Origin of the sequence: Pengzhenrongella frigida (assembly GCF_004168625.1) — a bacterium.
GTDB lineage: Bacteria > Actinomycetota > Actinomycetes > Actinomycetales > Cellulomonadaceae > Pengzhenrongella > Pengzhenrongella frigida.
The window spans coordinates 1-57094 of sequence record NZ_SDWW01000005.1; the positions used below are offsets into that span (position 1 = coordinate 1).

Genomic DNA, 57094 nt, shown 5'->3' on the forward strand with positions numbered 1-57094 from the left:
TGTCCAGGGTTCCGGGGGCGGGGTTCGGGCAGGTCCCGCTGCGCAGGTACGCCACATCCGGATCCGGATCCGCACCAGCTGCTCCGGCCGGTGGGGGCGTATTTCGGTCCACACCGGCGACTTCGTAGGCGTTGCCGTCGGCCTCTCCTGCGATGTCCGGAGCCGCCCAGGCGAGAGCTGTCCAGAGCACCACGCATGCTGCGGATACCGGGCCGAGCAGCAGCCGGGAGCGTCTACCCATCGGCCGGGACCTCGTCGACCTGGACCTCGCGGACGATCCAGCCGTTCTCGCCATGCTGGAGGGCGGCCACAAGCGAGAGGGACTTCGATTCGTCGATGCGGTCGACAATCGCGCCGGTGTGATCTCGTTCGATCGAGCTGCCCTGGTCCGCGAGGAGCTCGATCGCGAAACTGCCCGGGGTGTCAGTCGTCGGCCCGTTTCGGGCTGAGCTCACGCTCACCGTCGGTCCTTCGCTGGTGTGGCCGAGGTTCGTCATCTCACTCACGTTGCCCACGACGCTCGTGCAGAACGCGCAACCGGGATCGCTCATCTTTTGCCACCCCGTGAGGTCGCCGCTGGCGTACACGTACGGGTACAGCGAGATGAAGTACGTGGCGGCGGCGATCGCACCCTCGGCGTCGTCGCGGTCCATCGCCTCGGGCCGGTCGGGGGCCGCGACCGTTGCCGGGCTCGGACTCGCACTCGCACTCGGGCTGGGGATCGGGGGTGGCGTCGTCGGACTGGTGGTCACCGTCGGGCCGGGTCCGCTCGGATTGGAGGCGGCCGGGGCCGGGGCGCCGGTGCAGGCGGCCAGCCCGACCATGAGAGCGCTGGCGACGACGGCGGTCCGCAACCGCAACCGCAGCCGCAACTGCAACCGCAACTGCAACCGCAGCCGCAGCCGTGCTCCCAGGTCGGTCCGCCGCGCGAGACTCCGCTCCGGCCTCGGCAAGCGCTGCGATGTGACCCGCGCCGTGATGGCGTCCGGGACGCATCGGCTCCCATCGGCCGCGCTGCCCGCGGGTTTCGCGACGTCCCCCCTGCGCTCCGTCATGGCGCGACCGTAGCCGAGATGTCCGGTTCGTCACCGGCTTTCGCGGCACATGTGGACGGCAGCGGTCGGAGCCTGGGGTTGACGCCCTGCGCCAGATCAGGTTGTGAGCGTGAACGCCGCCTCGGCGAAAGCCACCGTGTGGGCGTCGACGTCGGCGGCAGTGGTCGCGGGGCTCATCAGCGCCATGTTGTGAAACGGCGTCAGCAGGACGCGCCGGTTGAGGGCCTGCAGATGCAGGTACTGCTGAAGCGGGAAGTCGTCGGCGGCGGCGGCCTCGGCGCCGTGCCGTGGCGGCGCGAGTGAGAAGGCGTACTCGGCGCGGGCGCCGAGCTGGGTGACGTGCCACGGCAGGCCGACGTCGTCCAGGACGACTCGGACCCCCTCGGTCCACCGGGCGGCGAGCGCGATCATGGGCCCGAACGCGTCATCGGTCAAGACCTCCGAGAGGGTTGCGCGCACGGCGGCCATCGACAACGCATTCCCCGCCAGGGTGCCGCCGATCCCGCCGACGTCGATGTCCTCGAGGTCGATGCCGGCTCCGACCCGTGCCGCGAGCTCCGCGGTCATCCCGAGGGCCGCAGCGGGGATCCCGCCGCCGATGGTCTTGCCGACGACGACGGCGTCGGGCTCGAGCTCCCACGCCCGGACGGCGCCGCCCGGTCCGACGCACAGCGTGTGGGTCTCATCGAGGATCAGCACCACCCCGTGCCTGCGGGTCAGGTCGCGCAGTGCCGCGTGGAACCCCTCCTCGGGCAGTACGATGCCGATGTTCGTCATGGCGGGTTCGGCGAGCACCGCGGCGACGTCTCCGACCGCGAGGGCGGCGGCGAGCGCGGGCAGGTCGTTGAACGGCACGACGACCGTCGTGTCCCGCAGCGGGGCCGGCGCGCCGATGTTGCCGCGGCGCGCGGCGACGTTCCCGCGGGGGTCCAGGGTCGCGAAGGTCTCGTCGACGCTGCCGTGGTAGCAGTAGTCGAAGACCAGCACCTTGGGGCGGCCCGTGACCTGGCGGGCGTAGCGGATGAGGTGGCGGTTGGCGTCCGTCGCCGACAGGGTGAACTGCCATTGCGTGACGGGCGCCGGACCGCGACCGAACCGGCGCGTCAGCTCGGCCGCGACCGGTGCGGCGTCGGCCGTCGGGAGCATCGCGGTGATCCCGCGCGACGCCTGCCGCGCGATCGCCGCGACGGTCGCCGCGGGGGAGTGCCCGGTCATGGCGCCGGTGTCGCCGAGGCACAGGTCGGTGTGCTCGAGGCCGTCCGCGCACACGAACCGTGCCCCGCGAGCCTCGGCGACGTGCACGGGGTAGGCGCCGGGCCACTTCGCCATCCACGACATCGGCACGCCGAGCGGCATGTGCTCCCGGCCCGCGGCCGCGAGCTCACCGCAGCGGGGGTGGTCGGCGACGAACCGGCGTCGCTCGTCGGCGAGCGCCGCGGCGAGCGTGTCGCGGTTCACCGGAGGCACTGGCTCAGGACCCGTCGGCCGTGGTCGGCGCCGGGCCGGCGATGACGTCCTCGAGCACGTCCAACGCATCGTCGAGCAGGTCGTCGCCGATGACGAGCGGTGGGAGGAAGCGCAGCACGTTGCCGAACGTGCCGCAGGTCAGCACGAGCACCCCGCGCTGGGCGCACTCGCGCGCGATCCGGGCCGTCTCGGCAGCATCCGGTTCGAGCGTGCCCGGGTGCACCAGCTCGATCGCGAGCATGGCGCCGCGTCCGCGCACCTCGGCGATCTGGGGCGCGCGGGCCGCGAGGGTAAGCAGCCGCGGAACGAGACGGGCTTCGATCCGGCGGGCGGCCCCGGCGAGGTCGGCGCTCTCGTACATCTCGAGGGTGGCAAGGGCCGCGGCGCAGGCCACCGGGCTGCCGCCGAACGTGCCCCCGAGCCCGCCGCCGTGCACGGCGTCCATCAGATCGGCGCGGCCCGTCACCGCCGCGAGCGGGAGCCCGCCGGCGATGCCCTTCGCCATCGTGACGAGGTCCGGCACGACGCCCTCGTGCTCGCACGCGAACATGGCGCCGGTCCGCGCGAAACCGGTCTGGACCTCGTCGGCCACGAACACGACGCCGTTCGCGCGGGCCCAGGCGGCGAGCGCGGGCAGGAAGCCCGGGGCGGGAACGATGAAGCCCCCCTCGCCGAGGATCGGCTCGATCACGATCGCCGCGACCTGGTCGGCACCCACCTGCTTCTCGATCACGGCGATGGCCCGGGCGGCGGCGTCGGCTCCGCTGATGGCCACCGGCTCGCGCAGGGGGTACGACGCCGGGGCCCGGTAGACCTCGCCCGCGAAGGGCCCGAAACCGGTCTTGTACGGCATGGCCTTGGCCGTCATCGCCATCGTCAGGTTCGTGCGGCCGTGGTAGGCGTGGTCGAAGACGACCACGGCGTCGCGACCGGTCGCGCGCCGCGCGATCTTCACGGCGTTCTCGACGGCCTCCGCGCCCGAGTTGACCAGCACCGTCCGCTTCTCATGGTCGCCCGGGGAGAGTCGCGCGAGGGCTTCGCAGACCGCCACGTACCCCTCGTACGGCGCGATCATGAAGCACGTGTGCGTGAAGTCCGCGGCCTGCGCGGCGACGGCAGCGACGACGGCCGGCGCAGCGTTGCCCACGGAGGTCACCGCGATGCCGGAGCCGAGGTCGATGAACGTGTTCCCGTCGACGTCCTCGACCACTCCGCCACCCGCGCGCGCGACGTACACCGGCAGCGAGCTCGTGACCCCGGCGGCGACGACGGCCGCCCGGCGCTCGGCGAGCGCGCGCGAGCGGGGCCCCGGCACGGCCGTCACCAGCCGTCGGTGCTGGGGGAGGTCCGGACGCACGAGGGGATGGGTGGCGGAATCGGCTGTCATGTCCCGAACCTACCGGTGGATTCCGCGCATTGGGAGCCCTGGCGCGACGGAATACGTGGCGCCCGCCCGCGCGGTCCGAGGGGCGGGGCGCGATAGTCCGGAGGTCGGCATCCAGCGAATTGCCAGCCTCTCGGGGGATGATGGTTCTCCTTGTACTGCGCGGCACCCTGCGCCCGCACGGATCGGAGAACTGATGGCCTACCTGGTGGGCGTGCTCGTCATGGTCGGGGGGCTGCTGCTGTCGATCGCGCTGCACGAGGTCGGGCACATGGTGCCCGCGAAGCGGTTCGGCGTGCGCGTCAGCCAATACATGGTCGGGTTCGGTCCGACGCTCTGGTCACGCACCCGGGGGGAGACCGAGTACGGCCTCAAGGCGATCCCGCTCGGCGGGTACGTGCGGTTCGTGGGGATGTACCCGACGCCCGACGCGGTGGGGAACCCGCCCGTCCGCGGCTGGTTCAGCCGGGTCGCCCAGGACGCCCGCGAGGCCAGCAGCGAGGAGATCCACCCCGGGGAGGACCAGCGCGCGTTCTACCGCCTGTCCGCCCCCAAGAAGCTGGTCGTGATGCTCGGCGGGCCGGTGATGAACCTCGTGATCGCCACCGTGCTCCTCGGCGTCGTCCTGGTGGGGTTCGGCATCCCGACCGCCACCTCGACCGTCTCCCTCGTCACGCCGTGCGTACCCGCCTCCGGGGCGCAGGAGTGCACCGACGCGGACCCGCAGTCCCCGGCCGCCGCGGCCGGCTTCGAGACGGGCGACGTCATCACCTCGTTCGACGGCGTGACCGTCGATTCCTGGACGCAGCTCTCCGGCCTCATCCGCGCGTCCGGCGGTGACATGGTCCAGGTCGTGGTCGAGCGCGCCGACACCGAGCAGACCCTGACCGTGAGCCCGGCGCTGCTGGAGCGGCCCGTGGTCGACGCGGACGGCGTCGCGGTCGTGGACGCCGATGGCACCGCGCGCACGGAGCCGGCCGGCTACCTCGGGATCGGTCCGGAGTTCGCCCTGCAACGCCAGCCCCTGTCCGCGATCCCGGAGTCCGTCGGCGAGGCCGTGGTCGGGACGGCCGCGGTGGTCATCGCCCTGCCCGCACGCGTCGTCGACGTCGCGCAGGCGGCCTTCGGGTCCGAGGAGCGGTCGCAGGACTCGATCATCGGGCCGGTCGGCATCGGCCGGATCGCGGGTGAGGTGGCCGAGGACGGCGGCGGCGACTTCGGCCTCACCGGGCAGGTCCTGACGATGCTCAGCCTGCTCGCGTCCCTCAACATCGCGCTGTTCGTGTTCAACCTGATTCCCCTGCTCCCGCTCGACGGTGGCCACGTCGCCGGGGCGCTCTGGGAAGGTGCCCGCCGCCAGGTCGCGAAGGTGCGCGGGCTGCCGCGACCGCGTCCGGTCGACGTCGCCCGGATGATGCCGCTGGCCTACGGAGTGTTCGTCCTCCTCACCGGCGTCGGCGTGCTGCTGATCTACGCCGACATCGTGCGTCCGGTCACACTGTGAGGGTTCTGCAGACCCGAGGAGGGATACTGACCCGGTGAGCATCCCGATCAGTTTGGGTATGCCGGAGGCGCCAGCCCCGGTCTTGGCCCCCCGCCGACCCACCCGCAAGATCAAGGTCGGCAAGATCGACGTCGGCGGCGACGCCCCCGTCAGCGTGCAGTCCATGTGCACCACGCAGACCACCGACATCAACGCGACCCTGCAGCAGATCGCCGAGCTGACCGCCGCCGGCTGCGACATCGTGCGCGTCGCCGTGCCGACGCAGGACGACGCCGACGCGCTGGCGACCATCGCCCGCAAGTCGCAGCTCCCCGTGATCGCGGACATCCACTTCCAGCCGAAGTACGTCTTCACCGCGATCGACGCGGGCTGCGCGGCCGTCCGGGTCAACCCGGGCAACATCCGCAAGTTCGACGACCAGGTCAAGCAGATCGCGAAGGCCGCGTCCGACGCCGGCGTGTCGATCCGGATCGGCGTCAACGCCGGCTCGCTGGACCCGCGCCTGATGGCGAAGTACGGCAAGGCCACCCCCGAGGCGCTGGTCGAGTCCGCCGTCTGGGAGGCGTCCCTCTTCGAGGAGCACGGCTTCCACGACTTCAAGATCTCCGTCAAGCACAACGACCCCGTGATCATGGTGCGCGCCTACGAGCTGCTCTCCGAGCAGGGCGACTGGCCGCTGCACCTCGGCGTCACCGAGGCCGGTCCGGCGTTCCAGGGCACGATCAAGTCCGCGACGGCGTTCGGCGCGCTGCTCAGCAAGGGCATCGGCGACACCATCCGGGTCTCCCTGTCCGCGCCTCCGGTCGAAGAGGTCAAGGTCGGGATCCAGATCCTGCAGTCGCTCAACCTGCGGCCCCGCAAGCTCGAGATCGTCTCGTGCCCGTCGTGCGGTCGGGCCCAGGTCGACGTCTACTCCCTCGCCGAGCGCGTCACCGCCGGCCTCGAGGGGCTCGAGGTGCCGCTGCGCGTCGCCGTCATGGGCTGCGTCGTCAACGGTCCCGGCGAGGCGCGCGAGGCCGACCTCGGAGTGGCGTCGGGTAACGGCAAGGGTCAGATCTTCGTCCGGGGGGTGGTCGTCAAGACCGTCCCCGAGGCGATGATCGTCGAGACCCTGATCGAGGAGGCGATGCGCCTCGCTGAGTCGATGGAGCCGGTCGCGAACGCGGGGCCGGTCGTCACCGTCTCCTGATTCCTGGCCCCTGCCTGACCACTTCGAGGCCCCCGCGCCGGGGAAATCCGGACGAAACACACAGGTGGGGATAAGGGTGGGCTGACCAGGCCATGGTGCACAATCGTTCCATGGGACGCTGGCGCGAGGCCACGCTCGACGCAACCGCAACCGGTGGACGCATGCTCCACGACGCGGACCTGCCGGCAGCGGCGAAACTCTGCGCCCGGTTGCCGGTGGAGTCGGTGCTCGCAGCCAACCGGATCGACGCAGTCCTGCGGTCCGGCCTGAGCACCTCCGGCGGTCAGCTGTGGGGGTTCGAGACCGATGGCGAGCTCCGAGCCGTGTGCTGGGCCGGCGCGAACCTCGTCCCCGTCGTGCCCCCGGGCGCCGAGAGCGCGCTCGACGCGTTCGCCGCGCTCGCCCGTGCGCAAGGACGCCGCTGCTCCTCGATCGTGGGGGAGTCCGGCGCCGCGCTCGGGCTGTGGGCCCGGCTGTCCCCGGTCTGGTCGCGTCCGCGGGAGATCCGGGCGAACCAGCCCTCGCTCGCGATCGACCACGAGCCCCTGGTCGAGCCCGACCCGTTCGTGCGGCGCTCCCTGGCGGCCGAGTACGACCTCATCCTGCCGGCGTGCGTGCAGATGTTCACCGAGGAGGTCGGCTACTCGCCGGCGTCGGGCGTGAACGGCCCGTACGAGACCAGGGTGCGCTCGCTCATCGCCGAGGATCGCTCGTTCGTCCGCTTCGTGCGGGGGACCGACGGGGTCGAGGTGGCCTTCAAGGCCGAGCTCGGCGCGGTCGCCGGCGGGGTGGCGCAGGTCCAGGGGGTCTGGGTGGCCCCGGCGCTCCGCGGCCGCGGGCTCTCCGAGCAGGGGATGGCCGCGGTGGTCGCGATGACCCGGGCCGACGTCGCGCCGACCGTCTCGCTGTACGTCAACGACTACAACACCCGGGCGTTGGCCGCGTACTTCCGGGTCGGTTTCCGTCAGGTCGGGACGTTCGCCACGGTGCTGTTCTAGACCCGGTGCTGTTCTATCCCTACCGGAGCAGGCGGGACAGGCGCCGGTCGGCGAGCGGGTGTCCGCCGGTCTGGCAGGTGGGGCAGTACTGCAGGGTCGAGTCGGCGAACGCGACCTCGTGCACGGTGTCACCGCACGGCACGCCGTCCCAGCCGGGGCACGGCTGACCGGTGCGGGCGTGCACGCGCATCCCGCGGCGCTTGGCGTCCTTGAGCTCAGCGGCCGGCTTGCCCGACGACGCCACCACCGCGTCGGTGAGCACCTCGACGATCGCGTCGTGCAGGAGCGCCGTCCGGGCCGGGTCGAACGTGCGGGTGAGCGCGAACGGGCTGAGCCGGGCGGCGTGCAGGATCTCGTCCGAGTAGGCGTTGCCGATCCCCGCGATCATCGACTGGTCCCGCAGGAGGCCCTTGATCTGCTGGTTGCGGGCGGTCAGGAGCTCGCCGAGCCGCGCGGCGGTGAACTCGGGACCGAGCGGCTCCACGCCGAGGGTCGCGATCGCGCGGATCGCGTGCGGGTCGTCGACCACATGGACAGCGAGACGCTTGCGGGTGCCGGCCTCGGTGAGGTCGAAACCGGCGTCGTCGGCCAGGCGCACCCGCAGCGCGAGCGGTGACTTGCCCGGCCGGACCGGCGTCGCGGGCACGTGGTCGTGCCAGCGCACCCAGCCCGCCCGGGCCAGGTGGAACACCAGGTGCGGGCCCGGGTCCCCGGGCGGGCCGGTGGACGCGTCGAGCCACTTGCCGTGCCGCGCCACCCCGGTGACGGGACGTCCGACGAGGTCGGCCAGCGCCGGGGAGTACGTCTTGAGCGCGCTGATCGAACCGAGGTCCGCGGCGCTGATGACACGACCGGTGGTTTGCTCGCGCAGGAACCGCGCGAGCGCCTCGACCTCGGGAAGCTCCGGCATCCCCCCATCGTGGCGCACCGGGGGCGGGAAGCCCCACCCGGCACGGCCACTAGGCTGGCCCCCATGCTGCTGCGGATGTCAACCCTGTTTGTCCGGACCCTGCGTCAGGACCCGGCCGACGCCGAGGTAGCCAGTCACCGGCTCCTCGTGCGCGCCGGCTACATCCGTCGTGCCGCCCCCGGGATCTACACCTGGCTCCCGCTGGGCCTGCGGGTGCTGCGCAAGGTCGAGGCGGTCGTGCGCGAGGAGATGGACGCCGCCGGGTCGCAAGAGGTGCACTTCCCCGCGCTCCTGCCCAAGGAGCCCTACGAGGTCACCGGCCGCTGGACGGAGTACGGGCCGAACATCTTCCGGCTCAAGGACCGCAAGGGCGGGGACTACCTGCTGGCGCCGACCCACGAGGAGCTCTTCACGCTCCTGGTCAAGGACCTGTACTCGTCCTACAAGGACCTGCCCCTGACGCTCTACCAGATCCAGACGAAGTACCGCGACGAGGTCCGCCCCCGCGCCGGGCTCATCCGCGGCCGCGAGTTCATCATGAAGGACGCCTACTCGTTCGACGTCGACGACGCCGGGCTCGAGGCCTCCTACCAGACGCAGCGGGACACCTACCGGCGGATCTTCGACCGGCTCGGGCTCGAGTACGTCATCGTCGCGGCCACGTCCGGCGCGATGGGCGGGTCGCGGAGCGAGGAGTTCCTCACCCCGACGGCGATCGGCGAGGACACCTACGTGCGCTCGGCCGGTGGCTACACCGCCAACGTCGAGGCCGTCACGACGCCCGCGCCGCCCGCGATCGACTTCTCCGGCGCACCCGCCAGCCACGTCGAGGACACCCCGGACACGCCGACGATCGACTCGCTCGTCGCCGTCGCGAACGAGCGCTTCCCGCGCGCCGACCGGCCGTGGACCGCCGCGGACACGCTGAAGAACGTCGTGCTCGCTCTCGTCCGACCGACGGGGGAGCGCGAGCTGCTCGTCGTCGGGCTCCCGGGCGACCGGGACGTCGACCTCAAGCGGCTCGAGGCGGCGATGTCGCCGGCCGAGGTCGAGACCGCGACCCCGGCGGATCTTGCCGCCCGGCCCGACCTGGTCGCCGGCTACATCGGACCGGAGAAGCTCGGCGAGAACGCCGGCCTCGACGCCAAGGGCGCCCCGCTGGGCGTGCGCTACCTGCTCGACCCGCGCATCGTCAGCGGCACGCGGTGGATCACCGGCGCGAACTCGGCCGGTCAGCACGTCTTCGACCTGGTCGCCGGGCGCGACTTCCTGGCAGCCGCGCAGGACGGCGCCACCAACACGGTCGAGGCCGCCGAGGTGCGCGCCGGGGACGAGGCCCCCGACGGGTCCGGACCGCTCGAGCTCGCCCGCGGGATCGAGATCGGTCACATCTTCGCGCTCGGACGCAAGTACGCCGCGGCGCTCGGCCTGACCGTGCTGGACCACAACGGCAAGGCCGTGGTCGTCACGATGGGTTCCTACGGCATCGGCGTCTCGCGCGTCCTCGCGGCGCTCGCCGAGGCCCACCACGACGACGCCGGCCTCGCCTGGCCGCCGCAGGTCGCGCCCGCCCACGTGCATGTCGTGGCGACCGGGAAGGACCCGGCCGTGTTCGAAGCGGCGGAGTCGCTCGCGGCCACGCTCTCCAGCCGCGGGATCGAGGTCCTGTACGACGACCGCAAGAAGGTCTCGCCCGGGGTCAAGTTCGCCGATGCCGAGCTGCTGGGAGTCCCGCTGGTGGTCGTCGTCGGACGCGGGCTCGCCGAGGGTGTCGTGGAGGTTCGACCGCGTCGCGCGGGTCCCGACGGACCCTCGGCCGAACAGGTGCCGGTCGCCGAGGCGCCCGACCGGGTCGCCGAGCTCGTGGACGGGCTGCTCTCGAGCTGAGCTGTCGTTCAGCTCGCGGTGCGCTCCGGCAGGCCCGGGAAGCTGGGTACCGGGGCGCCCCAGGCGACGGCGGTCGCGGTCGCCTCGGTGAGCCCGTCGAGCAGGACGGCCCGGGACTCGGCGTCGGTGGCGGTCAGCAGCGCGGCATAGGTCGCCGCCAGGGACAGCTCGAGCGTCTGCGCCTGCGCGACGGCGGCCGCGGGGTCGTCGAGCCCGGCCGGGAGCGCGTAGGCCGAGCGTCGCGGGTCCAGCCCGGTGCCTGCGATCTCGAGCAGCGTGGCCCACTGGTCGGCGCGGGCGCGGTGCACCGCGGCGCGGTCCGACGCATCGGTGCGCGCGGCGTCGGACAGCTTGGCGGCGATCACCTCGTACCCGTAGCCGGCCTGATCCTCGCCGGCGACCAGGTCGCTCAGGGCGCTCAGGCCGGGACCGGTCGGCGCCGACGTCGGGGTGCTCACCTCGGGCACCGCGGGGCCCTCGATCGCGGTTGCCGCGGCGAGCTGGCGCGCGAGCAGCAGGCGGGCGGTGGCGACAGACCCGAGCAGCCGCGCCAGCGGTCCGTCCGGGATCGACGCGGCGTCCGCCCGCGCGCTGGCCGCGGCCTGCGTCAGCTGCGTGACGACCGCGGCGGGCGTGGTCCCGACCGGGTCGACCGTCCCGGGCACGGCGCTGCTGGGGTCGGCGCTGCTGGGGTCGGCGGTCGGCTCCGCGGTCGGCTCCGCGGTCGAGCTGTCGCCCGGGCCGAGCTGGTCGAGGTGCTCGGTCGCCTGCGTGACGACCGCTGCGCGGATCGCGGTCACGGGGTCGGCGGGGTCCGCCCCCGGTGCGCCGGCCAGGACCATCAGGCCGACGGAGTCGGCGCTCGCGCGCTGGCGGGCGGACTCGGAGGAGTCCGGGCTCGGCGCGGTGGGCGCGGGGGTCTCGAGGCGCAGGCCGCACCCGGCCACCAGGCCGACGAGCGTGAGACCTGTGACGAGGGCGAGCAGGCGGGAAGCGACGCGGGGCCGGCGCGCCGGTACCGGGCGTTCGGCTGCGCGCCGACACGGGGAAACGAGCGGCGAGGTCATCGCCCGTGATCTTGCCATGCCGATCCCACGCCTCGGACTCGGTAGGCTAGGGCCGAAAGTTCAACAACAGGGTCGAATCCACGCAGGGGTTGCCCGCTGGAGCCGACGGGAGATACGCATGGCGAAGCCAGCAAGCATCGAGCGGGTTCGCACGGTGGTCGAGCCCGTCGTGGTCGCAGCAGGACTCGTCCTCGAGGACCTCGAGGTGAGCCCGGCCGGGCGTCGCACGGTGGTTCGCGTCACGATCGACCTGGGGGACGACGCCGTCGGCGGCCTCGACCTCGACACCGTCGCCGAGGTCGCCCGCGCGGTGGGCGACGCGCTCGACGAGACGTCGCCGGTGAACGGCGAGTACACCCTCGAAGTCAGCACGCCGGGGACGTCACGTCCCCTCACGGAACTGCGCCACTTCAAGCGGGCCCGCACGCGGCTCGTGCGGCTGACGCTGCGCAACGGGTCGGCCGCGTTCGGCCGGCTCACCGGGGTCGAGGGCAGCGACATCGCCCTGAGCCCCGTCGACGCGGCCACCGGCCGCGACGTCGAGGGCGACCCCATCACCATTCCGCTCGCGGACATCGCGAGCGCATCAGTCGAGGTCGAGCTCTCCCGGGCACGAACCGGCGAAGACGACGCCGACGGAAAGAGCTGACATGGACATCGACATGACGACGCTGCGAATGCTGGAGCGCGAGCGCGACATCAGCCTGGACGTGCTGGTCTCGGCCATCGAGCAGGCGCTGCTCTCGGCGTACCACCGCACACCCGGGGCGCGGACCAAGGCCCGGGTGGTCGTCGACCGCAAGTCCGGGCACGTCACGGTCTGGGCGACCGACGACGTCCTGACGGACGAGGACGGCGTCGTCCATGCTCCCGGGCCGGAGTACGAGGACACCCCGGAAGGCTTCGGCCGGATCGCGACGGCGACGGCTCGCCAGGTCATCGTGCAGCGCCTGCGCGACGCCGAGGACGACCAGGTGCTCGGCAACTTCCGCGGCAAGGAGGGCGAGGTCCTCGCCGGGGTCATCCAGCAGGGCCGGGACCCGCGCGTCGTGCTCGTCGACGTCGGCGGGACCGAGGCCGTGCTGCCCGCCCACGAGCAGGTGCCCACCGAGAAGTACGTGCACGGCGAGCGGCTGCGCGGCTACGTGCTCGACGTCGGCCGCGGCCCGCGCGGCCCGCAGGTCACGCTCTCGCGCACCCACCCCAACCTCGTGCGCAAGCTGTTCGAGCTGGAGGTGCCGGAGGTCGCCGACGGCACCGTGGAGATCATGTCGATCGCGCGGGAGGCCGGGCACCGCACCAAGATGTCGGTGCGCACCAAGGTCCCCGGGCTCAACGCCAAGGGCGCCTGCATCGGGCCGCTCGGCTCGCGCGTGCGGGCGGTCATGTCCGAGCTGCACGGCGAGAAGATCGACATCGTCGACCACAGCGACGACCCCGCCGAGATGGTGGCGCACGCGCTGTCGCCGGCGCGGGTGCTCTCGGTCACCGTCGTCGACCCGGTCGCCCGGGCCGCGCGGGTGATCGTGCCCGACTTCCAGCTCTCGCTCGCGATCGGCAAAGAGGGGCAGAACGCCCGCCTCGCTGCCAAGCTGACTGGCTGGCGGATCGACATCCGGTCCGACGCCGCCGCCGTCACCGACGCCGGCGGGGAGGCCGCTCCCGGTCAAGCCCGGTGAGCGGGAGCGGTAGACTGACCGCGGCTGGGCCTCGCGCCCGGCACTCCAGCGCTGGTACGCCGGGGCCGATCACGGGCCCGGTGCGCACGTGTGTGGGGTGTCGGTCCACCGGGTCCAGGTCCGTGTTGGTGCGTGTGGTGGCGACCGAGGGTGCGGGAGATTCTCCCGAGCTCGTGGTCGACACCGGGCGTTGCCTGCCGGGGAGGGGTGCGTGGTTGCACCCCGATCTTCAGTGCCTCGAGCTCGCCGAACGTCGTCGGGCATTCCCCCGGGCCCTGCATCTCGCAGGTCCGGTGAATGCTCCCGCGGTGCAGGCGTACCTCGTCGCCCTGCAGGCGCTCTAGAGCGGTGCCGGTTCCACAGCCGGCCACCGATGACTTACCGACAGCGACACGAAAGCGGGTTGGAAGCCGATGGCTGCCCGATGAGAATCCAGCGATGAGTACCCAGCGATGAGTACCCAGTACTAACGACGGCCTGACCCTGTCCGGGCGGGCCGAGACAGGAGAGTTGTGGCTAAGGTCCGCGTATACGAGCTCGCTAAAGAGCTCGGTGTGGAAAGCAAGACGATCATGAACAAGCTGGGCGAGCTCGGAGAGTTCGTCCGCTCGGCATCCTCGACCATCGAGCCGCCGGTCGTGCGCAAGCTGCGCGACCTGTACCCGGCCGGTGCGACGACGGCTGGCGCTGCTGCTCCGGCGGCACCCAAGCCCGGCGCCAAGCAGCCAGCCCCCCCGGCACCCGTCGCCCCGGCGCCGGCTCCGGTAGCGGTCTCCGCTCCGGCCCCGCAGGCCCCGGCTCCCGCCGCGCCTGCGCCCGCCGTCGCGCCGGCCGCCTCGGCCGCGCCCTCTCCCGGCCCGCGCCCCGCCCCGGCAGCTCCGGCTCCCGCGGCACCGGCGTCGGCCGCAACCCGCCCGGGTGCACCCCGTCCGGGCAACAACCCGTTCGCGCCCAGCCAGGGAATGCCGCGCTCCGGTCGTCCGGCCGCGCCGGAGTCCCCGGCCGAGCCCGCTGCACGCCCGAGCGGCCCCCGCACCAGCGGTCCGCGCCCCGGCAACAACCCGTTCGCGCCGAGCCAGGGCATGCCCCGGCCCGGTGAGCGTCGGGTCGACCCGGCGGCAGCCGCGGGTGCTCCCGCTGCGTCGACCGAGCGTCCCGGCGGACCCCGTCCGGGTGGACCCCGCCCCGGCGGACCCCGCCCGAGCCCGGGCATGATGCCCCAGCGCACCGCGGTCGGTCGCCCCGGTGACCGTCCGGCTCCGGCCGGTCGCGGCGGCGGCGCTGCTCGTCCCGGTGGTGGCGGCGGCGGTTACGCCGGTCGTCCCGGCGGTGCCGGTGGTGCGCCTGGTGGCGCGCCCGGTGGCGGCGGTTTCGCCGGTCGTCCCGGTGGTGGCGGTCGTCCCGGTGGTGCCGGTCGCGGCAGCACGCAGGGCGCCTTCGGTCGCGCCGGAGGCCGTCCCGTTCGTGGACGGAAGTCGAAGCGCGCCAAGCGCCAGGAGTTCGAGCAGATGCAGGCCCCCTCGCTGGGTGGCGTGCAGGTTCCGCGCGGCAGTGGCACCACCCCGGTGCGCCTGCGTCGCGGTTCGTCGCTGAACGACTTCGCCGACAAGATCGACGCCAACCCCGCCAGCCTGGTCACGGTGCTGTTCCACCTCGGTGAGATGGTGACCGCGACGCAGTCGCTGGACGAGGACATGTTCGGCACGCTCGCCGCCGAGCTCGGCTACGTCATCGAGATGGTCTCGGCCGAGGAGGAGGACCGCGAGCTGCTGGGGGCCTTCGACATCGACCTCGACGCCGAGCTGGCGGACGAGGACGACTCTCAGCTCAAGGCCCGTCCGCCCGTCGTGACCGTCATGGGCCACGTCGACCACGGTAAGACGAAGCTCCTCGACGCGATCCGGCAGACCGACGTGGTGGCCGGTGAGGCGGGTGGCATCACCCAGCACATCGGTGCCTACCAGGTCCGCACGGTGCACGAGGGCGTCGACCGCGCCGTCACCTTCATCGACACCCCGGGTCACGAGGCGTTCACCGCCATGCGTGCACGTGGTGCGCAGGTCACCGACATCGCGATCCTCGTGGTCGCGGCCGACGACGGCGTGATGCCGCAGACGATCGAGGCGCTCAACCACGCCCAGGCCGCCGGCGTGCCGATCGTGGTCGCGGTCAACAAGGTGGACAAGGAGGGGGCCAACCCCGACAAGATCCGCCAGCAGCTCACCGAGTACAACCTGGTGGCGGAGGAGTACGGCGGCGACACGATGTTCGTCAACGTCTCCGCGAAGCAGAACCTCGGCATCGACCAGCTGCTCGAGGCCGTGCTGCTCACCGCAGACGCCTCGCTCGACCTGCGGGCCAACCCCGACAAGGCCGCGCGAGGGGTCGCCATCGAGGCGAACCTCGACAAGGGCCGCGGTGCGGTCGCGACCGTGCTGGTCCAGCAGGGCACGCTCAAGGTCGGCGACGCGATCGTGGCGGGTACCGCTCACGGACGCGTCCGGGCGATGTTCGACGAGCACGGCGGCAGCGTCCTCGAAGCCGGACCGGCTCGCCCGGTCATGGTCCTCGGGCTCGCCTCCGTCCCGGGCGCCGGCGACACCATCCTGGTGGCGCCCGACGAGCGGACCGCGCGGCAGATCGCCGAGAAGCGTGAGGCCGCCCAGCGGGCCGCGCTGCTCGCGAAGCGTCGCAAGCGGATCAGCCTCGAGGACTTCACCCAGGCTCTCCAGCAGGGCAAGGTCGAGACTCTCAACCTGGTCCTCAAGGGTGACGTGTCGGGTGCCGTCGAGGCGCTCGAGGACTCGCTGCTCAAGATCGACGTCGGCGAAGAGGTCGAGCTGCGCGTCATCCACCGTGGGGTGGGCGACATCACGCAGAACGACGTCAACCTAGCCACGGTCGACAACGCGATCATCATCGGGTTCAACGTCAAGTTCGGCGAGCGCGTCGAGGACCTCGCGGACCGCGAGGGTGTCGACGTGCGCTTCTACCCGGTCATCTACCAGGCGATCGACGACGTCGAGTCGGCCCTCAAGGGCATGCTCAAGCCGGAGTACGAAGAGGTCCAGCTCGGCACCGCCGAGGTGCGCGAGGTGTTCCGGTCCTCCAAGTTCGGAAACGTCGCCGGCTCGCTGGTACGGACCGGTCAGATCGTCCGCAACTCCAAGGCGCGGGTGCTGCGCAAGGGCGTCGTCGTCGGGGACAACCTCACGGTCGAGTCGCTCAAGCGCTTCAAGAACGACGCCACGGAGGTCCGCGAGGGCTACGAGTGCGGTATCGGGCTCGGCTCGTTCAACGACGTCGAGATCGACGACGTGATCGAGACCTTCGAGATGCGGGAGAAGCCCCGCAAGTAGTACGAGGGCGCAGAGCCCGGGTGACGACGTGATGTCGTCACCCGGGCTTTCCTCTCGGTTGGATATGAGTTGAGCAGGCACGAGAAGGAGAACAAGTCATGGCTGATCACGCACGCGCGCGCAAGCTCGCGGATCGGATCCAGGTGATCGTGGCCCAGATGATCGATACGCGGATCAAGGACCCGCGGCTCGGATTCGTCACGGTGACCGATGTGCGCGTCACCGGCGATCTGCAGCACGCCTCGGTCTTCTACACCGTCCTGGGTGACGCCGAGGCCCGCGCCGGGTCGGCGGTCGCGCTCGAGAGCGCCAAGGGGTTGATGCGGTCCGAGGTCGGCAAGCAGACCGGGGTGCGGCTCACGCCCTCGCTCGAGTTCGTCCTCGACGCCGTCCCTGAGACGGCCGCCAACATGACCGCCGCCCTGAACGAGGCCGCACGTCGCGACGCCGAGGTGGCCGCCCTGGCCGCCGGGGCCGTGTACGCGGGCGACGCCGACCCGTACAAGAAGGCACCGGTCGACGACGACGAGTCGGACGAGGACGAGGACGCCTGACCCCTCGCCCCACCCCGAAGGCCCGAGCGGTGACGTCCAGGAACGGACGCCACCGCTCGGGCCTTTTCGGTGCGGTGTGGCTCAGACGGTGGCCGGTGACCGGGCCGGGATCGGGGTCCCCGGGCCGGTTCGGACCGCGGCGCGGCCGGTGGTCCGGGGGAGCCAGCGGGTCGCGACGGCTCCCACCGCCAGCACCGCAGCACCGGTGAGGATCGCGGTGCGCAGGCCTTGGTCGTAGCCGGTCGGGGTGAGCGTGCCGCCGCCGGCCTGGAAGACGGCGACCAGGACGGCGACGCCCAGCGCGACGCCGATCTCGCGGATCGTGGCGTTCGTCGAGCTCGCCGTCGCGTGGTCGTCGGGAGCCATGTCGGAGAGCACCGCGGTGGCGCTCGGCGCGAAGGTCAGCCCCATCCCGATGCCCGCCAGGACGAACCCGGGCACGAGATCCACGTACGGGGTCGAGGCCCCGACGCTGAGCGCGAGCCAGGTCAGGCCCAGCGCCTGGAGCGCGAGCCCGGTGCCGAGCAGCACCCGCACGCCCACCCGGGGGGCCAGCAGCCCGGCGATCGGGGCGACGACCATCGGCGCTGCGGTCCACGGCAGCGTCCGGATCCCGGCCTCGAGCGGGGTGTAGCCGTTGACGACCTGCAGGTACTGGGCGAGCAGGAAGACCGCCCCGAACATGCCGACGCTGAAGGCCAACGAGGTGATGTTGGCCACCGAGAAGCTGCGTGAGCGGAACAGTCGCAGCGGTACGAGCGGGTGCACCGCGCGGCTCTCGTAGCCGACGAACGCGACGATCAGCGCCGCCCCGCCGACGAGCGCCGCGACCACGGTGGCCGAGCCCCAGCCGAGCTCGTTGGCCCGCACGATTCCCCAGACTCCCGCCAGCACGCCCGACCCGACCAGGGTGAGGCCGACGACGTCGAGCGGCTGACGCCGACCGTGGGACTCGGGCAGGGCGCGCAGGATCAGCGGGACCGCGAGGAGCGCGACGGGGACGTTGAGCCAGAAGATCGCCTGCCACGAGAAGCCGTCGACGACCGCACCCCCGATGACGGGCCCGAGGGCGACGCCGAGCCCCGAGACGCCGCCCCAGACACCGATCGCCATCGCGCGACGCGACGCCGGGACAGCGGCTGCCAGCAGCGTCAGCGACAGCGGCATGATGGCGGCGCCCCCGACCCCCTGGATCGCGCGGGCGGCGATGAGGGCCCCGGCCGAGGTCGCGAGCGCGGAGCCGATCGAGGCGAGGGTGAACACGGCGATCCCGCCGAGGAACACCCGCCGTCGACCCCAGCGGTCACCGAGCGTGGCGGCGGCGAGCATCAGGGTGGCGAACGTGAGCGTGTAGGCGTTCACCATCCACTGCAGCTGCTCGATGCTCGCGCCCAGGTCGGCCTGGATCACGGGCAGGGCGCTGGTCATCACGAGGTTGTCGAGCGTCGACATGAACATCGGGATCGAGGCGGCGGCGAGGGCGACCGCTAGAGGCACGGCGCGGCGCGGGCTCGCGGTCGGGCGAGGGGGCGGTGCCTGGTCGGTCGGTGCGGTGACAGTCATGAGAGCTCCTGTATGCATCGGATGATTACTAACTCGACCGACGGTAGGCATCGACTGATAACATGTCAAGGATGAACGAGGAACTGGTTCGACGGATGACCGCAGGGGAGCGCCGGGAGCAGATCCTGCGGGCCGCCCTGACCGTGTTCGCCGCGGGGGGCTACTCCGGTACGACGACGGACCAGGTCGCGCGCGCGGCCAGGGTCTCCCAGCCGTACGTGGTGCGCCTGTTCGGGGGCAAGCAACAGCTGTTCGCCGAGGTCTACGAGCGGGCGAGCCGTCGCGTCCTCGAGGCGCTGGCCGCGGTCGCGCCCGGGCCCGAGGCCACGCGCGAGATGGGGGAGGCCTACGTGGGCCTGCTCGCCGACCGTGACCTGCTGCTGCTCCTGCTGCACGGGTTCGCCGCGGGCTCCGAGCCGGAGATCGGCCGGCTCGCCCGCCACACGCTCGGCGAGTCCTACCGCCTCTACCGGGAGCGCACCGGCGAGGGTGAGGACGAGGCGCGGGTCTTCGTGGCCCACGGGATGCTCATCAACGTCATGCTCGCGGTCGGTGCGCCCGAGCATGCCGGCGAGGACCTCGCGCTCGACGCGCTCACGGTGTGCACGTTCGGCAGCGGGCTGCCGGTCGCCCTCGCGGGTGCGCGCGCGGAGGTCGGGCGATGACCGCCGCGGCGTCGCGCCCGCGGTCCGCACCCGGCGAACGGCCGCCCCGCCGCCCGACCGCCGCCGACGGTCTGGTCGTCGTCGACAAGCCCGCCGGCTGGACGAGCCACGACGTCGTGGCGCGCATGCGCCGGGTCGCGGGCACGCGCAAGGTCGGGCACGCCGGCACGCTCGACCCGATGGCCACCGGTGTCCTCGTGCTCGGCATCGGCCGGGCGACCCGGCTGCTGACCTACGTGGTCGGTGCGGACAAGGAGTACGTCGCCACCATCCGGCTCGGCGTGGCCACCACGACCGACGATGCGGAGGGCGAGCTGCTCACCGCCGCCGACGCGTCCGCCGTCACCCGCGCGGCGATCGACGCCGGCGTCGCGGTCCTGACCGGCCCGATCGAGCAGGTCCCGAGCTCGGTCAGCGCGATCAAGGTCGACGGCCAGCGTGCCTACGCCCGGGTCCGCAACGGCGAGCAGGTCGAGCTGGCCGCGCGGCCCGTGACCATCTCCCGGTTCGAGGTGCACGAGGTGCGCCCGGTGAGCCTGCCGGGCGATGCGATGCCCGCCGGCGCGATGCCCGACGGCGAGATCGTCGTCCTGGACGTCGACGTGACCGTGGTGTGCTCCTCGGGCACCTACATCCGGGCGCTCGCCCGCGACCTCGGCACCGCGCTCGGTGTCGGCGGGCACCTCACGGCGCTGCGCCGGACCCGGGTGGGCGGGTACGGGCTGGCGGGATCCCGCACGCTCGACGAGCTCAAGAACCTCCCGGCGGACATGCCGCTCGACGTGCTCTCGCTCGCGGACGCGGCCCGGGCGACGTTCGTCGTGCGCGATCTCACCCCCGAGGAGGCCGCGGCGCTGTCGTACGGCAAGCGGATCGACGTCGGCGAGCAGCCCGTCGGCGAGACGGTGGCCGCCATCGCGCCCGACGGGACCCTGGTCGCCCTGCTCGAGGCGAGCGGGCCGCACGCCCGTCCGGTGCTGGTGTTCGCACCCGCCTGACGTCGGGCGAGCGGGCCGCGCCGTCGGGCGTGGCAGTCTTGTCCTCGCCTCCGCCCCATCTCCGTGAGCGGACGCCCACACACACCGGGAGTGATCGTGCATCGCTGGACCGACCTTTCCCAGGTCCCCACGGGATTCGGGCCGTCGGTTGTCACGCTCGGCAACTTCGACGGCGTGCATCGCGGGCACCGCAGCGTGCTGACCCGGATGGTCGCCGACGCGCGCGCCGTCGGGGCGCAGGCCGTGGCGGTCACGTTCTCGCCGCACCCCGCGCAGGTGCACCACCCCGACACCGCTCCGCCGCTGCTGACGGGCGTCGACGACCGGCTCGCGCTGCTCGAGCGCACCGGCCTCGACGCCGTCCTGCTGCTGCACTACACGCTCGACTTCGCGCGGCAGACGCCCGAGGAGTTCGTCAGCCGGTACCTCGTGGACGCGCTCGGTGCGCGGACCGTGGTGGTCGGGCGCGACGTCCGGTTCGGCTGGGGCAATGCCGGTGACCTCACCACGATGACCAAGCTGGGGGAGCGGTACGGGTTCACGGTCGAGGTCATCGAGGACCTCGCGGCCGAGCAGGAGCCTTCCGACCTGCGTGGCAACACCCCGCAGGACGAGCGGCTGCGGCATGTCGCCGACCCGCTGCACCGGCGCTGGTCGTCGACCTGGGTCCGTGAGCTGCTGATCGAGGGCCGGGTGACCGCGGCCGCCACGGTGCTGGGCCGCCCGCACCGGGTGCGCGGCGTCGTCGTGCACGGCGACGCCCGCGGGCGCGAGCTCGGCTTCCCGACGGCGAACCTCGGCCCCGAGGTCGCCGGGATGGTCCCGGCCGACGGCGTCTACGCCGGCTGGCTGCGCCGGCTCGCTCCGCCCGCCGGGGGTGGGGCGGTGGCCGACCCGGCCGACGTCGTGCTGCCCGCGGCGATCTCGATCGGCACCAACCCGACGTTCGACGGGGTCACGCAGCGGATCGAGGCCTACGCGCTCGACCGGACCGATCTGGACCTGTACGGCGAGGAGGTCGCGTTCGAGTTCGTCGCTCATCTGCGGCCCACCTTGCGCTTCGACTCGGTCGACGAGCTCGTCGTGCAGATGCGCGAAGACGTCGATCGGGCGCGCGACCTGCTGGCCGATGCGGGTGGCCCGCCGACTGACTGGTAACATCGGGTCGCCGTCAGATCGGCCGCGGACCCAGAGCGCTCGGGTGGATATGCCCCAGAGCACCGCGCAGCGAGACAACTAGGAGAGCCGTGCCCCTCGAAGCAGCCAAGAAGCAGTCCATCATGACGGATTTCGCCACGCACGAGGGCGACACCGGATCCCCGGAGGTCCAGATCGCGATGATGACGCAGCGCATCACCGACCTGACCGCGCACCTCCAGGAGCACAAGCACGACCACCACAGCCGTCGGGGCCTGCTCCTCATCGTGGGTAAGCGTCGCCGCATGCTCAGCTACCTCAAGCGCATCGACATCAACCGGTACCGCGCCCTCATCGGGCGCCTCGGCCTGCGTCGCTAGTCACGCCACACCAGCCCGGACCTCACCGAGGTCCGGGCTGGCCCCGTGTGGGGCCTCGCGCCCCGCGCACACGGAGTTGGAGAAACCACGCGTCGTCCCGGCCCGTGGAGGTCCTCGGTAGTGGCTCGCGAAGGCACGGCTTTCGCGGACCTCGATCGAAGATCGCCGCGGACTGTCGGCGCCTTCACGAAAGAGGAGGGTACCCATGGAGGGTCCCGAGATCGAGTTCAGCGAAGCCATCATCGACAACGGCAAGTTCGGGACGCGCACCGTGCGTTTCGAGACCGGCCGCCTCGCCCGTCAGGCCGCCGGCTCCGCCGTCGCGTACCTGGACGGCGACACCATGCTGCTGTCGGCCACGACGGCCGGCAAGTACCCCAAGGACCAGTTCGACTTCTTCCCCCTGACGATCGACGTCGAGGAGCGGATGTACGCCGCGGGTCGCATCCCCGGCTCGTTCTTCCGCCGCGAGGGCCGCCCCTCCACCGAGGCGATCCTGGCCTGCCGCCTGATCGACCGCCCGCTGCGCCCCACGTTCGCCAAGGGCCTGCGCAACGAGGTGCAGGTCGTCATCACCGTCATGGCACTCAACCCCGACGACGCGTACGACACGCTCGCGATCAACGCCGCGTCGCTGTCGACGCAGCTCTCCGGCCTGCCGTTCACCGGCCCGATCGCCGGCGTGCGCATCGCGCTCGTCGACGGCCAGTGGGTCGCCTTCCCGAAGTACACCCAGAAGGAGCGGGCCGTCTTCGAGATGGTCGTCGCCGGTCGCGTCGTCGGTGACGACGTCGCGATCATGATGGTCGAGGCCGAGGCCACGAACGACTCGTGGAACCTCATCAGCGAAGGCGCCACCGCGCCGACCGAGGCCGTCGTGGCCGAGGGCCTCGAGGCCGCCAAGCCGTTCCTCAAGGCGCTCTGCGACGCGCAGGCCGATCTGGCCGCTCGCGCCGCCAAGCCGGTCCGCGAGTTCCCGCGCTTCCTCGACTACCAGGACGACACCTACGCGGCCGTCAAGGCCGTCGTCGAGGCCGACCTCACCGTGGCGCTCACCATCGCGGACAAGCAGGACCGCGAGAACCGCCTCGACGAGATCAAGGCTGCGGCGCTCACGCAGCTCTCCGGCGAGTTCGCCGGTCGCGAGAAGGAGCTGTCGGCCTCGGTTCGCGCCCTGACCAAGGCGCTCGTGCGTCACCGCGTCCTCACCGACGGCGTGCGCATGGACGGCCGCGGGCTCGCGGACATCCGCACCCTGTCGGCCGAGGTCGAGGTCCTGCCGCGCGTGCACGGTTCGGCGCTGTTCGAGCGCGGCGAGACCCAGATCCTGGGCGTCACCACGCTGAACATGCTCCGCATGGAGCAGCAGCTCGACACGCTCTCCCCGGAGACGCGCAAGCGCTACATGCACAACTACAACTTCCCGCCGTACTCGACCGGTGAGACCGGTCGCGTGGGTTCGCCCAAGCGTCGCGAGATCGGACACGGCGCGCTCGCCGAGCGGGCCCTCATGCCGGTGCTGCCCACGCGTGAGGAGTTCCCCTACGCGATCCGCCAGGTCTCCGAGGCGCTCGGCTCCAACGGCTCGACGTCGATGGGCTCGGTCTGCGCCTCGACGCTGTCGCTGCTCAACGCCGGTGTCCCGCTCAAGGCGCCCGTCGCCGGCATCGCGATGGGCCTCGTGTCCGACGTGTTCGAGGGCAAGCCGCGCTACGCGGCCCTCACGGACATCCTCGGCGCCGAGGACGCGTTCGGTGACATGGACTTCAAGGTCGCCGGAACCCGCGACTTCATCACCGCGATCCAGCTCGACACCAAGCTCGACGGCCTCCCGGCCTCGGTCCTGGCTGCCGCGCTGACCCAGGCGCGCGACGCACGGCTCGCGATCCTCGACGTCCTGGCCGAGGCCATCGACGTCCCGGACGAGATGTCCCCGTTCGCGCCCCGCGTCATCTCGGTGAAGGTCCCCGTCGACAAGATCGGCGAGGTCATCGGCCCGAAGGGCAAGATGATCAACCAGATCCAGGAGGAGACCGGCGCCACGATCTCGATCGAGGACGACGGCACGGTCTACATCGGCGCCACCGACGGACCGTCGGCGGAGGCCGCCCGGGCGGCGATCAACGCGATCGCCAACCCGATGATGCCGGAGATCGGCGAGCGTTTCGTCGGCACCGTCGTCAAGACGACGCCGTTCGGCGCCTTCATCTCGCTGTCCCCGGGCAAGGACGGACTGCTGCACATCTCGCAGATCCGCAAGCTGGTGGGCGGCAAGCGCGTCGAGAACGTCGACGACGTGCTGTCCATCGGCCAGAAGGTCCAGGTCGAGATCGGTGAGATCGACCCGCGCGGCAAGCTCTCGCTGCACGCCGTCGTGGACGAGGACGCGGCCGACGCGGCCCCGGCCGACGCCAACGCCTGACGTGCCACTCGCATTCGAGCTCGTCGCGCCCGGTGATCCGGGCAGCGAGCTCACCGCCGGGCAGGACGGCGACGCGATCGTGCGTCGTTCCGTCCTGCCCGGCGGGGTGCGGGTCCTCACCGAGCTGATGCCGGGCGTTCGCTCGGCCACGGTCGGTGCCTGGGTCGGGGTGGGGTCGCGCGACGAGCGCGACGGCCACCACGGCTCGACCCACTTCCTCGAGCACCTGCTGTTCAAGGGCACGACCCGTCGCTCCGCCATGGACATCGCCGAGGCGTTCGACGCCGTCGGCGGCGAGGCCAACGCCTCGACCGGCAAAGAGCACACCTGCTACTACGCCCGGATCCTCGATGACGACCTGCCGATGGCGGTCGACGTCATCACGGACATGGTCAGCTCGCCGCGGCTCGACGCCGACGAGCTCGAGACCGAACGTGGCGTGATCCTCGAAGAGCTCGCGATGAACGACGACGACCCGTCCGACGTCGTGCATGAGCTGTTCGCCACCGCCGTGCTGGGGGAGCACCCGCTCGGCCGGCCCATCGGTGGCACCCCCGACACCATCAAGGCCGTGCCCCGCGCCGCCGTGTGGGAGCACTACCGCGAGCACTACAACCCCCGCACGCTCGTCGTCACGGCCGCGGGCAGCGTCGACCACGACGCGCTGTGCGCGCAGGTGCTCGGCGCGCTGACCGACGGCGGCTGGGACGCGTCGTCGTCGTCGGCCCCGACCGCCCGGCGCGTCGGGGTGGACGCACCCGACGCGATCGCGGGCATCCCCACCCAGGGTGCGCAGGTCACGGTGCGTCGCACGACCGAGCAGGCCAACGTGATCATCGGTGGCACCGGGCTGGTCGCCACCGACCCGCGGCGGTACACGCTCTCGGTCCTCAACGCGGCGCTCGGCGGCGGCATGTCGTCGCGGCTGTTCCAGGAGATCCGCGAGAAGCGCGGGCTGGCCTACTCCACCTACTCGTTCGCGTCCGGCCACGCCGACACCGGCATCTTCGGCCTGTACGCCGGGTGCGCCCCGGCCAAGGTCGACCAGGTGACCTCGCTGCTCGAGGAGGAGTGGGAGCGCCTCGCGAACGACGGCATCACCGCCGGCGAGCTCACCCGGAGCATCGGGCAGCTCTCAGGCGGCCTCGTGCTCGGCATGGAGGACTCCGGCGCGCGGATGAGCCGGCTCGGCAAGGCGGAGCTGGTCTTCGGCGAGCTCACCAACCTCGACGAGTCGCTCGAGCTCATCCGGGCGGTCACGGTGCAGGACGTGCGCGACCTCGCGGCGGACCTGGCCGCCCGCCCACGCTCGGTCGTCCGCATCGGCCCGTTCGGCGACTAGGGTTTCGTGCCGTGAGCGCGCAGAGCCTGTCGAACGACCAGCCGGACCCCGACCGCACCCGGGTCGTGGTGCTCGGGGCGAGCGGGCGGATGGGACGGACCGTGGTCGCCGCCGTCGAGGGCGCGCCGGACCTGACCCTGGTCGCCGCGCTCGATGCCGGCGACGAGCTCGCGGTGCTGCCGTCGCTGCGGGCCCAGGTGGCGGTCGACTTCACCGTCCCGTCGGCGACCGAGGCGAACGTGCACGCGCTGATCGATGCGGGCGTGCACGCCGTCGTGGGCACGACCGGGTGGACCGACGAGTCGCTCGAGCGCGTGCGCGCGCACCTGACCCGCGCGCCGGGGATCGGGGTCGTGATCGCCCCGAACTTCGCCCTCGGCGCGGTGCTGGCCATGACCTTCGCCGCGACCGCCGCCCGGTACTTCGAGTCGGCCGAGGTCATCGAGCTGCACCACCCCGACAAGGTCGACGCCCCGTCGGGCACTGCTCGGCACACCGCCGCCGCGATCGCCGCCGCGCGCGCCGACGCGGGTCTCGGCGCGGTCCCCGACGCGACCACCACCGCCCTGGAGGGTGCACGGGGCGCCGACGTCGACGGCGTGCGCGTGCACAGCGTCCGTCTGCGGGGGCTGGTCGCGCACGAGGAGATCCTGTTCGGCAACCCGGGGGAGCAGTTCACGATCCGGCACGACTCGTTCGACCGGGTCTCCTTCATGCCGGGGGTGCTCCTCGCGGTGCGCGCCGTCGGCGGTCGGCCGGGCCTGACGGTCGGCCTCGATCACCTGCTCGACCTCGGCTGACCGGCCATGACCGCGATCCGACGGCGCTGGCTCCCTCGGCTGGGGGCCATGGCCCTGACCGGGCTGCTCGGGCTCTACGTGGCCCTCGTCGCGTCCCGCGCGGTCGCGCTGATGCGCACCGGCGAACCGGTCGGGGTGGCGCTCGGGGTCGCGTTCCTCGTGCTCCCCGTGATCGCGATCTGGTTCGTGGTGCGCGAGTGGCGGCTGGCGGTCGCGGGCCAACGGATGGCGGACGAGCTCGCAGGGCAGGGCGAGCTCCAGGTCGATGACCTGCCGCGCTCGCCGAGCGGGCGCATCGACCGGGCCGCCGCGCGGGTGGCGTTCGAGGACGTCCGGCGCGAGGCCGAGGCGAACCGTGGCGACTGGGCCGCCTGGTACCGGCTCGCGTTTGCGTACGACGCCGCGGGGGACCGCAAACGCGCCCGGGAGGCCCTGCGCCGCGCGGCCGGGCTGCACCGCGCGGGCTGAGCACGTCAGGTCGGCGAGTACCGCTCGGCGACCTACAGCTCGGCGGACCAGCGGTGCTCGGACACGGTGCGGTCCGGGGTCGGGCCGGTAGCGAGCTCCCGGGTGGTGTCGTCCGGGCCGAGACCGGACGAGCGCAGGAACTGCGCTCGTGCGGAGTCGCCGTCGAGGACCCAGGCGACGAGATAGGTCGCACCGTCCTGCCGCAGCAGGTCGACCGTGGCCGCGAGGAGCCGCGAGCCGTGGCCGGTGCGCTGAGAGCGCTCCGCGACCTCGAGCGCCAGCAGCTCGCCGCCGGGGGCCGCGAGCGGCGTCGCCTCGTCCGCCGACAGGGGCCGCACGGACGCGAAACCGACGACCGTGGCGCCCTCGCACGCGGCGAGCACGCGGTATCCCGCCCCGGGCGGCGTGCGGATCGCGGCCGCCCAGCGCGCCTCGAAGACCGCCGGGTCCAGGCTGTCGAGGGCCGCCGATCCGAGCACGTCGGCATGCCCGGACCGCCAGGCCGCGAGCTGGATCTCGGTGATGGACACCTCGTCACCGGGTACCGCCGGGCGGACCGAGACGTCGGCGTGCTCGCTGAACAGGGCCATCAGCGGGCCGGGACGAGGGAAGGAGGCATGGGCACGGGGGCAGGCTATCCCAGCGCGCGCAGGCCGGCGGCGGTCGCTGCCGCAGCGATCACCACGACGATGAACGGCGCGCGCAGGGCGAGCGCCACGGCGGCCACGACCAGCGCGGGCAGGCGCGCGTCGAGCACGACGTGGTACCCGGAGGTCAGGGTCTGCACCGCCACGAGCGCCGCGAGCAGCGCGACGGTCACGAGTGACGCGGTGCGAGCGACCCGCGGGTCGGCGAGCCAGTGCTCGGGCACGAGGTGGCCGACCAGCTTGAGGGCGAAGACCACGCCCGAGGCTGCCAGGAGGGCGAGCCAGGTCATCGTCCCGGTGCTCACGAGACCTCCCGCAGATCGGCGGCGGCCTGCTGCCGGGGCGTCTGGGGCCGGGTCCAGCCGATCACGACCGCCACGAGGGCGGCCGCGAGCACGCCGACCCCCGGGGGCGTGATCGGCGTCAGCCCGAGGGCGACGACGACGGCCGCCAGCGCGGTCAGCTGCGCGGTCCGCCCGGCCAGGCGCGGCCACACCAGGGCGAGGAACGCGGCCGGCGCCGCGGCGTCGAGCCCGTACCGGCGAGGATCCCCGAGGGCGTCGCCGAGCACGGCCCCGGCCACCGTGCAGGCGTTCCAGGCCACGAACACCCCGATCCCGGTCCACCAGAACCCGGCCCGGTTCGCGAGCGGCGTCGGCTGCGCCGTGCCGACCGCGGTGGACTCGTCGATCGTCAGGTGGGCCGCGAGCGGGCGTCGCCAGCCGGTCGCACCCAGCAGGGGGGCGACCCGCACGCCGTAGAGCGCGTTGCGCGCCCCGAGCAGCCCGGCGGTGGCCACGGCCGCCAGCGGCGTGCCGCCCGCGCCGAGGACACCGATGAACGCGAACTGCGAGCCGCCCGAGAACATCAGGGCGCTCAGGGCGATCGTCTGCGGCAGGCTGAGGCCCGCGGCCACGGCGAGCGCGCCGAACGAGACGCCGTACAGCCCGGTCGCCACGGACACGCTCACGGCCTGCCGGACGGCGGTCCGGGCGCGGGGATCGTCGATCACGCGGGTCAGGCTATCGTCGCCGCGTTCCTGACCCCCTCGCGGTCCAGACGTCCTTACAGCGCCACGTACACGCTCTCGAGGTACTCCTCGATGCCGGCCTCGCCGCCCTCGCGCCCCAGGCCCGAGGACTTCACGCCACCGAACGGCGCGCTCGCGTCGGAGACCATGCCGCGGTTGAGCCCGAGCATCCCGGCCTCGATCTGCTCGGCGACCCGGAAGGCGCGCCCGATGTCGCGCGTGTAGGCGTAGGCGACCAGCCCGAACTCGGTCGAGTTCGCCATGGTGAGCGCCTCGTCCTCGTCGGCGAACGTCACGATCGGTGCGACCGGCCCGAAGACCTCCTCACGCACGATCCGCGAGTCGGGGCTCACCCCGGTGAGCACCGTGGGCTCGTAGAACCAGCCGGCCCGGCGGGGGCGGTCGCCACCCGTGGTGACCCGAGCGCCGTCGTCCACCGCCTCGGTGACCCACCGGTCGACCCGGTCGACGGCCTTCTCCTCGATCAGCGGGCCGACCGTGGTGCCCACGGACGCCCCGTGCCCGACGACGAGCGCCTCGAACGCGGCCGTCAGCCCCGCCGCGAACTCCTTCGCGACCGACTCGTGCACCAGGAACCGGTTCGCCGCGACGCAGGTCTGACCGGCGTTGCGCATCTTGGCGGCGACCGCGCCGGTGACCGCGGCGGGGATGTCGGCGTCCTCGAACACGAGGAACGGCGCGTTGCCGCCGAGCTCCATCGAGGTGCGCAGCACGCCCTCGGCCGCGCCGCGCAGCAGCACGCGGCCGACCTCGGTCGAGCCGGTGAACGAGAGCTTGCGCAGCCGGGAGTCGGCCAGCAACGGTTCGACCAGCCGGCTCGACGACGACGTCGGCACGACGTTGATCACCCCGGTGGGCAGCCCCCGCTCGGCGAGCTCGGCCCGGACGACCTCGGCGAACAGCGCCGTCGTCAGCGGGGTGAGCCCGGCCGGCTTGATCACGACGGTGCACCCCGCGGCGAGCGCGGGGGCCACCTTGCGGGTGATCATCGCGATCGGGAAGTTCCACGGCGTGATGAGCAGCGCGGGGCCGACCGGCCGGCGCAGCACGAGCTGGCGGTTGGCACCCGACGGCGCGGTGCGGGTCAGCCCGTTGATCCGCACGGCCTGCTCGGAGTACCAGCGCACGTACTCCGCGGCGTAGACCACCTCCGCGCGGGACTCGGCCAGCGGCTTGCCGCCCTCGGCGGTCACCAGGGCCGCGAAGTCGTCGATCCGGGCGATCAGGGTCTGGAACACGGCCCGCAGCAGCTCGCCGCGTTCCCGCGGGGCCACGGCGCGCCAGGCGGGCAGGGCGGCATCGGCCGCCGCGAGGGCCGCGAGCCCGTCCTGCGGGGTCGCGTCGGCCACGTCGAAGAGGATCTCGCCGGTGCCGGGATCGCCGACGGGGAACGTCCCGCCCCCGGTCGCGGGGCGCCAGGCCCCGTCGATGAGCAGGCCGGTCGGGAGGTGTGCCGCCACGGTGGGGGGCAGGGTCGGCGTCGACATAGGCGTCAGTATTGCCCCCCGGCGCCGCCAGCGCCGCACGAATCCGCCCGAAGCTGCCCGAAGCCGCACGACCTAGGATGACCGGCATGACTCGACCGGTGCGGACCCAGTACGAGGACCTGCTGCGACTGGTCCTCACCGACGGCACCCCGAAGGCGGACCGCACCGGGACCGGGACCCGGAGCGTGTTCGGCCACCAGATGCGGTTCGACCTGGCCGAGGGGTTCCCGCTGGTGACGACCAAGCGCGTGCACCTGAAGTCGATCGTGTACGAGCTGCTCTGGTTCCTGCGCGGGGACTCGAACGTCGCGTGGCTGCAGGAGCACGGCGTGAAGATCTGGGACGAGTGGGCGGGGCCCGACGGCGAGCTCGGCCCGGTCTACGGGGCGCAGTGGCGCGCGTGGCCGACGCCCGACGGACCGGTCGACCAGATCACCCAGGTGCTCGAGACGCTGCGCACCGACCCGGACTCGCGCCGCATGATCGTCTCGGCCTGGAACGTCGCCGAGATCCCGAAGATGGCGCTCGCGCCGTGTCACGCGTTCTTCCAGTTCTACGTCGCGGACGGCCGGCTGTCCTGCCAGCTCTACCAGCGCAGCGCCGACCTGTTCCTCGGGGTGCCGTTCAACATCGCGAGCTACGCGCTGCTCACCCACATGGTCGCGGCGCAGACCGGCCTCGAGGTCGGCGAGTTCATCTGGACCGGCGGCGACTGCCACATCTACGACAACCACGTCGACCAGGTGCGCGAGCAGCTCTCCCGGGAGCCGTACCCGTTCCCGACGCTCGAGCTGACGCCGGCCCCGTCGATCTTCGAGTACTCCTTCGAGGACGTGACGATGCGCGACTACCGGCACCACCCGGCGATCAAGGCCCCGGTCGCGGTATGACCGCGCCGCACCTGGCGCTGATCTGGGCCCAGGCCCGCCCGGCCGACGGCGGCGGTGCGGTGATCGGCCGCGACGGCGGCATGCCGTGGCACCTGCCCGAGGACCTGGCGCACTTCCGCGCCCTGACCACCGGGCGGCCGGTGATCATGGGACGGTCGACCTGGGAGTCCCTGCCGCCGCGGTTCCGGCCGCTGCCCGGTCGCGCGAACATCGTCCTGACCCGCCGGGCCGGCGCCACCTTCGCGGGCGCGGCGGTGGCGGCCGACGTCGACTCGGCCGTCGCGCTCGCCGGCGCGCTCACCCCGGGCACCGCCTGGGTGATCGGCGGTGCCCAGCTCTATGCCGCCACCATCGCCCGGGCCGACCGGCTCGAGGTCACCGAGCTCGACCTCACGCTCGAGCCGGCTGCGGGGGATGTCCGCGCACCCGAGATCGGCGACCACTGGCGCGTGGTGGCGACCGAGCCCGCCGCCGTCGGCCCTGCACCGGCGTGGCACACGTCGAGCACCGGACTGCGTTACCGGTTCGTCTCCTACGAGCGGGCGACCGCCGCCGGCTGACACCCGCCCGGGGTGGCGCGCGGTAGTTTGGGGACCATGCCGGCCGCCACGACCCCCACCTCCCCTGCCCGCCCGTCGGTGCCTGCGCGCCCGTTCGGCGCGGTGCTCACCGCGATGGTCACCCCGATGACGGTGGCGGGCGAGGTCGACGTCGACGCGGCCGTCCGGCTGGCGACGCACCTCGTGGACCATGGGCATGACGGCCTGGTGCTCAACGGCACCACCGGGGAGTCGCCCACCACGCACGCGCCGGAGAAGGCCGACCTGATCACCGCCGTCGTGGCCGCCGTCGGCGACCGGGCCGTCATCGTGGCCGGGGCCGGCTCCAACGACACCAAGCACGCCGTGCGGATGGCCGAGCAGGCCGCCGCCGCGGGGGCGCACGGCCTGCTCGTGGTGAGCCCGTACTACTCGCGGCCCTCGCAGGAGGGCGTCTACCGGCACACGGTCGCCGTCGCGGACGCCACCGGCCTGCCGGTCATGCTCTACGACGTGCCCGGCCGCACGGTCGTGCGGTACGCGCCCGAGACCCTCGACCGGCTGGCGGCCCACGACCGGATCGTCGCGGTCAAGGACGCGACCGGGGACGTCTTCGCCGCCGCCCGCACGATGGCCCGCACCGACCTCGCCTTCTACTCCGGTGACGACGCGCTCAACCTGGCGTTCCTCGCCCATGGCGCGGCCGGCGTGGTGAGCATGGCCGGGCACCTGGTCGGCGACGAGCTGGCGGCCCTCGTGCGTGCCGTGGATGCGGGTGACCTCGTCGCGGCGCGCGCGGTCTTCGTCTCGATGCTCCCGGCGATCGACGTCATCTGCGGGTCCGGGAACGGGGTCGTGCGGTCGAAGACCGCCCTCGAGCTGCTCGGGCTGATCCCCGGCCGCACCGTGCGGCTGCCGCACGTCGAGGCCGACCCGGACGAGGTCGAGGTGGTCCGTGCCGCCCTGCTCGCGGCCGGCCTGCTGCCCGCGACCTGACCGGCCCGGGAACCGCCGTGTCGCACCCGCACCCCGAGCTCGGTCCGCCGCCCCCGCTCGCCGAAGGGGCACTGCGCATCGTCGCCCTGGGCGGGCTCGGCGAGATCGGTCGCAACATGACCGTGCTCGAGCACGCCGGGCGGCTGCTCGTCATCGACTGCGGGGTGCTCTTCCCGGAGGACACCCAGCCCGGCGTCGACCTGATCCTGCCGGACTTCAGCTACCTCGACGGCCGGCTCGAGGACATCGAGGCGATCGTGCTCACGCACGGTCACGAGGACCACATCGGTGCGGTGCCGTACCTGCTGCGCCTGCGCGGTGACATCCCCATCGCCGGGTCCCAGCTCACGCTCGCCTTCCTCGAGGCCAAGCTCGCCGAGTTCCGGCTCGACTCGCTGACCATGGAGGTCGCCGCCGGGCAGACCGAGCGGTTCGGCCCGTTCGAGTGCGAGTTCGTCGCCGTCAACCACTCGATCCCGGACGCGCTCGCGGTCGCGGTCCGCACCGCCGCGGGGACGGTGCTGCACACGGGTGACTTCAAGATGGACCAGCTCCCGCTCGACGGCCGGCTGACCGACCTGCGCGCGTTCGCGCGGCTGGGGGAGGCGGGAGTGGACCTGTTCATGGTCGACTCCACCAACGCGGAGGTCCCCGGCTTCGTGGCCCCCGAGCGCGAGATCGCTCCCGTGCTCGACGTCGTCTTCGCGGCGGCGACCGGTCGGATCGTCGTGGCGTCGTTCTCCTCGCACGTACACCGGGTGCAGCAGGTGGTCGACGCCGCAGCGCGCCACGGTCGCCGGGTCGCGTTCGTCGGCCGGTCGATGGTCCGCAACATGACGATCGCGGGCGCGCTGGGGTATCTCACCGTCCCCCCGGGCGTCCTGATCGAGCAGAAGCTCGCCGGCAGCATGCCCGACGACGAGATCGTGCTCATGTGCACCGGCTCGCAGGGGGAGCCCATGGCAGCCCTCGCCCGGATCGCGACCAAGACCCACCAGCGGATCTCGGTCGGCCCGGACGACACCGTGATCCTGGCGTCCTCGCTCATCCCCGGGAACGAGAACGCGGTCTACCGCGTGATCAACGGCCTGACCCGGCTCGGGGCGAAGGTCGTGCACGGCGGGAACGCCAAGGTGCACGTCTCGGGGCACGCCTCCGCGGGGGAGCTCCTGTACTGCTACAACATCGTCCGGCCCCGCAACGTGATGCCGGTGCACGGTGAGGACCGCCACCTGGTCGCGAACGCGGCGCTCGCCGTGCTCACCGGGGTCCCGGCGCAGAACGTGGTCGTCGCGCAGGACGGCGTCGTGATCGACCTCGCCGACGGGCTCGCCCGGGTGGTCGGCGCGGTGCCCTGCGGCTACGTGTACGTCGACGGCTCGAGCGTCGGGGGGATCACCGAGGCCGAGCTCAAGGACCGCCGGATCCTCGGTGAAGAGGGCTTCATCTCGATCTTCGCCGTCGTCGACACCGCCACGGGCCGGGTGCTCGCCGGCCCGCACATCCAGGCGCGCGGGTTCGCCGAGGCCGACGAGGTGTTCGACGAGATCCTGCCCCAGGTCGCTGCGGCGATCGAGGGGGCGACGGTGGGCGGCGCCGCCGACGTCCACCAGCTGCAGCAGGAGGTCCGGCGCGTCGTCGGGAAGTGGGTGTCCTCGCAGCTGGGGCGCCGGCCGCTGATCGTCCCGGTGATCGTCGAGGCGTAGCGCCCGAGCGCCGTCGACCGGGACCGGGCGAGGAACGTGGAGCTATTTGCGGGTGTCCTGAGCGCCGGTGCGAGGTGCCGCGGGTACCTTGGCACCATGGCCACCCGTGCGACTCCTTCCGGGCGATCCGCCCCAGCGCCGCGTGCGCGGACCACGACGGCCCGTAGTGCGGCCTCGGGCGGTTCGCCGACGCGCCCGGTCAAGCGTGCACCGCAGCCCGATCGGCCCGTCCAGTCGGCGCTGCCGGTGCGCGTGATCCGCGGCATCTGGATGGGCTGTGCCCACCTCATCGGCGGCACGGCGCGCCGGATCGGCCGGGACGCGCGCGACCTGGACCCTGCGCACCGCCGGGACGGCATCGCGTTCGCGCTGGTCGGCCTCGCGATCGTCGTGGCCGCGCGGGAGTGGGCGGGACTTGCCGGCTCCGCCGGGAACGGCATCCATGCAGCCGTGGCCGGCACGTTCGGACGCGTCGGGCTGGTCCTGCCGCTCGTGCTCATCGCCCTCGCCGTGCGCCTCATGCGGCACCCCGATCGCACCCAGGCCAACTCCCGGGTCACGATCGGTCTGTCCGCGATCGGGCTCGCCGCCTGCGGCCTGGTGCACGTCTCGGCGGACCTGCCCGATCCCGCCGACGGGCTCGCGCCGGTCCGCGATGCCGGCGGGGTCATCGGGTACCTGATCGGTACCCCGCTCGCGAGCGCGCTGACCTCCTGGGTGGCGGTCCCGCTGCTCGTCCTGCTCGCCTTCTTCGGGGTGCTCGTGGTCACGGCGACCCCCGTGAACCTCATCGGCACCCGGCTGCGCGCCGGCTACGACCGGCTCACCGGCAACACCGGCACGGACGACGACGCCGACGACGGTCCGCTCGTCATCAACGCCGGGCACACCGCGACCGACGAACCCGAGAAGCCCGCGAAGCGGGGGATCCGGCGTGCCCTGGCGGGCCGGCGCAAGGCGGTGGCCGTCTCGGACGCCGACCTGCTCGACGCCTATGAGGCTGACGAGGCGTTCAAGCGCGCGGCGGTCGTCGAGGCCGCGCGTGTGGCCGAGGAGGAGGCCGAGCCGGCCCCCGACACCACCCCGACCGCGATCCTCGATCGCGCCTCCAAGCCGGCCGCCCGGGACCTCGTCGCGCCCCCCACGACCGGCGTGCCGCGCGGCGAGCAGCCGATGCTCGAGGGCGACATCGTCTACTCGTTGCCGTCCGACGAGGTGCTCGGCAAGGGCCCGCCGCACAAGGTCCGCTCGGCCGCCAACGACCGCATCGTCGAGGCCCTGACCACCGTGCTCGACCAGTTCGAGATCGACGCGCACGTCACGGGGTTCATGCGCGGCCCGACGGTCACCCGGTACGAGGTCGAGCTCGGCCCGGCCGTCAAGGTCGAACGGGTCACCGCCCTGAGCAAGAACATCGCGTACGCGGTCGCGAGCGCCGACGTGCGGATCCTGTCGCCGATCCCCGGCAAGTCGGCGATCGGGATCGAGATCCCCAACACCGACCGCGAGATCGTCTCGCTCGGCGATGTGCTGCGGTCGTCCGCGGCCCGGCGCAGCGAGCACCCCATGGTCATCGGCGTCGGCAAGGACGTCGAGGGCGGCTACGTCGTGGCCAACCTCGCGAAGATGCCCCACCTGCTCGTGGCCGGTGCCACCGGCGCGGGCAAGTCGAGCTTCGTGAACTCGATGATCGTCTCGATCCTCATGCGCTCCACCCCCGACGAGGTCCGCATGGTGCTGGTCGACCCCAAACGGGTCGAGCTGACGATCTACGAGGGCATCCCGCACCTCATCACGCCGATCATCACGAACCCGAAGAAGGCCGCCGAGGCGCTCGAGTGGGTCGTGCGCGAGATGGAGTCGCGGTACGACGACCTCGCCCTGTTCGGCTTCAAGCACCTCGACGACTTCAATGCCGCCGTGCGCGCGGGCAAGGTCAAGCCCCTGCCCGGGAGCCAGCGCAAGATCGCGCCGTACCCCTACCTGCTCATCGTCGTCGACGAGCTCGCCGACCTCATGATGGTCGCCCCGCGCGAGGTCGAGGCCTCGATCCAGCGGATCACCCAGCTGGCCCGCGCGGCCGGGATCCACCTCGTGCTGGCGACCCAGCGTCCGAGCGTCGACGTGGTCACCGGCCTGATCAAGGCGAACGTGCCCTCCCGGCTCGCGTTCGCGACCTCGTCGCTGACCGACTCGCGCGTCGTGCTCGACCAGCCCGGCGCCGAGAAGCTCATCGGTCAGGGCGACGCGTTGTTCCTGCCCATGGGCGCGGCGAAGCCGATGCGCACCCAGGGGGCGTGGGTCACCGAGAGCGAGATCCACGCCGTCGTCGAGCACGTCAAGTCCCAGCTCAAGCCGGTCTACCGCGAGGACGTCGCCGTCGCGGTGGTCCGCAAGCAGGTCGACGAGGACATCGGCGACGACCTGGACCTGCTGCTGCAGGCGGCCGAGCTCTGCGTCACGACGCAGTTCGGCTCGACCTCGATGCTGCAGCGCAAGCTGCGGGTCGGGTTCGCCAAGGCCGGCCGGCTGATGGACCTGCTGGAGTCGCGGGAGATCGTCGGGCCGTCCGAGGGTTCGAAGGCCCGCGAGGTGCTGGTCGGGGTGGACGATCTGGCCGCGACGCTCGCGATGCTGCGCGGTGATCCCGAGCCGGTCGGCGAGCGCACGTACGACCAGGCGGAGCTCACGGCCCGGATGCCCGCGGTCGCCACCGACTACCACGACGAGGTCGAGGACTGACCGTCCGCCTCGACCGCCCGGCGGGGGCGGTGGCGGTGACCGGCGGATGGAACGCCTACGCTGGTCGGGTGGTCAAAGCAGCCCCTTCCCAGTGGAACGTCGCAAACTACGTGACGATCGGGCGCATCGCGCTCGTCCCCGTCTTCGCGGCAGCGCTGCTCGTCGACGGCGGTCAGTCGGTCGGGTGGCGGCTGATCGCGACCGCGATCTTCGTCGCCGCCGCGCTCACCGACAAGGTCGACGGCTACCTCGCGCGACGCCACAACTTGGTCACCAACCTGGGGGCGATCCTCGACCCGATCGCCGACAAGCTGCTCATCGGCACCGCACTCGTCATCCTCTCGGCGTTCGGCGAGCTGCCCTGGTGGGTCACCGTCGTCATCCTGGCCCGCGAGCTCGGCATCACCGTGCTCCGGTTCGTGCTGCTCCACCGCCAGATGAACCTGCCGGTGTCCCGTGGCGGCAAGTGGAAGACGGTCCTGCAGTCGGTGGCGATCTCGATCTACCTCCTCCCGCTCAGCGAGCTGCCATCCTGGGCCCAGGTCGTCGCCGGGATCGCCATGGGGCTCGCGGTCACGGTGACCGTGGTGACCGGCGCCGACTACGTCCGCCAGGCGATCGCGCTGCGTCACCGCGCGCCGACCCGCTGACGCGCGGAGTCGTCCCCGTGCCGCCCCTGATCCATCCGCTCGCGCGCGAGCTCCTCGCGGCGCTGGTGGCCCATGGCTGGACCGCTGCGGTGGCCGAGTCGCTCACGGGTGGTCTCGTGACGGCCACGCTCGTGGACGTGCCCGGCGCGTCGCGCTCCGTGCGCGGCGCCGTGGTCGCCTACGCGACCGACCTCAAGGCCGGGCTGCTCGGGGTCGACCCGGACCTGCTTGCCGCGCGGGGCGCGGTCGATCCGGAGGTCGCAGCGGCGATGGCCACCGGCGTCCGCACCGCGCTGGGGGCCGACGTCGGGCTGTCCACGACCGGGGTCGCCGGGCCCGAGTCGCAGGACGGGAAGCCGCCCGGCACGGTGCACGTCGCCATCGCCACCCCGGCCGGTGTCAGGGTGGCCTCGGCCGTCCTGCCCGGCGACCGGGCGGCTGTGCGGGCCGCGACGCGGGACCTCGTCCTGGGACTTGCGATCGAGGTTCTTGCCGGTACGGGAACAGGCGAGCCGCTCGACTCGTTGGATGAATTGTGATGCAGAACAGACCGACCAACCGCGCACCCGAAGTTACTGTCCGTGGCCCGGGGTACGGTAGGAATCTCCCCACCAGGGGACACGCCAACGCCACTGTGGCGACTCGCCGGTCCGCCGGACCGAGCACAGCAGTGGTGGCGGCGCTCGAACGGGACACGAAAGGGGGACGCCCCATGGTTGTACTTCGCCGTGAGATCGGTGATGTGCTGCGGGATGCCCGCCAGCGACAGGGTCGAACCCTTCGTGAGGTGTCCTCGGCCGCTCGGGTCTCTTTGGGTTACCTGAGCGAGGTTGAACGGGGTCAGAAGGAGGCGTCGTCGGAGCTGCTCGGCAGCATCTGCGTCGCGCTGGCGATCCCGTTGTCGATCGTGCTTCGTGAGGTCAGCGAGCGAATTGCCGTGGCGGAGGGCCTGTCGATCCCCGACACCGTCCCCGTCGAGCTGTCGGCGTCGTTGCGCGGCTCGGGTGAGTCCGGTCTGGGTCGTGGTCGCCTTCGGGGCGAGCTCGCGCCTGTCGGCTGAGTCTTCCTCGGGCGGGCTCATTGCGGGCCGCCTCACCTCGCTACGCGGGGTTGGCACGTCGGGCAGTAGTAGACGGGCCGGTCAACGGGTGGTTGGAACGCGCGTCCGACCCGGATCCTCGTACCGCACCGCCGACATGGTGCACGGCCTCGTCCGTGCACCATCGTCGTGCGCCCGGGCGTGGTGTCACCCGTGGCCGTGGGTGACCGTGCCTCGACCGAGCGGGCCATCAGCGCTCGCGCGGTGAGCAGGATCGCCCCGAGGTCGTCGATCCGGTCCACCGGGGTCCACGGCCACAGTCGCCGGGCGAAGAGCGACTCGGCGGTGTAGATCGTCCCGATCCCGGCCGCGACCCGTTGATCGAGCAGGACCTCCGCGATCGGCGCCCCGCCCCGCACGGCGATTCTCGCCAGCGCCTCGGCCAGGCCGGACGTCGGAAAGTCGGGGGCGAGCAGGTCCGGGCCGAGGTGTCCGATGAGGTCGTGCTCGTCGCGGGTCGCGACGACGTCGAGCATCCCGATGCGGGTGCCGACCGCCGTCCACGTCTGTTCGCCCAGCACGACACGCACGAACGGCCCGCGCGCGGCGGCGGCGGGTGCTCCGGTCCGGGCGAGCGCCCACGAGCCCTCCATGCGCAGGTGCGTGTGGAGCGTGCGCCCGTCGTCGAACCGCGTGAGCAGGTGCTTGCCGTACGAGACGGTGCCGAGCACGGTGCGGCCGACGAGGACCACCTCGGCGGCCGTGGGCCATCGCAGCTCGGCGCGGGTCAGCACCCGGCCGGCGATCCCCTGGTCGAGGCGAACGGCGGTCCGCCGCAGGATGTCACCCTCCGGCACGGAGCCCCCTGCGCGGCCTCATGGCTGCCCCCGCAGACGCAGGCCACGTGGCGTCGGCGCGAAGCCGGCTCCGGTCAGCGCGCGGCCCAGCGGGTTGTGCAGGCTCGCCCCGCCCAGCAGCGCCGTGCCGTCGCCGCGCTGCACGGTCATCCGCCCGAGCCGACCCGTCCGGGCCGTCCCGGCCAGCAGGCTCGCGGCGGCGGCGAGCAGGGCGTCGTCGGCGCAGAAGGACAGCAGCGTGCGTCCGCCCCGTTCGACGTACAGCACGAGCGCACCGTCGACCAGCACCACCACGGCGCCGGCCTTGCGCCCGGGCCGGTGGCGGGCGGCGTCTCCCGCGCCGGGCGGGTCGCTGGCCGGTCCCGCGCCGTCGGCGGCACCGGTGAGCAGCGGAACCGGCCAGGCCAGCGCCGCGCCGTAGGGGTTGGCCGGGTCGGTCGCGGCGAGCAGCACGGCAGCGGCCGGCCCGCCGCTGGTCTCGCCGTCCGGATCTGCGGCCTCCTTCGCGTCGGCACGGAGCTGGTCGACGGCGCCGGGCAGCGCGAACTGCGAGCCGCCGAGGTGCTCGACGAAGTACCCGCGGCGCACCTGCCCGGCCTGCTCGAGGGCGGCGAGCACGCGGTAGACGGCGCCGAACTGCCCGGAGATCCCCTCGGCGGGCGCGACCGCCCGGGTGACGATGCCGTGCCGGTCGAGCAGCTGTGCGGCCAGCGCGTGCGCGCGGACGGTCGGGTCGACTTCCCGCGCCGGCAGCAGCGACCAGCGACCACCGGCTTCCTGCCCGACCCCCAGCACGGCCGGGCGCGCCTGGCCGCCGCGCAGCCCGAGCCGCGAACCGCGCACCAGCGCGCGGGCGCGCGGTGCCGTCGGATTCGGCCGGTGCGTGGTGCCCCGGCCGCCGCCGGAGCCGAGGCGGGCCCGCAGCGGTGTCAGCCCGTCGTTGGTCACGTACCCCGCCCACACGAGGTCCCAGACGGCCGTCACGAGCGAGGTCTGCGAGAAGCTCACCGGCGCGCTCGGCACCGCATCGACCGCCGCGTCGCCCGTGCCGGGGGTCGAGGCGCCGGCCAGCAGCGCCTCGACCCGCGCCGCGAGGCCCCCGAAGAAGTAGGCGCCGCCATCGGCGAGCGCGGCCAGGACGGCGCGGTGCACCGGGGTGTCGATCGCGCCCCCGCCCGCCAGCTCGGTCGGCGTCCGCAACGTGAGATCGGCCGTGCTGGCCGGGTGCAGGCTCACCAGTCCGTCCCGCGCGGCGAGCGGGGCATGTCCGGCCCAGAGCACCTCGCCGGCCGCGGTCAGCTCGTCGAGCATCGCCGGCGAGTAGTCCCGGACGCGTGCCGGCAGCACGTGCGTCTCGAGCGCGGAGGCCGGCACAGCGACACCGGCGAGCTGTTCGACCGCGCGCGCGACCCCCTCGACGCCGCGCAGCCGCCCGACCCCCTGCCACCGAGGCAGGAAGACGCCGAGCGCCCGGGCGTCGACGGGTTCGACCTCGGCGCGCAGGGCCGCCAGGGAGCGTCGCCGCAGGCGCCGCAGCACCTCGACCTCGCAGAACTCGTCCCCGGTGCCCCCGAGCACGTCGGGCCGCAGCCGTCCGGACGCGAGCACCCCGGCCGCCTCGAGGCGCCGCAGCGCGTCGGTCGCGACGGCGATCCCGATCCCGAACCGCCCCGCGACCTGCGCCGCGGGGAACGGCCCGTGCGTGCGCGCGTGGCGGCGCACGAGGTCGCCCAGCGGATCGGGCAGGACCTCCGTGAAGACCTCGGGAACACCGACGGGCAGGGCCACCCCGAGGGCGTCGCGCAGCCGCCCCGCGTCCTCGACCGCCGCCCACTGCTCGGCGCGATCCGGGGCGAGCCCGCCGATCCGCACCCGGATCACCCGGCGGGCGGCCTCGAGCTCGGTGAGCCATGCCTCGACCCCGGCGCGGACGTCCTCGCGCGTGCGCGCCGCGACGTCGGCCGTCGGCAGCGGGCCCTGCCGGCGCACGAGGTCGGCGACGTCCTCAAGGTGCCGGGCCTGGCGGTCCGGGGCCAGGCCCGCGAGCTCGGCCTCGGTCTGCAGCACCGCGACCGGATCGAGCAGGTCTGCCAGCTGGGACGCCCCGCCCTGACCGAGCAGCTCGGCCAGCAGCGTCGGGTCGAGCGTGAGCGCGGCAGCCCGGCGCTCGGCGAGGGGTGCGTCGCCGTCGTACAGGAACTGCGCGGTGTACCCGAACAGCAGGGACTGGGCGAACGGCGACGGCGACGACGTCGTGACCTCCACGAGCCGCACGCGCCCCGCCGCTACGTCCCGCATGAGCTCGGTGAGCGCGGCGACGTCGAAGTCGTCCTGGAGGCACTCGCGCACGGCCTCGAGCAGGATCGGGAAGTCCGGGTACTGCGCGGCCACGCTCAGCAGCTGGGCCGAGCGCTGGCGCTGCTGCCACAGCGGCTGGCGGCGGTCGGGCCGCCGTCGGGGCAGCAGGAGGGCGCGCGCGGCGGCCTCCCGGAACCGCGCCCCGAACATCGCCGACCCGCCGAGCTCGCCGCGGACCGCGTCGGCCACCTCGTCCGGGTCGATCAGCAGGTCGGCCGCGTCGACGGCGGGGCCACCGTCGCTCGTCCACGCCTCGGCCTCACCCCCGGCGAGCATGTCGGGCAGCCGCAGCACGATCCCGTCGTCGGCGTGCATCGCGGCGGCGTCCACGCCGTACCGCTGGCGCATCCGGGCGGCGATCACCAGGGCCCACGGGGCGTGCACGCGCGCCCCGTACGGCGAGTGCACCACGACCCGCCAGTCGCCGATCTCGTCGCGGAAGCGCTCGACGATGATCGTCTGGTCGTCGGGCACGTGCCCGGTCGCCTCGCGCTGCTCGCGCACGTAGGCGAGCAGGTTGTCACCCGCCCACGCGTCCAGGCCGGCGCGCTCCACCGCGGCGCGCGCCCCGTCGGCCGGCAGGTGACCCAGCTCGCGCACCCAGGCTCCCATGGCCCGGCCCAGCTCGGCCGGCCGGCCGGGGGAGTCGCCCTTCCAGAACGGCAGCCGGCCCGGGACCCCGGGCGCGGGCGTGACCAGGACCCGGTCGGGCGTGATGTCCTCGATCCGCCAGCTGCTCGAGCCGAGCGTGAAGGTGTCGCCGACCCGCGACTCGTAGACCATCTCCTCGTCGAGCTCGCCCACCCGCTTGCCGCCGCGCGGACGCCCGGCCGACCGGTCCTCGTCCGCCGGTACGTCGACGCCCCCTGGGACGGGCGCCCCGCCGGACGCGAGGAACACGCCGTACAGGCCGCGGTCCGGGATGGTGCCCCCGCTGGTGACCGCGAGCCGCAGCGCGCCGGGCCGGGCCGTGAGCACGTCGGTGGTGCGGTCCCACACGACCCGGGCCCGCAGCTCGGCGAACTCCTCGCTCGGGTAGCGACCCGACAGCAGGTCGAGGACGGCGGTCAGCGTCGCGTCCCCGAGCCCCGTGAACGGGGCCGCGCGCCGCACGACGGCGGCGATCTCGGTGACCGTCCAGTCCTCGACCGCGACCATGGCCACGATCTGCTGCGCGAGCACGTCCAGCGGGTTGGCGGGCACCGCCAGCCGCTCGATCTCGCCCCGCCGCATCCGGCCGGCGACCACCGCGGCCGGGACGAGGTCGCCGCGGAAGGTCGGGAAGATGACCCCGCGCGACACCGCGCCGACCTGGTGGCCCGCGCGTCCCACGCGCTGCAGCCCGCTCGCCACGGACGGCGGTGCGCCCACCTGCACCACGAGGTCGATCGCACCCATGTCGATACCGAGCTCGAGCGACGACGTCGCGACGACCGCCGGCAGCCGCCCCGCCTTGAGCTCGGTCTCCGTGCGGGTCCGCTCGGCGCGGCTCATCGACCCGTGGTGGGCGCGCGCGAGGATGCGGGTCGCGTCGGACGTGTCGATGCCCACGGCGGTGCCCGACTGGGCCGGCGCGGCGGCGGGCCGCAGCGTGCCGGGATCGGGCACGTCCTCGCCCTGCCGGGTGGCCCAGACCTCGTTCATCCGCGCCGTCAGGCGTTCGGCGCCGCGCCGGGAGTTGGTGAACACGAGGGTCGAGCGGTGCGCGGCCACCAGGTCCACGACACGCTCCTCGACGTGCGGCCAGATCGACGGCCGGGCGGGGGACCCGGCGGCCGGTCCGGACAGGTCGATCTCGCCGCCGATCTCGCCGGCGGGCCCGCCGGGGAGCGCCGCGGTGGCGAGGTCGGCCAGGTCGGGCACGGGGACGACGACGTCGACCACGATCTGCTTGGTGGACGGCGGCTGCACGACGACGACCCGGCGGCCCCCCTCGGTCGGGGTCCGTCCACCGCCGAGGAACGCGGCGACCGCCTCGACCGGCCGGATCGTGGCCGACAGCCCGATCCGTTGCGCGGGCGCCGGGAGCAACGCGTCGAGCCGCTCGAGCGACACCGCGAGGTGGGCCCCGCGCTTGGTCCCGGCGACCGCATGGATCTCGTCGAGGATGACCGTGCGCACCCCGGCCAGGCCCGCGCGCGCCGCGGAGGTCAGCACGAGGTACAGCGACTCCGGGGTGGTGATGAGGATGTCCGTGGGGCGGGTCGCGAACGCCCGCCGCTCCGCCGGGGGGGTGTCGCCGGTGCGGATCCCGACGGTCACCTCGGGGACGGTCAGCCCGAACCGGGTCGCGGCCTGCCGGATACCCACGAGCGGTGAACGCAGGTTGAGCTCGACGTCGGAGGCCAGGGCCTTGAGCGGCGACACGTACAGCACGCGGCAGCGGTCGGCCGGGTCGGTGACCACCGGCAGGTCGGGTCCGGGGGCGATCAGGCCGTCCAGCGCCCAGAGGAACGCGGCCAGCGTCTTGCCCGAGCCGGTCGGCGCCACCACCAGCGCGTGGTCGCCCGCCGCGACCGCCGCCCAAGCCCCCGTCTGCGCCGTCGTCGGCCCCGCGAAGGCACCGCTGAACCAGGCACGGGTCGCGGGGGAGAAGCCCGCGAGCGGGTCGAGATCAGGGTGCGAGGTCACCTGCTCATTCTGCGGTGCGGCACCCACACGTGGGGAGCGAGCATGGCAGGGTGGGCTCTATGCGGCATCGGGAGTTCTGGGCGCTGGTCGAGGAGGTCTTCGGCGCGGCCTACGGTCGCACGCTCGCCGCCGACCAGGTCCTCGGCGCGCTCGGCAACCGCACCGCCGCCCAGGCGATCGAGGACGGCGACGAGCCACGCACCGTGTGGCACGCGCTGTGCGACGCGCTGGAGGTGCCCGAGGCGCGGCGCTGGGGCACCGACACCTACCGTGCGGCCCCACCGCGGGGGTGATTCGACCGTGGCCCCGTCGGCGGCAGCGACCGGTACCCGTGCGAGCTGGTGGGGACCGACGCTGCGCGACATCGGCGAGGGGCTGCTCGCGGTGCTCTCGTCGGCGCTCGGGCTGGGGGTCGCCCTCCTCGTGCTCGACGGCGCGGGTGCGCAGTCCTGGTGGGACATCCTCGCCGCGGCGGTGCTCATCGCCATCGGTGACCGGCTCGTCCGGCCGTTGCTGCGCCTGCTCGCTGTCGCGCTCGGCATCGTCGGAGCGCTCGTCGCGGGTCTCGCCGCCCAGATCCTGATCGCGTGGGTCGCCCTCAACCTCGTGCCGGGCCTGACCGTGCGCAGCTGGGGCCAGGTGCTGCTCCTGCTCGTGGTCGCCTCGGGGGTGATGGCCGGTGCGCGGTGGCTGGTCGGCGGGAACGACAGCGGGTACGTGCTCGGCGACGTGCTGCGCACCGCCAGGTCGCGTGCGCGACGCCGGGACGCGCCCGGCCGCGACGCCCCCGGGCTGCTGATCGTGCAGCTCGACGGCGTGTCGCGCGAGGTCCTCTCGCACGCGATCGACGCGGGGCTGGTGCCGACGATGACCCGGTGGCTGCGGCTCGGGACCCACCGGCTCGTCGGCTGGTGGGCCCAGGTCCCCGCGACGACCCCGGCGAGCCAGGCCGGCCTGCTCCACGGGTCGAGCCTCCAGGTGCCGGCGTTCCGCTGGTGGGACAAGGACCTCGACCGGATGGTCGTGACCAACCGCCCGGGGGACGCGGCGCTCGTCGAGCGGCGGCTGAGCGACGGGCACGGTCTGCTGGTGCACGGCGGCGCCGCCGTCAGCACGATGTTCACCGGCGATGCCCCGACGGCGCTCGTGGTCATCAGCCGGGCGCACGGTCGCCGGGGGTTCGGGCCGGGCAGCGCCTTCGTGCGGTTCTTCTCCAGCCCGTACGTGCTGACCCGCACGCTCGGGCTCACGTTGGGCGAGATGGTCAAGGAGGTCTACCAGGGTCGCCAGCAGCGCGCCCGCGGCGTCGCCCCGCGGGTCTCGCGACGCGGGGTGTACGTGCTGCTCCGCGCGATCAGCAACGTGCTGATGCGCGACCTCAACACGGCGCTGGTCGCCGAGCAGCTCCTCGGCGGCACCCCCACGGTGTTCGTCGACCTCGTCGACTACGACGAGATCGCCCACCACGCCGGTCCGGTCCGGCCGGAGGCGTTGCGGGCGCTCGAGGGGATCGACCGGGTGCTCGCCCTCCTGGCCGAGGTCGCCGAGCACGCTCCGCGTGACTACCGGATCGTCGTGCTGTCCGATCACGGGCAGTCGTTGGGGGAGACGTTCGAGCAGGTCGAGGGCTCGCCGCTGACCGACGTCGTGCGCGAGCTCATGGCGGGAACCGCGCGTGGCGTCGACGCCACGACGGAGCAGTCCGATGCCGGTGAGGCGTGGAGCCCGCTGAACGCGCTGCTCAGCGGGACGGGCGGGGCGCGCCTCGCCGACCGCACGGGGCCGGCGCGACCTGCCGGCGACGCGCACGCACTGCCGGAGGTCGCCGTGATCGCCTCGGGGAACCTCGGGATGCTGTGGTTCCCGCGGCTGCCCGGGCGCGCCACCCTCGACGAGATCACCGCCCGCTGGCCCCAGCTGGTGCCCGGCCTGCTGGCCCGTGCGACCGTCGGCGTCGTGGTCGTCCAGACGAGTGACCACGGTCCGGTCGCGCTCGGGGCGAAGGGCAGCAGGCTGCTGGCCGACGACGTCCCGTCCGGGCCGGCGGTCCAGGGTGACGACCCGCTCGCGCCGTACGGGCCCCGGGCTCGACCGGACCTGCTGCGGGTCGCCGGCCTGGCGCACACCGGCGACGTCATCCTGATCTCCGCGGTGGACGACCGCGGCTCGGTGCACGCGTTCGAGGGGCTGGTCGGCTCGCACGGGGGGCTCGGAGGCGCGCAGAACGACGCGTTCCTCCTGTACCCGGCCTCCTGGGCGATCGACGAGACCCTGCCGGGCGAGGACATCGGGGACCAGGCGCTGATCGGCGCCGAGGCGGTCTACGCCCAGCTGGTGCACTGGCAGCGCGACCTGGGGCTGCGGCCATGAGCCGGGGCGAGGTCGGCCGACGTCGGCCCTGGCCGGCCCCGCGCGGCCGGGGCGCCCCCGAGAGCCCGCTGCTGCGCGTGACCTGGCTCGGGCACTCGTCGGTGGTGCTCGACCTCGACGGCGTGCGGCTGGTCACCGATCCGCTGCTGCAGCGCCACGCGGGCCTGCTGCGCCGGCGCGGGGACCGCCCGGACGAGGTGGAGTGGGAGCGCAGCGATGCCGTGCTGCTCTCGCACCTGCACCACGACCACGCCGAGCTCGGCTCGCTGCGGCTGCTGGGGCAGATCCCGGTCCTCACCGCGCCCTCGAGCGCGCGGTGGCTCGTGGAGCGCGGGCTGCGGGGCGTGGGGCTGCGCAACACCGACTGGTTCCGCGTCGAGGCCGGTGGGACCGGTGCGCTCGACGAGGGACCGGGGCACCCACCGCCGCACGGCAGCCACGGGGTGCGGATCCGCCTGTGCCCCGCGGTCCACGGCCATCGCCCGATGCCGCACCGGCCGAACGCCGCCAACGGCCACCTGATCCGGGGGGAGTCGACCTGCATCTGGGTCGCCGGGGACACCTCGGTGTACCCCGGAATGCTGCACCTGCCCGATCTGGCCGGCGCGCCGGTCGAGGTCGCCCTCGTGCCGGTGGGGGGCTGGGGCCCGCGCCTGTCGGAGGGGCACATGAGCCCGATCACGGCCGCCCGGGCGTGCGCGATGGTCGGCGCCCGGTTCGCGGTCCCGGTGCACTGGGGCACGCTCCATGCGCCCGCCTCGACCCGGTTGCCCCCGGGCTGGATGGACCGCGCGGGGGATGCGTTCGCGGTGGCGCTGGCACGCGAGGCGCCGGAGTGCGTCCCGGTCGTCCTGCGACCGGGGCAGAGCTGGACGGCCACGCTCCGTCCGGCGGAACCGTGAGAGCACGTCGTGGAGAGCGGGTCGGTGTGTCGCCCGGCACAACGTGTGCTTTCGAACAGATGTTCGGCTAGCCTATGCACAGGCGAAGACAGCGACGGACTCTCCACACCCGTGGAGACGTCCTCGATGGATGTCGGTGGTCGGGCATAACGTCGCCTCCAGCACAGACCAGCCCCAGTCCAGCGCAGCTCCGGCTGCCACCCCCAGTCACGCGAGGTACACCATGGCCGCTCCCCAGGACCGCGAAAAGGCTCTCGAAGCCGCTCTCATGCAGATCGACCGCCAGTTCGGCAAGGGCTCGATCATGCGCCTCGGTGACGAGGGGCGCTCGCCCGTCGAGGTCATCCCTACCGGCTCCATCGCGCTCGACATCGCGCTCGGGATCGGCGGGCTGCCGCGCGGGCGGGTCGTGGAGATCTACGGACCGGAGTCCAGCGGCAAGACGACGCTCGCCCTGCACGCGGTCGCGAACGCCCAGCGGGCCGGCGGCATCGCCGCCTTCATCGACGCGGAGCACGCGCTCGACCCCGAGTGGGCTGAGAAGCTCGGCGTGGACACCGATGCGCTGCTGGTCTCCCAGCCCGACACCGGTGAGCAGGCCCTCGAGATCATGGACATGCTGATCCGCTCCGGTGCGATCGACATCGTGGTCATCGACTCGGTCGCCGCGCTGGTCCCGAAGGCGGAGATCGAGGGCGAGATGGGCGACAGCCACGTCGGGCTCCAGGCCCGTCTCATGAGCCAGGCGCTGCGCAAGATCACCGGTGCGCTCAGCGCCTCGGGCACCACCGCGATCTTCATCAACCAGCTGCGCGAGAAGATCGGCGTGTTCTTCGGTTCGCCCGAGACGACCACGGGTGGCAAGGCCCTGAAGTTCTACGCCTCGGTCCGCCTCGACATCCGCCGGATCGAGACCCTCAAGGAGGGCACCGAGGCGGTCGGAAACCGGACCCGGGTCAAGGTCGTCAAGAACAAGATGGCTCCGCCGTTCAAGCAGGCCGAGTTCGACATCCTGTACGGCGTCGGCATCTCCCGTGAGGGTGGGCTGATCGACATGGGGGTCGAGCACGGGTTCGTGCGCAAGTCCGGGTCGTGGTTCACCTACGAGGGTGACCAGCTGGGGCAGGGCAAGGAGAACTCTCGGGCGTTCCTGCGCGACAACCCCGACCTCGCCGCCGAGCTGGAGAAGAAGATCAAGGAGAAGCTCGGCGTGGGCGCCACCCTCGACGCGCCGGCGGGCGACACCCCTGTCGTCGACTTCTGATCGGCCGTCGGCCCGGTGAGTGAGCCCGACCCCGAAGCCGTCGCTCGGGCCGTCGCCCTACGACTGCTGACCCGGGGACCCCGGAGCAGGTCGCAGCTCGGTGCGGCGATGGCCCGTAACGACGTGCCGACCGACATCGCGGAGACGGTGCTCGACCGGTTCACCGAGGTCGGCCTGATCGACGATGCGGAGTACGCCCGCATGCTGGTGCGGGCGCGGCACGAGGACCGGGGGCTGGCACGCCGGGCGCTCGTCGTCGAGCTGCGCCGCAAGGGCATCGACGACGACGTGGCGGCCGGCGCCCTCGAGGCCGTGGACGACGACCTCGAGGCGTCCACCGCGCGCGACCTCGCCCGGCGGCGGCTCGCGGGCAACCGCGGTCTGGGCAGGGAGGTCCGGATGCGCCGCGTCGTGGCGATGCTCGGGCGCAAGGGGTACTCCTCCGGGCTCGCGGTGCAGATCGTGTGCGAGCTGTTGGCCCAGGAAGCGGCCGCGACGGGGTCGGATCCCGCCGGTGACCAGGACGATCGGGCGGATCTGTCGGGTCGCGAGTTCTTCGGCGACGATTGAGGCCGTACGGTCAGGGCCTGACGTCCGCCTGAAGGAGAACCACATGGAATTGGCCCAGAGCGCGATCGTGGTCGGCCTGCTGCTGGCCTGCCTGGTGGCGCTGCTGCTCGTGCAGCTCGCGCGCCGGGAGGCGACGGCCCGCCGCGAGCAGGCCACGCTGGACGTCGCGGCCATCCGGAAGGACGCGCAGGCGGCGGCGCTCGAGATCGAGAAGCGTGAGGCGCGGCTGGCCGCGCGGGAGCGTGCGCTCGGGGAGGACCAGGGGGAGCAGGCGGCCGTGGCCGCCGCCCTTCGGAGCCGTGAGCTCGCGCTGGCCGAGGCGGAGCGTCACAGCGCCGAGCTGCTGGCTGGGAACCGCGCGGCGGCGCTGGTCCAGCTCGAGAGCATCGCCGGCCTGAGTGCCGCTGACGCCCGCGCCGAGCTCGAGAGCCGCATGCTCGAGCAGGCCACCCGGGACGCCGAGGCGGCGGTCCGTCGAGCGGAGGCCAGGGCCCGGCAGACGGCCGACGAGCGCGCCCGCCGGATCGTGGCCACGGCCGTGCAGCGGCTCGCGGTGCCCACGAGCGCGCAGAGCGTGGTGGCTGTCGTGTCGCTGCCCTCGGAGGACATGAAGGGCCGGATCATCGGCAAGGAAGGCCGCAACATCCGCACGTTCGAGGCACTCACGGGCGTCAACGTGCTGATCGACGACACCCCGGACTCCGTGATGCTGTCCTGCTTCGACGCCGAGCGCCGCGAGATCGCGCAGGTCGCACTCGAGTCGCTCGTCTCGGACGGGCGGATCCACCCGCAGCGGATCGAGTCGGCCTACGCCGAGGCGGTGGCCGGTGCGACCGAGCGTGCGGTGGCCGCCGGGCACGAGGCCGCCGAACGCGCCGGGGTGCCGGGGCTGCACCCGGAGCTCGTGGCGACCATGGGGCGGCTCCGGCTGCGGACCTCGTACGGCCAGAACGTCCTCGCGCACCTCGTGGAGAGCGCGCAGATCGCGGCGGTCATGGCCGCGGAGATCGGGGCCGACGTCGAGCTGGCTCGTCGGTCCGCCTTCCTGCACGACATCGGCAAGGCGCTGACCGCCGAGGTCACCGGCCCGCACGCGATCGTGGGCGCGGACCTCGCCAAGCGCTGCGGCGAGCCGCCGACGGTGGTCAACGCCATCGCGGCCCACCACGACGAGGTGCCGCTCGAGTCGGTCGAAGCCGTGCTGGTCCAGGCCGCGGACGCGTGCTCCGCCGCTCGCCCCGGCGCGCGCCGTGACGAGCTCGAGCAGTACGTCGAGCGGATGGACAAGATCGAGAGCCTCGTGGCCGAGCACGCCGGGGTCCGCCGGGTGCTGGCGATGTCCGCGGGCAGGGAGGTCCGGGTGCTCGTCGAGCCGGAGACGGTCGACGACACCCAGATGCCCGGCCTCGCGGTGGCGATCGCCAAGCACATCGAGGCCGACCTGAGCTACCCGGGCGAGATCAAGGTGACGGTCATCCGGGAGATCCGGGCCAGCGCGACCGCCGGGTAGGCGCGACCGCCGGGTAGATCGCGACCGTCAGACCCGCGGTGCGATCGGGCCGCGGGAGGTCCGCGTCGAGCGCTTCTGGATCCAGACGGCGAGCCGCGACAGCGTGATGTTCACCACCAGGTAGATGGTGCCGCCGACGACGAACAACGCGATGAAGTACTGGTTGCCGAAGTACTGCGCGTTGTTCTGGATCGACTTGAGCAGCTCTGCGTACCCGACGATGAAGCCGAGCGAGGAGTCCTTCAACAGGACCACGAGCTGGCTGATCAGGCTGGGCAGCATGATCCGGACCGCCTGCGGCAGCAGGATCGAGAACAGGGTCTGGGTGCGGGACAGGCCGACCGCGTAGGCGGCCTCGGTCTGCCCCTTGGGCAGTGCGGCAAGACCGGCGCGCAGGATCTCCGCGATGATGGCCATGTTGTAGACGGTGAGCCCGAACACCACGGCGCCGAACGCGTCCCAGCCGAAGCCGAGCAGACCGAAGAACATCATCAGCAGGACGGGCAGCCCGCGGAACAGCTCGATGATGACGACCGCCGGCAGCCGCAGCCAGGCGTGCCTGGCGGTGCGGAGCAGGGCGAGCAGGAGTCCGGCGACCAGCGCCAACGGAGCGGCCACCGCGGCGGCCCGGAGGGTCGCACCCAGGCCCTTGAGGACCATGGAGGTCCAGACGTCCGCGGCGCTCTGGTTCTTCGGCGGGTCGAAGAGCACGTCCCAACGGTCCAGCTCGAAGACCCCGCGCCCGGCGGCGTACCAGACGGCCAGGGCGACCAGGGCGAGCACGAGCGCGCCGCCGATGATCGAGCCGATGCGTTCGCGGCGGCGGGTGATCGGACCGGGGGAGTCGTACAGCAGGGAGCTCATCGCGCGAACGCCACCTTTCGCTCGACGACGCCGGCCAGGATGCCGGCCGGGATGGTGATGGCGAGGTAGAAGAGCGCTACCCCGACCAGGACCCAGACGGTGTCCGCCGGGTTGGCGGTGGCCAGTCGGCGGCCGCTCGCCATCAGCTCGACGGTCGCGAAGCCGGCGGCGACCGAGGTGTTCTTGGCCAGCGCGATGAACACGTTGATCAGCGGCGGGATCACGGTGCGCACGGCCTGCGGGAGGATGACCAGCGACAGCGACTGGCCGAAGGTCAGCCCGATCGCCCTGGCCGCCTCCGCCTGGCCGAACTGGACGCTGTTGATCCCGGATCGGACCGCCTCGCACACGAAGGCCGCCGTGTAGGCGGAGAGCGCGATGACGGCCGTCCAGAACCCCAGCGGTGCCAGGATCCCGAACTGCGGGGCGACGAACACCAGGAAGAAGAACACGATCGTCAGGGGCGTGTTGCGCAGGAGCTCGACGTAGGTCGTGGCGAGCGCCCGTAGTGGCGTGAGCGGGGAGACCCGGAACGCCGCGAGGAAGAGCCCACAGATCAGGGCCAGAATGCCGGAGACGAGGCTCAGCTTCAGCGTCATCAGGAATCCGGTCAAGTACGCCGGGATGTTGTCGAAGATGACGTTCACCGGTGCGGGCCTCCTCTTTGCTCATACGTGGGTGCTTCGGGAGGGTGCCCCCACGTCGCGGGCAGGCACCGTGGGGTGCCTACCCGCGACGAATCCTGCGGGACTGGATCAGTAGCGGTCGACGGCCGGGGGCTCCGGCGTCGGCAGGACGGTCCCTGCGGTGGCCTCCCACGCCTCGGTCCAGCTGCCGTCGGCGAAGGCCGCTTCGAGCGTGTCGTTGATCCACGTGCGGAACTCGTCGTCCTCGAGGCCGAGGCCGATCCCGTACGGCTCCTCGGTGAACGGCTCACCGCGGACCTCGAGGTCCTCGTTGTCCGCGGCGAAGCCGGCGAGGATCACGTTGTCGGTGCTGACCGCGTCGACCTGGCCGTTGCGCAGCGGCTCCAGGCACTCGGAGTAGGTGCCGAACGGCACGACCTCGGTGTCCGGGAAGTTCGCGAGCAGGTTGGCCTCCGGGGTGGAACCGGCCACCGTGCAGACCTTCTTGCCGGCGAGGTCGTCGGGACCCTCGATGTCGGTGGTCGTGGTGAGGGTGAGGATCGACTGGCCCGCGAGGTAGTACGGGCCGGCGAAGGACACCTCCGCCTTGCGCTTGTCGTTGATCGTGTAGGTCGCCACCACGATGTCGACGTCACCGGACTTGATGAAGGTCTCGCGGTTGGCGGAGACGGTCTCCTTCCAGGAGATCCCGTCCTCGTCGATACCGAGGTTGCTCGCGATGATCCGGGCGATCTCGACGTCGAAGCCCTCGGGCACGCCGTCGGGCCCGACGAGCCCGAACAGGGGCTGGTCGAACTTGGTGCCCACGGTGATCTTGCCGGCCTCGGCGAGCTTGGCCATCGTGGACCCCTCGGGGAACTCGGCGACGTCCGCGGTGCTGGCGGCCGGTTCGGGCTCGGTGTCGTCGCCCCCGCTGCACGCAGAGAGGGTCAGTGCTGACACAGACAGTAGGGCGATGAGCCCTGTTGAGCGGAGTCGCATTGTTGTCTCCTTGTTGAGTGTGATCGACAGATCCGAACAGGTGCTGGTTTAGTGGGTGAGGATCTTCGAGAGGAAGTCCTTGGCGCGATCGGACCGCGGCGCGGTGAAGAACTCCTCCGGGCCGGCCTCCTCGACGATCTGGCCGCCGTCCATGAACACCACGCGGTGGGCGGCCTTGCGGGCGAATCCCATCTCGTGGGTGACGACGACCATGGTCATCCCCTCCCGCGCGAGGGAGACCATCACGTCGAGGACCTCGTTGATCATCTCGGGGTCCAGGGCCGACGTCGGCTCGTCGAACAGCATCACCTTCGGCTGCATCGCCAGCGCGCGGGCGATCGCCACCCGCTGCTGCTGGCCGCCCGAGAGCTGGGCGGGCAGCTTGCCGGACTGGTCGGCGACGCCGACGCGTTCGAGCAGTCGCATGGCCGCAGCCTCCGCGTCCGCCTTCTTCATGCCCTTGGCCTTGATCGGCCCGAGGGTCACGTTCTGCAGGACCGTCTTGTGCGCGAACAGGTTGAACGACTGGAAGACCATCCCGACATCCGCCCGCAGCCGGGCGAGCGCCTTGCCCTCGGCCGGCAGCGGGGCACCGTCGATCGTGATGGTGCCGGAGTCGATCGTCTCGAGGCGATTGATGGCGCGGCAGAGCGTGGACTTCCCCGACCCGGACGGGCCGATGACCACCACGACCTCGCCTCGGTGGACGGTCAGGTCGATGTCGCGCAGCACGTGCAGGGCTCCGAAGTGCTTGTTCACCTTCGACAGCACGACGAGCGGTTCGCCCGGCACATCCTCGCGGCCGGGGGGTGTGGCGACGGAGGACGTTGGTTGGGCCATCTAGTGAACCTAGGCGGTTTTTGTTTCTCGCAGTACTTCGGGCAGTCACGAATCGGCAACATCCCGGAAACATGGGGGGCCACGTACCCTTGGTGGCGATGCCCACGACGACCGCGCCCACCGCTGCGCCCACCTCCGTACCGAGCCCCGGACCGGCGCCCGCAGCGCCCTCGACGACGGTGCTGCGTACCTACGTCGTGCGCACGCTGGGCTGCCAGATGAACGTCCACGACTCCGAGCACATGGCGGGGATGCTCGAGCAGGCGGGGTACGTGCCCGCGGCGCGGGCCGCCGACGGTTCCGAGCCGGCCGTCGCCGACATCGTGGTGATCAACACCTGCGCGGTGCGCGAGAACGCCGCCGGCAAGCTCTACGGCAACCTCGGCCAGCTGGCGAGCATCAAGCGGGACTGGCCGGGCATGCAGATCGCCGTCGGCGGCTGCCTCGCCCAGAAGGACCGGGAGGGCATCGTCGAGCGCGCGCCCTGGGTCGATGTGGTCTTCGGCACGCACAACCTCGATGCGCTGCCGGTGCTCCTGGAGCGCGCGCGGCACAACCAGCGCGCCGAGGTGGAGATCGCCGAGTCGCTGCAGGTCTTCCCGTCCACGCTGCCCACCCGGCGCGAGTCCGTCTACGCGGGCTGGGTGTCGATCAGCGTCGGCTGCAACAACACCTGCACGTTCTGCATCGTGCCGTCGCTGCGCGGCAAGGAGCGCGACCGGCGGCCGGGGGAGATCCTCGCCGAGGTCCAGGCGCTCGTCGACGCCGGCGCCATCGAGGTCACGCTGCTGGGCCAGAACGTCAACAGCTATGGCGCCGAGTTCGGCGACCGCGGCGCGTTCGCGAAGCTGCTGCGGGCGTGCGGAGCGATCGAGGGCCTCGAGCGCGTGCGGTTCACCAGCCCGCACCCGGCCGCGTTCACCGACGACGTGATCGACGCCATGGCGGCCACCCCGACCGTGATGCCCCAGCTGCACATGCCGCTGCAGTCCGGCTCGGACCGCGTGCTGCGCGCCATGCGGCGCTCGTACCGCTCGGAGAGGTTCCTCGGCATCCTCGACCGGGTGCGGGCCCTCATGCCCGACGCCGCCATCACCACGGACATCATCGTGGGGTTCCCGGGGGAGACCGAGGAGGACTTCGCCGAGACGCTGCGCGTGGTGGAGCTCTCCCGGTTCGCCTCGGCGTACACGTTCCAGTACTCCCCGCGGCCCGGCACCCCGGCCGCCGATCTGGCCGACCAGGTCCCCAAGGCCGTGGTCCAAGAACGGTACGAGCGGCTCGACGCGCTGCAGGAGCGGATCTCCCTCGAGGAGAACGCCGCCCAGGTCGGCCGGACGGTCGAGGTCCTCATCGCCGAGGAGTCCGGGCGCAAGGACCGCGCGTCGCACCGGCTCTCGGGTCGTGCGGCGGACAACCGGCTCGTGCACCTCGCGCTGCCGGACGGGTTGGTGGCGCCCGACCTCGAGCCCGCGTCGGTGCCCGACGTCGACCCGCGCCTCGCCGTGGATCTCGACCCGCGCCTGCCCCGCCCGGGCGACCTGGTGACCGTCGAGGTCACGCACGCCGCTCCGCACCATCTCGTGGCGGACTCGGCTCGGTCGGGCGGCGTCTACCAGGTCCGGCGCACCCGCGCCGGGGACGCCTGGGTGGCCCGGGCGCGAGCCCGGGCCGGGCAGGACGACGTCGAGCACGGGCACGGCGCCAACCCCGCACCGGGCGCACCGGTCGCGCTCGGGTTCCCCGGCCTGCGCCGCAGCTGAGACAGAAGGCTGAGCGTCAGGAAGCGCTCGGGGGCCCGGTCGGCGGGGGCGGCGAGCCCGGGAGGACGGCGTCCAGCGCCGTGAACATCTGCACCCCGGTGCCCAGACCGCAGGCCAGGAGCTGCGACAGCTGGGTGTCCGTCACGCCGTGCTCGAGGTCGACGGAGACCTCGCTGTACAGCGCCAGCTCGTCGTCCTCCTCGCGCACGTAGACCTTCGGCCAGATGCGCTCGCGGTTCCAGTCGTTCGCCGCGAGCAGGACCGACGGCCGCTGCAGGACGGGGAGGGTGCGGTGCCACCGGCCGCGGACCTGGAGGATCTCGTGGTGGTCTCCGAGCAGGAGGAACCAGAACCGGCTGCCCTCCCACATGCCGGTGAGGTCGCCGTCCTCGTCGACCAGGTACTGATAGCCCCGTCCCGCCAGGTACGCCGCGACCCGGTCGCGGGTGAGCGGGGTCGTGTGCTCGGGCGGGGTGCTCGCCACGGTCGGCTTGGGACGGGCGTTGCCGAACACCCGCGAGATCCAGCCGGTCAGCGCCTCGGGCCTCATGGTGCGGCCGCCGCGGGGTCCGGGAAGAGCTCGTCGATCGCGTCGAACAGCATGTTTCCGGTGCTCAAGCCGCAGTTCAGCAGCTGTCCGAGCTGAGCGTCGGTGACCCCGTCCTCGAGGTCCGTGGCCACCTCGGAGATCACGTGCACCATGCCGTTGTCCCGGACGCGGACGTACGCCTTGGGCCAGATCCGGTCGGCGTTCCACTCGTTGCAGGCCTCGAGCACGACCTCGAGCCGCTCGATGGCGGCTTCCCGGTTCCACTGCCCGCGGATCTGCAGGATCTCCGAGTCCTCCCCGAACAGGAAGAAGTAGAAGAGCCGACCGCGCCACAGCCCGCCGAGGTCGCCGTCGTTGTCGAGGAAGTAGCTGAACTCGTGCTCCTCGAACCACGCGATGATCCGCGCGACGG

Annotated in this window: 51 protein-coding genes (1 of these 51 cut by a window edge); 32 read left to right on the forward strand and 19 right to left on the reverse strand. The window is 72.8% G+C overall.

The annotated features are described in order from the left end of the window. The 4 genes from EUA98_RS20015 to gabT form a co-directional block, all read right to left on the reverse strand. A partial coding sequence (locus EUA98_RS20015; protein WP_207218952.1) for a hypothetical protein occupies positions 1 to 241 on the reverse strand: 241 nt, incomplete at its 3' end. Next, positions 234 to 884: a DUF6318 family protein gene (locus EUA98_RS19660; RefSeq protein WP_165372695.1), complete on the reverse strand. Its 651-nt coding sequence runs from the start codon at positions 882 to 884 to the stop codon at positions 234 to 236. The genes EUA98_RS19660 and EUA98_RS20015, both read right to left, overlap by 8 nt. 267 nt (positions 885 to 1151) lie before the next feature. After that, positions 1152 to 2513, reverse strand: a complete 1362-nt coding sequence (locus EUA98_RS02805; protein WP_242511234.1) for a transaminase — start codon at positions 2511 to 2513, stop codon at positions 1152 to 1154. A 13-nt stretch (positions 2514 to 2526) separates the two neighbouring features. Further along, entirely contained in the window at positions 2527 to 3909 is a 1383-nt protein-coding gene (gabT, locus tag EUA98_RS02810; protein WP_130101150.1) for a 4-aminobutyrate--2-oxoglutarate transaminase, read from the reverse strand. 193 nt (positions 3910 to 4102) lie between these two features. On the opposite strand from gabT, the gene EUA98_RS02815 reads away from it, so the two are divergent. The 3 genes from EUA98_RS02815 (at position 4103) to EUA98_RS02825 (ending at position 7597) form a co-directional block, all read left to right on the forward strand. After that, positions 4103 to 5410: a M50 family metallopeptidase gene (locus EUA98_RS02815; RefSeq protein WP_130101151.1), complete on the forward strand. Its 1308-nt coding sequence runs from the start codon at positions 4103 to 4105 to the stop codon at positions 5408 to 5410. Positions 5411 to 5444: 34 nt separating this feature from the next. Then, a complete protein-coding gene (ispG, locus tag EUA98_RS02820; protein ID WP_130101152.1) occupies positions 5445 to 6599 on the forward strand; it encodes a flavodoxin-dependent (E)-4-hydroxy-3-methylbut-2-enyl-diphosphate synthase in 1155 nt (384 codons plus the stop codon). A 110-nt stretch (positions 6600 to 6709) separates the two neighbouring features. Further along, positions 6710 to 7597, forward strand: a complete 888-nt coding sequence (locus EUA98_RS02825) for a GNAT family N-acetyltransferase (protein WP_130101153.1) — start codon at positions 6710 to 6712, stop codon at positions 7595 to 7597. 19 nt (positions 7598 to 7616) lie between these two features. On the opposite strand, the gene EUA98_RS02830 is transcribed toward EUA98_RS02825, so the two are convergent. Continuing rightward, the gene (locus tag EUA98_RS02830; RefSeq protein ID WP_130101154.1) at positions 7617 to 8507 is read right to left on the reverse strand and encodes an Fpg/Nei family DNA glycosylase; all 891 of its coding nucleotides are present in this window, start codon (positions 8505 to 8507) and stop codon (positions 7617 to 7619) included. Positions 8508 to 8570: 63 nt separating this feature from the next. Here EUA98_RS02830 and EUA98_RS02835 point away from each other — a divergent pair, with 63 nt between their 5' ends. Then, positions 8571 to 10394 carry a proline--tRNA ligase gene (locus EUA98_RS02835; protein ID WP_130101155.1) on the forward strand — a complete coding sequence of 608 codons (1824 nt, stop codon included), beginning with the start codon at positions 8571 to 8573 and terminating at the stop codon, positions 10392 to 10394. An 8-nt stretch (positions 10395 to 10402) separates the two neighbouring features. Here the strand turns inward: EUA98_RS02835 and EUA98_RS02840 are convergent, their stop codons facing one another. Next, entirely contained in the window at positions 10403 to 11479 is a 1077-nt protein-coding gene (locus EUA98_RS02840; RefSeq protein WP_165372696.1) for a ferritin-like domain-containing protein, read from the reverse strand. Positions 11480 to 11579: 100 nt separating this feature from the next. On the opposite strand from EUA98_RS02840, the gene rimP reads away from it, so the two are divergent. The 5 genes from rimP to rbfA all read left to right on the forward strand — a co-directional run bounded on the left by rimP (position 11580) and on the right by rbfA (position 17053). After that, a complete protein-coding gene (gene rimP, locus EUA98_RS02845; RefSeq protein WP_130101157.1) occupies positions 11580 to 12110 on the forward strand; it encodes a ribosome maturation factor RimP in 531 nt (176 codons plus the stop codon). A gap of 1 nt (position 12111) precedes the next feature. Then, positions 12112 to 13140, forward strand: a complete 1029-nt coding sequence (gene nusA / locus EUA98_RS02850) for a transcription termination factor NusA (RefSeq protein ID WP_130101158.1) — start codon at positions 12112 to 12114, stop codon at positions 13138 to 13140. Positions 13141 to 13277: 137 nt separating this feature from the next. Further along, on the forward strand, positions 13278 to 13484 hold the full coding sequence (locus tag EUA98_RS20170) for a YlxR family protein (RefSeq protein ID WP_242511248.1): 207 nt from the start codon (positions 13278 to 13280) through the stop codon (positions 13482 to 13484). Between the two features lie 168 nt (positions 13485 to 13652). Beyond that, complete coding sequence (gene infB, locus EUA98_RS02860; RefSeq protein WP_130101160.1) at positions 13653 to 16499, forward strand: translation initiation factor IF-2; 2847 nt, start codon at positions 13653 to 13655, stop codon at positions 16497 to 16499. A gap of 98 nt (positions 16500 to 16597) precedes the next feature. Then, complete coding sequence (gene rbfA / locus EUA98_RS02865) at positions 16598 to 17053, forward strand: 30S ribosome-binding factor RbfA (RefSeq protein WP_130101161.1); 456 nt, start codon at positions 16598 to 16600, stop codon at positions 17051 to 17053. Between the two features lie 81 nt (positions 17054 to 17134). Here rbfA and EUA98_RS02870 read toward each other — a convergent pair whose 3' ends face one another. Further along, positions 17135 to 18616: a DHA2 family efflux MFS transporter permease subunit gene (locus tag EUA98_RS02870; protein ID WP_130101162.1), complete on the reverse strand. Its 1482-nt coding sequence runs from the start codon at positions 18614 to 18616 to the stop codon at positions 17135 to 17137. A gap of 71 nt (positions 18617 to 18687) precedes the next feature. On the opposite strand from EUA98_RS02870, the gene EUA98_RS02875 reads away from it, so the two are divergent. From EUA98_RS02875 to EUA98_RS02910, 8 genes are all read left to right on the forward strand, one after another. Then, positions 18688 to 19281 carry a TetR/AcrR family transcriptional regulator gene (locus tag EUA98_RS02875; RefSeq protein ID WP_242511235.1) on the forward strand — a complete coding sequence of 198 codons (594 nt, stop codon included), beginning with the start codon at positions 18688 to 18690 and terminating at the stop codon, positions 19279 to 19281. Next, positions 19278 to 20279: a tRNA pseudouridine(55) synthase TruB gene (gene truB / locus EUA98_RS02880; RefSeq protein WP_130101163.1), complete on the forward strand. Its 1002-nt coding sequence runs from the start codon at positions 19278 to 19280 to the stop codon at positions 20277 to 20279. Before EUA98_RS02875 ends, truB begins: the two co-directional genes overlap by 4 nt. A 96-nt stretch (positions 20280 to 20375) precedes the next feature. Then, positions 20376 to 21437, forward strand: coding sequence for a bifunctional riboflavin kinase/FAD synthetase (locus tag EUA98_RS02885; RefSeq protein WP_130101164.1), 1062 nt, complete (start codon positions 20376 to 20378; stop codon positions 21435 to 21437). Positions 21438 to 21526: 89 nt separating this feature from the next. Next, entirely contained in the window at positions 21527 to 21796 is a 270-nt protein-coding gene (gene rpsO / locus EUA98_RS02890; RefSeq protein ID WP_130101165.1) for a 30S ribosomal protein S15, read from the forward strand. A gap of 205 nt (positions 21797 to 22001) precedes the next feature. Further along, positions 22002 to 24218: a polyribonucleotide nucleotidyltransferase gene (locus EUA98_RS02895; protein ID WP_130101166.1), complete on the forward strand. Its 2217-nt coding sequence runs from the start codon at positions 22002 to 22004 to the stop codon at positions 24216 to 24218. Between the two features lies 1 nt (position 24219). Next, positions 24220 to 25560, forward strand: a complete 1341-nt coding sequence (locus tag EUA98_RS02900) for a M16 family metallopeptidase (protein WP_130101167.1) — start codon at positions 24220 to 24222, stop codon at positions 25558 to 25560. An 11-nt stretch (positions 25561 to 25571) separates the two neighbouring features. Then, the gene (dapB, locus tag EUA98_RS02905) at positions 25572 to 26360 is read left to right on the forward strand and encodes a 4-hydroxy-tetrahydrodipicolinate reductase (RefSeq protein WP_255424261.1); all 789 of its coding nucleotides are present in this window, start codon (positions 25572 to 25574) and stop codon (positions 26358 to 26360) included. 6 nt (positions 26361 to 26366) lie between these two features. Then, positions 26367 to 26828 (forward strand): hypothetical protein, encoded by a 462-nt coding sequence (locus tag EUA98_RS02910; RefSeq protein WP_130101168.1) that lies wholly within the window; start codon positions 26367 to 26369, stop codon positions 26826 to 26828. 32 nt (positions 26829 to 26860) lie between these two features. Here EUA98_RS02910 and EUA98_RS02915 read toward each other — a convergent pair whose 3' ends face one another. Genes EUA98_RS02915 through EUA98_RS02930 form a run of 4 tightly spaced genes read right to left on the reverse strand, consistent with a single transcriptional unit; the run spans position 26861 to position 30013 of the window. Further along, on the reverse strand, positions 26861 to 27418 hold the full coding sequence (locus EUA98_RS02915) for a GNAT family N-acetyltransferase (protein WP_130101169.1): 558 nt from the start codon (positions 27416 to 27418) through the stop codon (positions 26861 to 26863). A gap of 44 nt (positions 27419 to 27462) precedes the next feature. Continuing rightward, positions 27463 to 27765, reverse strand: a complete 303-nt coding sequence (locus EUA98_RS02920; protein ID WP_130101261.1) for an AzlD domain-containing protein — start codon at positions 27763 to 27765, stop codon at positions 27463 to 27465. Between the two features lie 11 nt (positions 27766 to 27776). Further along, a complete protein-coding gene (locus tag EUA98_RS02925; RefSeq protein WP_434063470.1) occupies positions 27777 to 28487 on the reverse strand; it encodes an AzlC family ABC transporter permease in 711 nt (236 codons plus the stop codon). A gap of 53 nt (positions 28488 to 28540) precedes the next feature. Then, on the reverse strand, positions 28541 to 30013 hold the full coding sequence (locus EUA98_RS02930) for an NAD-dependent succinate-semialdehyde dehydrogenase (protein ID WP_130101171.1): 1473 nt from the start codon (positions 30011 to 30013) through the stop codon (positions 28541 to 28543). Positions 30014 to 30099: 86 nt separating this feature from the next. Between EUA98_RS02930 and EUA98_RS02935 the strand changes: the two genes are divergently transcribed. From EUA98_RS02935 to EUA98_RS02970, 8 genes are all read left to right on the forward strand, one after another. Further along, positions 30100 to 30903, forward strand: coding sequence for a thymidylate synthase (locus EUA98_RS02935; protein ID WP_130101172.1), 804 nt, complete (start codon positions 30100 to 30102; stop codon positions 30901 to 30903). Next, entirely contained in the window at positions 30900 to 31463 is a 564-nt protein-coding gene (locus tag EUA98_RS02940) for a dihydrofolate reductase (RefSeq protein ID WP_130101173.1), read from the forward strand. The genes EUA98_RS02935 and EUA98_RS02940 overlap by 4 nt, the downstream gene beginning before the upstream one ends. 36 nt (positions 31464 to 31499) lie before the next feature. Beyond that, complete coding sequence (gene dapA / locus EUA98_RS02945) at positions 31500 to 32438, forward strand: 4-hydroxy-tetrahydrodipicolinate synthase (RefSeq protein WP_130101174.1); 939 nt, start codon at positions 31500 to 31502, stop codon at positions 32436 to 32438. Between the two features lie 17 nt (positions 32439 to 32455). Beyond that, positions 32456 to 34144: a ribonuclease J gene (locus EUA98_RS02950; protein WP_130101175.1), complete on the forward strand. Its 1689-nt coding sequence runs from the start codon at positions 32456 to 32458 to the stop codon at positions 34142 to 34144. Positions 34145 to 34240: 96 nt separating this feature from the next. Further along, positions 34241 to 36886, forward strand: coding sequence for an FtsK/SpoIIIE family DNA translocase (locus tag EUA98_RS02955; protein ID WP_130101176.1), 2646 nt, complete (start codon positions 34241 to 34243; stop codon positions 36884 to 36886). A 68-nt stretch (positions 36887 to 36954) separates the two neighbouring features. Beyond that, positions 36955 to 37536 (forward strand): CDP-diacylglycerol--glycerol-3-phosphate 3-phosphatidyltransferase, encoded by a 582-nt coding sequence (pgsA, locus tag EUA98_RS02960; protein ID WP_130101177.1) that lies wholly within the window; start codon positions 36955 to 36957, stop codon positions 37534 to 37536. A gap of 17 nt (positions 37537 to 37553) precedes the next feature. After that, positions 37554 to 38075 (forward strand): CinA family protein, encoded by a 522-nt coding sequence (locus EUA98_RS02965; RefSeq protein WP_242511236.1) that lies wholly within the window; start codon positions 37554 to 37556, stop codon positions 38073 to 38075. 173 nt (positions 38076 to 38248) lie between these two features. Continuing rightward, positions 38249 to 38596 (forward strand): helix-turn-helix domain-containing protein, encoded by a 348-nt coding sequence (locus EUA98_RS02970; protein ID WP_130101178.1) that lies wholly within the window; start codon positions 38249 to 38251, stop codon positions 38594 to 38596. A gap of 32 nt (positions 38597 to 38628) precedes the next feature. On the opposite strand, the gene EUA98_RS02975 is transcribed toward EUA98_RS02970, so the two are convergent. Together EUA98_RS02975 and EUA98_RS02980 are read right to left on the reverse strand one after the other, a co-directional pair. Next, positions 38629 to 39432, reverse strand: a complete 804-nt coding sequence (locus EUA98_RS02975; RefSeq protein ID WP_130101179.1) for a DNA-formamidopyrimidine glycosylase family protein — start codon at positions 39430 to 39432, stop codon at positions 38629 to 38631. 18 nt (positions 39433 to 39450) lie between these two features. Further along, complete coding sequence (locus EUA98_RS02980; RefSeq protein WP_130101180.1) at positions 39451 to 44421, reverse strand: ATP-dependent helicase; 4971 nt, start codon at positions 44419 to 44421, stop codon at positions 39451 to 39453. 59 nt (positions 44422 to 44480) lie between these two features. Between EUA98_RS02980 and EUA98_RS02985 the strand changes: the two genes are divergently transcribed. The 6 genes from EUA98_RS02985 (at position 44481) to rny (ending at position 51037) form a co-directional block, all read left to right on the forward strand. Further along, entirely contained in the window at positions 44481 to 44714 is a 234-nt protein-coding gene (locus EUA98_RS02985; protein WP_130101181.1) for a DUF3046 domain-containing protein, read from the forward strand. Between the two features lie 7 nt (positions 44715 to 44721). Continuing rightward, a complete protein-coding gene (locus EUA98_RS02990) occupies positions 44722 to 46791 on the forward strand; it encodes an alkaline phosphatase family protein (RefSeq protein WP_130101182.1) in 2070 nt (689 codons plus the stop codon). After that, positions 46788 to 47693, forward strand: a complete 906-nt coding sequence (locus EUA98_RS02995) for an MBL fold metallo-hydrolase (RefSeq protein WP_130101183.1) — start codon at positions 46788 to 46790, stop codon at positions 47691 to 47693. The genes EUA98_RS02990 and EUA98_RS02995 overlap by 4 nt, the downstream gene beginning before the upstream one ends. A 223-nt stretch (positions 47694 to 47916) precedes the next feature. Next, positions 47917 to 48957 carry a recombinase RecA gene (gene recA, locus EUA98_RS03000; protein ID WP_130101184.1) on the forward strand — a complete coding sequence of 347 codons (1041 nt, stop codon included), beginning with the start codon at positions 47917 to 47919 and terminating at the stop codon, positions 48955 to 48957. Between the two features lie 15 nt (positions 48958 to 48972). Beyond that, a complete protein-coding gene (locus EUA98_RS03005; protein WP_434063471.1) occupies positions 48973 to 49527 on the forward strand; it encodes a regulatory protein RecX in 555 nt (184 codons plus the stop codon). Between the two features lie 43 nt (positions 49528 to 49570). Then, the gene (rny, locus tag EUA98_RS03010) at positions 49571 to 51037 is read left to right on the forward strand and encodes a ribonuclease Y (RefSeq protein ID WP_130101186.1); all 1467 of its coding nucleotides are present in this window, start codon (positions 49571 to 49573) and stop codon (positions 51035 to 51037) included. 27 nt (positions 51038 to 51064) lie between these two features. Here rny and EUA98_RS03015 read toward each other — a convergent pair whose 3' ends face one another. The 4 genes from EUA98_RS03015 to EUA98_RS03030 form a co-directional block, all read right to left on the reverse strand. Then, positions 51065 to 51901 (reverse strand): amino acid ABC transporter permease, encoded by an 837-nt coding sequence (locus EUA98_RS03015; RefSeq protein ID WP_130101187.1) that lies wholly within the window; start codon positions 51899 to 51901, stop codon positions 51065 to 51067. Then, positions 51898 to 52548: an amino acid ABC transporter permease gene (locus EUA98_RS03020; protein ID WP_130101188.1), complete on the reverse strand. Its 651-nt coding sequence runs from the start codon at positions 52546 to 52548 to the stop codon at positions 51898 to 51900. Before EUA98_RS03020 ends, EUA98_RS03015 begins: the two co-directional genes overlap by 4 nt. A gap of 108 nt (positions 52549 to 52656) precedes the next feature. After that, positions 52657 to 53529, reverse strand: coding sequence for a glutamate ABC transporter substrate-binding protein (locus tag EUA98_RS03025; RefSeq protein ID WP_130101189.1), 873 nt, complete (start codon positions 53527 to 53529; stop codon positions 52657 to 52659). A gap of 48 nt (positions 53530 to 53577) precedes the next feature. Continuing rightward, on the reverse strand, positions 53578 to 54369 hold the full coding sequence (locus EUA98_RS03030) for an amino acid ABC transporter ATP-binding protein (RefSeq protein WP_130101190.1): 792 nt from the start codon (positions 54367 to 54369) through the stop codon (positions 53578 to 53580). Between the two features lie 98 nt (positions 54370 to 54467). Here EUA98_RS03030 and miaB point away from each other — a divergent pair, with 98 nt between their 5' ends. Then, positions 54468 to 56132, forward strand: a complete 1665-nt coding sequence (gene miaB / locus EUA98_RS03035; protein ID WP_130101191.1) for a tRNA (N6-isopentenyl adenosine(37)-C2)-methylthiotransferase MiaB — start codon at positions 54468 to 54470, stop codon at positions 56130 to 56132. 16 nt (positions 56133 to 56148) lie between these two features. On the opposite strand, the gene EUA98_RS03040 is transcribed toward miaB, so the two are convergent. After that, a complete protein-coding gene (locus EUA98_RS03040; protein WP_130101192.1) occupies positions 56149 to 56682 on the reverse strand; it encodes a type III secretion system chaperone family protein in 534 nt (177 codons plus the stop codon). Continuing rightward, positions 56679 to 57094, reverse strand: the 3' portion of a protein-coding gene (locus tag EUA98_RS03045; RefSeq protein ID WP_130101193.1) for a type III secretion system chaperone family protein. The gene runs 190 nt beyond the window's last position; the window shows 416 of its 606 coding nt (coding positions 191-606); the start codon falls outside the window, past its right edge; it ends in the stop codon at positions 56679 to 56681. Before EUA98_RS03045 ends, EUA98_RS03040 begins: the two co-directional genes overlap by 4 nt.

Excerpts from the sequence above, each read along its gene's own strand:
- EUA98_RS02920 (WP_130101261.1), bottom strand. The coding sequence starts at position 27,765 with ATGACCTGGCTCGCCCTCCTGGCAGCCTCGGGCGTGGTCTTCGCCCTC.
- EUA98_RS02910 (WP_130101168.1), top strand. The coding sequence starts at position 26,367 with ATGACCGCGATCCGACGGCGCTGGCTCCCTCGGCTGGGGGCCATGGCC.
- EUA98_RS03040 (WP_130101192.1), bottom strand. The coding sequence starts at position 56,682 with ATGAGGCCCGAGGCGCTGACCGGCTGGATCTCGCGGGTGTTCGGCAAC.
- EUA98_RS02935 (WP_130101172.1), top strand. The coding sequence starts at position 30,100 with ATGACTCGACCGGTGCGGACCCAGTACGAGGACCTGCTGCGACTGGTC.
- EUA98_RS02875 (WP_242511235.1), top strand. The coding sequence starts at position 18,688 with ATGAACGAGGAACTGGTTCGACGGATGACCGCAGGGGAGCGCCGGGAG.
- EUA98_RS03030 (WP_130101190.1), bottom strand. The coding sequence starts at position 54,369 with ATGGCCCAACCAACGTCCTCCGTCGCCACACCCCCCGGCCGCGAGGAT.
- dapA (WP_130101174.1), top strand. The coding sequence starts at position 31,500 with ATGCCGGCCGCCACGACCCCCACCTCCCCTGCCCGCCCGTCGGTGCCT.
- EUA98_RS02835 (WP_130101155.1), top strand. The coding sequence starts at position 8,571 with ATGCTGCTGCGGATGTCAACCCTGTTTGTCCGGACCCTGCGTCAGGAC.
- EUA98_RS02955 (WP_130101176.1), top strand. The coding sequence starts at position 34,241 with ATGGCCACCCGTGCGACTCCTTCCGGGCGATCCGCCCCAGCGCCGCGT.
- EUA98_RS02995 (WP_130101183.1), top strand. The coding sequence starts at position 46,788 with ATGAGCCGGGGCGAGGTCGGCCGACGTCGGCCCTGGCCGGCCCCGCGC.
- rimP (WP_130101157.1), top strand. The coding sequence starts at position 11,580 with ATGGCGAAGCCAGCAAGCATCGAGCGGGTTCGCACGGTGGTCGAGCCC.
- EUA98_RS02870 (WP_130101162.1), bottom strand. The coding sequence starts at position 18,616 with ATGACTGTCACCGCACCGACCGACCAGGCACCGCCCCCTCGCCCGACC.
- EUA98_RS02985 (WP_130101181.1), top strand. The coding sequence starts at position 44,481 with ATGCGGCATCGGGAGTTCTGGGCGCTGGTCGAGGAGGTCTTCGGCGCG.
- EUA98_RS03025 (WP_130101189.1), bottom strand. The coding sequence starts at position 53,529 with ATGCGACTCCGCTCAACAGGGCTCATCGCCCTACTGTCTGTGTCAGCA.
- EUA98_RS02825 (WP_130101153.1), top strand. The coding sequence starts at position 6,710 with ATGGGACGCTGGCGCGAGGCCACGCTCGACGCAACCGCAACCGGTGGA.
- EUA98_RS03015 (WP_130101187.1), bottom strand. The coding sequence starts at position 51,901 with ATGAGCTCCCTGCTGTACGACTCCCCCGGTCCGATCACCCGCCGCCGC.
- nusA (WP_130101158.1), top strand. The coding sequence starts at position 12,112 with ATGGACATCGACATGACGACGCTGCGAATGCTGGAGCGCGAGCGCGAC.
- EUA98_RS02895 (WP_130101166.1), top strand. The coding sequence starts at position 22,002 with ATGGAGGGTCCCGAGATCGAGTTCAGCGAAGCCATCATCGACAACGGC.
- EUA98_RS02840 (WP_165372696.1), bottom strand. The coding sequence starts at position 11,479 with ATGGCAAGATCACGGGCGATGACCTCGCCGCTCGTTTCCCCGTGTCGG.
- EUA98_RS02915 (WP_130101169.1), bottom strand. The coding sequence starts at position 27,418 with ATGGCCCTGTTCAGCGAGCACGCCGACGTCTCGGTCCGCCCGGCGGTA.
- EUA98_RS02970 (WP_130101178.1), top strand. The coding sequence starts at position 38,249 with ATGGTTGTACTTCGCCGTGAGATCGGTGATGTGCTGCGGGATGCCCGC.
- miaB (WP_130101191.1), top strand. The coding sequence starts at position 54,468 with ATGCCCACGACGACCGCGCCCACCGCTGCGCCCACCTCCGTACCGAGC.
- recA (WP_130101184.1), top strand. The coding sequence starts at position 47,917 with ATGGCCGCTCCCCAGGACCGCGAAAAGGCTCTCGAAGCCGCTCTCATG.
- gabT (WP_130101150.1), bottom strand. The coding sequence starts at position 3,909 with ATGACAGCCGATTCCGCCACCCATCCCCTCGTGCGTCCGGACCTCCCC.
- truB (WP_130101163.1), top strand. The coding sequence starts at position 19,278 with ATGACCGCCGCGGCGTCGCGCCCGCGGTCCGCACCCGGCGAACGGCCG.
- EUA98_RS02940 (WP_130101173.1), top strand. The coding sequence starts at position 30,900 with ATGACCGCGCCGCACCTGGCGCTGATCTGGGCCCAGGCCCGCCCGGCC.
- rny (WP_130101186.1), top strand. The coding sequence starts at position 49,571 with ATGGAATTGGCCCAGAGCGCGATCGTGGTCGGCCTGCTGCTGGCCTGC.
- rbfA (WP_130101161.1), top strand. The coding sequence starts at position 16,598 with ATGGCTGATCACGCACGCGCGCGCAAGCTCGCGGATCGGATCCAGGTG.
- EUA98_RS02830 (WP_130101154.1), bottom strand. The coding sequence starts at position 8,507 with ATGCCGGAGCTTCCCGAGGTCGAGGCGCTCGCGCGGTTCCTGCGCGAG.
- EUA98_RS02815 (WP_130101151.1), top strand. The coding sequence starts at position 4,103 with ATGGCCTACCTGGTGGGCGTGCTCGTCATGGTCGGGGGGCTGCTGCTG.
- EUA98_RS02930 (WP_130101171.1), bottom strand. The coding sequence starts at position 30,013 with ATGTCGACGCCGACCCTGCCCCCCACCGTGGCGGCACACCTCCCGACC.